Here is a 48090-nt window from a genome sequence, read left to right as displayed (position 1 = left end):
CGCTCCCCCGGGCCCGGGTGGGGCCGCCCCCGCGCCGCAATCCCAACCACCCGCCCCGCGCCCGCCACTACCCCGGCTGTTCGGCCGCGTGCGAAGCTTCACCGATGCTGACCCTGCAACGCGGCAACCACCACGGACTGCTCATCGCCCCGCGCTGGCCCTCCACCCGCATCCAACTGGAAGAAGAGGTACTGCAACGCCTGCTCGACGCGCAGGCAATGCTGCCTGTGGGGCTGCGGCTACTGCTCACCCGTGGCTTCGAACCCAGCCACAGCCGTCTCGGTGGCTTCCGCCGCCTGGTGCGTCGGCTCGGCATCACCCTCTTCCGTGCCTGTTATCCGCAGCGCCGGGATGAAGTCGACGCCATCTTCGGCGCCAACGGCCACGACATCGATGGCCGTCATGTCGATGTCTCACTGGTACTGCACGGCGAGCGGCTGCGGCTGCTGCCCCTGGGCGTGTTCACCCCGCCGCGCTGGCAGCACCGCCGCATCGCCCGGTATGCCGAGCCAGTCGCACGAGCGAAGCGCAGCCTGCAGCACTGCGGATTCGTGCTGCATCACAATCCCACCGAAGCCCTGCAGATCCACTGCGATTATCGTCCCCGCTGACGCCGCGGTGGCTCATGCGGACTGCGCTCGCACCAAAGATGCAAATGATTCTCTTTTGCTGTAAGGTGCAGCCGCTGCCCTTGCCGCCGCGGGCTGTTCCCTTTCCCAGTTGTCGCCCGCCCCGTGTCCACGCCTGTCGAACCGACGGATGTCGCGCAGCTGTGCGCGGCCCATTACCGGCCGCTGCACGCCCATGTCCGCCGCAAACTCCCGCAACGCAGCGACGCCGATGACGTCGTCCAGGAAACCTGGCTGCGTGTCGTCAAGGTCGCCGCCAGTGGCCTGCTGAGCAATGGCCGCGCGTACCTGTACCGTGTTGCCCACAACCTGATTGCCGACCATTACCGGCAACGCCAGCGCCGTCGCGAAGAAGCGCTGGATGACACGCAGTTGCATGCCATCGCCGATCCTGCGCCGCTGCCCGAGCAGCGACTGCTCGACGCCGAACAGCTGCGCCACCTCGACGCGATCATCGCCGCGCTGCCACCGCGCTCGCGCCAGGTGTTCCTGCTGGCGCGGGTTGAACAGCTGGCGCTGGCCGAGATCGGGCGCCAGCTCGGCATCAGCCGGCAGACCGCGCACGGCCATCTGCTGCGCGCACTGGTCGCCCTGCAGCAGGTGCCGGGCGCATGAGCCTGGACGCGATCGCGCGCGAAGCTGCACGCTGGTGGCTGGACGGGCACGACGGTGGCCGCGACGAGAACGCGTTCGAGCAGTGGTACCAGGCCGACCCTCGCCATGCTGCGCAGTACCAGCATCTGCAACACCTGTGGCAGGCCGGTGCGACGCTGCCCAGCCTGCAGCGGCAACAGCAGCGCAGGCAACGCCGTCGCCTGCGCGAAGCCGGCATTGCGGTTCTGTTGCTGTGCGCGCTGGGTCTCTACAGCCGCCATGTGTCGCCGCCCGTAGCGCAGGTCCTGCGAACGGCCGCTGGCGAGATCCGCGAGGAGACCCTTCGGGATGGCTCGCATGTCCTGCTGTCACCCGGCAGCGAAGTGAAGGTGCGCATCGATGGGCAGCGCCGCCAGCTCCAGCTGCAGCGCGGCCAGGCCTGGTTCCAGGTCGCCGCCGATGCCGACCGGCCCTTCCAGGTGCATACCCCACAGGGCACCGTCACTGCACTGGGGACCGCATTCGATCTTGCCGTGCAGGGCAACAGCAGCGTGGTCACCGTTACCGAGCATCGCGTGCGCGTGGACAGCGGCAACGTCAGCATGCTGGCTGACCACGGCGAACAGCTGCGCTTCGATGGGCAGGCAACAGCCCATGCAACAACGACCGCCCCCGGAGCATTGGCCTGGCGCGAGCGGCGCCTGCATTGGGTCTCGGCCCCACTGGCCGACGTCACGCAGGGCCTGGACCGCTGGCATGGCGGGCACACGTGGGTCGTCGGCGAGCAGCTGCGCCAGCAGCCGGTCACCCTGCTTGGCAGTGCCGACGGTGCGGCCGGCAACCGCGACCAGTTGGCCACTCAGTTGCAGGTGCGCGTGCTGCGCCTCGGCGCGGGCATACAGGTGTGGCTGCCGCCACGCAGGGAACAGCGTGATGGACCCTGACATCCGGCCTGCGGCTGCGTCTACCCAGGATGACGACGCTCTGCGTCAGCCCCTGGAGCCCCCGATGCTGTGCCCCCGCCCCCTTGTCCTCGCCCTGTCGCTGGCCTGTACCAGTGCCCTTCCGCTGCTGCCCGGCAGTGCCCACGCACAGACCGCCACCCGTACCTACAATCTGCCCGCACAACCGCTGGCGGCCGCGCTGGACGCCTACAGCCGGCTGACCGGCGTCGATCTGGTGATCGGCGCAGCGCTGCCCGCGGGCCATTCGGCGCCTGCGCTGCGCGGTGACTTCGACGATGCGCAGGCCCTGTCGCGCCTGTTGGCAGGCAGCGGCCTGCGCCCGCGCTTCGTCGATGCGCGTCGTGCCGCCCTGGAGCCGGCGCCGGCTGAACGCGCCGATGGCAGCCGTCGCACTGGCCCGCTGCGGGTGCAGGGTACTACCGCACACGGTCAGGCACCGGGTGCCGGCGCCAGTCAATATGTACCGGCCACCCGCGATGGCTTTGCGCCCCCGGTGGGCAGCGAGCGCGTGGCGATGGCCGAACGCCAGGAAGGCAACAGCCTGCTGCGCTCGATGCCCGGCACCCACAGCTTCCATTCGCGCAGCCAGCCGGGCCTGCAGGTCAACATCCGCGGCATGACCGGTGCCGGCCGGGTCAACACCATGATCGACGGTGTCACCCAGACCTTCCGCAACAATGCCGGGCACGGCTCGGGCGGCCCGTTCGCCTATGTCGATCCCTTCCTGCTGGCCGGTGTGGACGTGCAGCGCGGTGCGGTCGCCGGTGGTGATGGCGCCGGCACGCTGGCCGGCAGTGCCAACTTCCGCACGCTGGACATCGACGATCTGCTCGGCGAGGGGCGCGACTGGGGCCTGCGTGCGGGCTACCGCCACGGCAACAACGGCTACGGCAGTGGCCGTACCTTCGCCGGTGCCTGGCGCCACAGCGAAGAGGGTGGCGACCGCCAGTTCGGCCTGCTGGCCGCCGCCAGCAGCAGCCGCAGCAGCGAATACGCGACCGCACGCGGGCAGAAGAACAACGCCGACCCGGGCAGCCAGCAGCCCAGCAGCTGGCTGTTGAAGGCGCGCCTGCAGCCCAGCGACCAGCATCGGCTGGACCTGAGCCACATGCGTTACGAAAACGACTTCTACCACAACTATCCGTGGCAGATTTCCGCGCGCAACCAGCGCGCCAGTTACCACTACACACCCTATTCGCCGTGGATCGACCTGCGTGCGACCTTCGCCAGCAACAAGACCCGGCTGTTCTACCCGCCGGTGGAGGACTCCAGCTACATCGGCCGCCGCACCCACAGCAGCCTTAGCAGCTGGACCGTGGACAACACCAGCCGCTTCGACATCGGTGCACTGCAGGCGCGCTGGAACACCGGCATCAAGCACCAATCGGACATCTATGTGGCCGATACGCCCATCCTGCGCGGTGCCAACCCGCAGGGTCGCAGCCAGCTGGACAGTGTGTTCAGCACGCTGGAGCTGCAGTACGACATCTATGCCCTGACCGCAGGACTGCGCCAGGACCGCTTCGGCATCCGTGGTCACATCCCGGTGTGCTCGGATGTGCCCGGCCAGTGCGCGGAGATCAATGGCGGCGACATCGACGTGCGTCGCACAGAGCGCGCACTCAGCCCGAGCCTGGCGGTTTCACTGCAGGCCACCGACTGGCTGCAGCTGTTCGCCGAGGTCTCGCGCACGTCGCGGCCGCCGCGCGTGCAGGAAATGTTCTTCGAGAAGATCCCGCTGGAGGACGCCAGCGTCGCCGACGGCATCGGCGCCAATCCGTTCCTGCGCCGCGAGCGCTCGCGCAACCTGCAGTTCGGCGTCAACCTCAGCACCGACTCGCTGCTGGTCGACGGTGACCTGGCACAACTGCGGGTCACCCGCTTCGACAACCGCATCCGCGACTACATCAAGCCGCAGTACCTGCTGATCGTGCATCCGCCGGAAGTGGAACCGTTCGTGGTGCCGATCGACAGCGATCCGCAACTCAATGCCTGGACCGATGTGCTGGACGCCGACGACTTCAGCGCCACCACGCGCTGGATGAACCACCCCGGCGTGGTGCGCATGCGCGGCATCGAACTGGAAGCCCATTACGCCAGCGAGCACTACCACGCCACGCTGAGCTGGACCCGCTCGCGCACCAGCGCGCCGGCCATCGAGTTCGTCAACCTGGAAGACATCACCGCCCTGCCCGACCGCTACTGGACGCTGGACGTGGGCGGCCGCTGGTGGCAGCAGCGCGTGCAGGCCGGCCTGCGCGCCGAGTACTCCGGTCCGACCGAGGAAGGCTACGACTTCTTCCAGACCCGCAAGACCGGCGGCACCGGCGTGCTGCTGGACTTCTACGCCAGCTTCAAGCCGCAGGCCAACACCACGCTGTGGCTGAACATCGAAAACCTGCAGAACAAGGCCTATGACAACAATGCCTCGATCGACAGCATCTTCAGTCCGATCCTGGACCGCGGCAACGGCCGTGGCCGTACCGTCTCGATGGGCGTCAATGTGGCGTTCTAGCCGTCGCTGGCTGCCGCTGTGCCTGCTCGCGCTCGCGTCAATGGCCAGCGCGCAGCCGATGCCCGGCAAGGTGCTGGACCTCGCCAGCGGCCAGACCCTGGACGAAGCTGCGTTCGTGAAGCGCGCAGCGAACGCTCCGCGACTGCTGCTGGGCGAACGCCACGACCTGGCCGGTGACCACGCTGCCCAGCGCTGGCTGCTGCACGCGCTGCAGCAGCAGCGTCCACAAGGCGCGCTGGTGCTGGAGATGATTGCCAGCGAACGCCAGCCGCGCCTGCAGCGGGTGCAGCGCTGGCTGGCCAAGGGCAACCATGCCGACGGTGCACGCCTGCAGGAGCTGCTGGGCTGGGATACACGATGGCCGTGGACCGCCTACGGCGGGCTGGTGCAGGACGCCACCGCTGCCGGCATCCCCTTGTTCGGCGGCAATCTCGCGCGCGTCGAGGTCAACGCCCACCTGGCGTCCGCTGATGCAGTGCGGTTCCCGGTGCCCGCCGCCCGCCAACGCCTGTCGGATGTGGTTCTGGCCCAGCACGCAGACGCGGCACCGATGCTGGAAGGGATGCTGGCCGTGCAACAGGCCCGCGACACGCGCATGGCACAGGTGCTGACCGCAGCCCCCGCACCCGCGCTGCTGGTAGCCGGTCGCTGGCATGTGCTGCGCGGCACCGGGGTGCCGGGCTACCTGTCACCGGATACGCCTGCGCTGGTGATCGCATTGGCCTCGCCGGGTGAAACCGTCGGTGCTGCTGATGCCGATCTGCTGTGGGTGCTGGACGATGAGTGAGCGCGGCCAACACTGGCAGGCGATCGTGATCACCGTCGTCCTGCACCTGCTGCCCCTGCTGCTGTTGGTGCACTGGGTTGCAATGCCGCCGATGCTGCCACCGCCGGAGCAGGACGTGCGCATCAGCCTGCGCCTGCTGGCACCGGCCACGCCGCCACAGCCCGTAGAGGAGCGCCAGGCCGATACCCCCAGCCAGGCGCAGCAGGCGCGTGCATCGCAACCGACCAAGTCGCCGCCACCACCGAAGCCTACCGCCGCGCGCGAGGGCGAGTTGGCCGCCAGCGAAACGGGCGGGACGGGTCGAAAGCCGCTGCCGGTCGCCCCGCCTGCGGCCGCGACCGATGCAAGTCCCGCACCGGCATCGATCACGGCCGCGCCGCCCGCTCCAGACGCGCCACCGGCGGACTTCCAGGCCGGCGCCGCCAGCGACCAGTGGGAAGCCCGCCTGATGGCGCGGCTGGAGCGTTACCGCTATTACCCTGCCGCCGCGCGCTCGCGCCGGCAGCAGGGCACTGCCTGGGTCAGGGCCAGCATCGACCGCGAAGGTCGCCTGCTGGCGCTGCGGCTGGAGCAGTCCAGTGGCCAGCCGATGCTCGATGACGCTGCGCTGCAGACCTTCCGTCGCGCGCAGCCGCTGCCGCCCATTCCCAAGGAACTGAAGGCACCGCAGGAACTGGTGGTGCCGGTGGAGTACTACCTGCGCTAGGCGGCGTAGGCCTCCGCCTCGATCTCGAACAGCATGCCGTCCAACGCCAGTCGCGGCACCGGGATCAGCGTGCAGGTGGGCGCCGCGCGGTTCGGCCAGCGCCGTCGCACCTGGTGGGCAATGATGCCCAGCCGGTCCTCATCGTGGTCGACCACCAGGATGCGCAGCCGCGCCACATCGGCCAGACTTGCCTGCGCCGATCGCAGCGCGGTCTGCAGGTTGTCCAGCGCCTGCCCGACCTGTTCTTCGAAGCTGGGCGAGAGGCGGCCCTGGGCATCTTCGCCGCCCTGCCCTGCGACATGGATCACCCGTGCCGGCAGGCGCACCACCGCCACGTGTGAGTAGCCGTTGGCCGAAGGATCGTAGAGACCCGGTGGATTGAACAGTTCCATCAGGCCATGGCTGAGGTCCGGTGTGGTCAGCAGGTTCATGCCGCGCGCCTCGTGGGGGATGCCGGCAGTCTGTGACCTCAACTCCGGTTGAGGTCAAATGGATCCGGTGCAACAGACCGGTCTGCCACGCGCAACGATCGCGCGTTCCCGTGGACTCGAGCCTGCTCGACTTCCACCAACCAGAAGCAGTCGAGCAAGACTCTACAGAAGCGTGGTCACGTCCACGCTGGGTCTGCGGTGAAATCAATGGTCAACCAGAACGTGCTGCCCCGCGCATCCAGCCGCACCGCAATCTCGTCGCGCATCGCATCGACCTCGCCCACTGAACCCAACGGCATGGCCGGGTCAGCCAGCACGTGGATCTCGATGAAGCGCATCCGCCCCATCTTCGCCACATGGCTGGTGAAACCGGCATAGCCACGCTCGGCGACGAACGCCTGCATCACCCGCTGCACGCGCCGGTCCAGATCATCCGGTGCCACCTGCAGCACTTCGCGCATGGCCTTCCAGGCACCCCGCGCCGGCACCGGCAACACCGCCAGGCTGATCAACGCCAGCACGATCGAATCCAGGTACGGCACCCAGTGGTGCCACTCACCACCGTGCAGGACCAGCGCCAACACAAAGGCCAGTACCACTGCCAGGCTCATCAACCCGCCCAGCAGCCAGCCCCGTACATCCAGCCACAACAGCGCGGAGCGCAGATGCCGCGCCCGCTGCGCGACGAAGGCCGCCATCGCCAGGTTGCTGGCACTCAGCAACGCCGCCCACCACAGCGCGGGCCCGAATTTCACTTCGTGCCCGCCCGTGGTCAAACCGATCACGGCGTTGGCCAGCGCGTACACGCAGGCCAGCGACAGGATAACCCCACCCAACGCCTCGACCATCGGCTCCAGATGCCAGTAGCCGTACTGGAAGCGCGGGCTCTGTTCCCGCGCTACCAGCCGCAGCACCGACAACGACACCAGGGTCAGGGCGACATCGACCAGGCTGTACACGCCGTCGAACAGGATGGCCTGCGATCCCACCAGCAGGCCACCGATGAAGCCGACCGCGCTGACCGCCAGGGTGACCCCGATCGAGAACTTCAGGATGCGTTGCTCGCGCGCGGTATCCATCGTTCGCCGAACGGCCGACCGTTGCCGGTCAGGCCTTCAGCACCTCCACCTTGTACGAAACCGCATCACCCTCCTGCTCGATGATGAGCCCGTGCACGTCCGACTCGAAGCCCGGGAAACGCGCATTCTGCTCGCGGGCGATGCGCAGCGACTGGATGATCGGCTCGTCGCTGTCGCCGAAGCGCTCGCCCGGCATGATGGTCGGGATGCCCGGCGGGTACGGCACCAGCATGGTCGCCGCAATGCGGCCACTGATCTGCTCGATGTCGACCCGTTCGATCTCGCCCTTCACCAGGTGGTTGTAGGCATCGGCCGGGGTCATCACCGGCGTCGGCAGATCCACGTACATCTCGCGCATCACCTTGGCCACGGCGAATTCCTGGTTGAACGCATGCAGCGCGTCGCACAGGTCACGTAGGCCCCAGCCGGCGTAGGCATTCGGATAGTCGGCGACCAGCGTCGGCAGTGCCTGGCTCAGCGGCGCATTGCGATCGTAGAGCTCCTTGAACGCCATCAGCTCGGTGACCAGGGTGCTCCACTTGCCCTTGGTGATGCCCATCGAGAACAGGAACAGCACCGAGTACAGGTTGGTCTTCTCCACGGTGATGCCGCGGCCCCACAGGAACTTGCTCAGCACCGCCGCCGGGATGCCCAGCTTGCCCATGCTGCCGTCCATCGCCAGGCCCGGCGTCAGCAGGGTCACCTTGATCGGATCGATCAGCACATAGTCATCGACCAGGTTCTCGAAACCGTGCCAGTGCGCATCCGGCTGCAGGTACCACTCCTCGCGCTTGGCCACCAGCGGCGCCGGTGTATCGCCCTTGTCCAGGCTGCGCTCGACCTGGGTCGGCTGCCACACGCTGAACCACCAGTCGTCGCGACCGAGGTCGTCGCGCACGTGCAGCATCGCGCGGCGGAAGGCGATGGCCTCGTCGTGCATTTCCTGTACAAGCGAGCGGCCCGCGTCGCCTTCCATCATCTTCGAGGCCACGTCACAGGCCGCGATCACCCCGTAGTGCGGGCTGGTCGAGGTGTGCATCATGAACGACTCGTTGAAACGCTCGGCATCCAGGTTGCGCTGCGCCGAGTTGCGCACGTGGATCATCGACGCCTGCGAGAACGCGGCCAGCAGCTTGTGGGTGGAATGCGTGGTGAAGATGATCGCATCCTGCTCGCGCGGCTTGCCCTTGGCCATGCCGTAGTGGTTCTCGTAGAACGGATGGAACGCAGCATAGGCGTACCACGCTTCGTCGAAATGCAGGAAGTCGACCGCGCTGCCGATCTCGTCGGCGATCTTCTCGGCGTTGTAGCACAGGCCGTCGTAGGTCGAGTTGGTGACCACCGCGATGCGCGGCTTGGAGCCGGCCTTGTAGGCCTGGCTGGCCAGCGGGTTGGCGGCGATGCGCTGCTGCAGCGACTCCGGCGTGAACTGGTCCAGGCTGATCGGGCCGATGATGCCGTGCGCGTTGCGGCTGGGCGTGAAGTACACCGGCACCGCACCGGTCATGATCAGCGCGTGCAGCAGCGACTTGTGGCAGTTGCGATCGACGAACACCACGTCACCGCGCGCCACCGTGCCATGCCAGACGATCTTGTTGGCGGTGGAGGTACCATTGGTAACGAAGAAGGTATGGTCGGCACCGAAGTTGCGTGCGGCCTCGTTCTCGGCGTCCTTGATCGGGCCGGTGTGATCGAGCAGCGAACCCAGTTCCGGCACCGAGATCGACAGATCGCTGCGCAGCGTGTTCTCGCCGTAGAACTGATGGAACGCGCGCCCGACCGGCGACTTGGTGAACGCCACGCCGCCGGCATGGCCGGGCGTGTGCCAGGAGTAGTTCGACTCGGCCGCATGGTGGGTCAATGCCTTGAAGAACGGCGGCAGCAGGTTCTTCATGTAGTCTTCGGCCGCGCGCATCACCTGCCGCGAGATGAAGCTCTTGGTATCTTCAAACAGGAAGATGAAGCCGTGGATGTACTTGAGCAGTTTGCTCGGCACCTTCTCGATGGTGCGGCGCTCGCCGTACAGGAACACCGGCAGATTGGCGCGGCGTGCGCTCTGCTCGCGCAGGAAGGCGGTCAGGCGCTGGAACTCGCCATCCACCTCTTCACTGCCGTCGATCGAGATCAGCACCGCCGAGGCCGCCACGTAGGTGCGGGCACCGGCGCGGGCATCATCCAGGTTCAGGCCGCACAGCACGCGCTGGTCGTTGCTGCGCAGCTCCTCCACCAGGGCGCGGATCAGGATGCCGCCGATGCGCGGCGACTCGTAGTCGTTGTCGATGACAATGACCGGATAGTCCAGGGACTTGAAGTACACGTTGATTCTCCTTGTCTAACTCAGGAACGCTGGGCGCCGGCGCTGATCGCCGAGGCCTCGCGGGCGCGCTGCCGCTGCTGGCGGCGCTCCTCGCTGAAGAAGGGATAGAACACGGTGATGAACAGCACGAACAGGAAGGCGTACTGCACGATGGTTCCCGACGAGCCGTAGATCGCCCACAGGCAGTACACGACGGTCAGGCTGGTCAGTGTCCAGAACGCACCGGTGTGAACCAGGGTGTGCGAACGCTCGACCACGAAGTAGCAGGCCACGCACGAGTAGATGTAGGGCAGCAGGGTCAGCACCACCGCCGCCGACGTGATCACGTCGAACTGGGCCGACGCGGTTTCCGAGGTGGAGGTGACCAGCACCGCCAGGGTCATCAGCACCGCCACGATCAGCACGCCCTTGACCGGCACGTCGTCCTTGTTGGTCTTGCTGAAGATGCTCGGGAACAGGCCATCATCGGAGGCCGCCTTGGCACTCTGTGCGGTCAGCAGGATCCAGCCGCCCAGCGAACCGGCAGCGCCGATGAAGGCACACAGGCTCACCAGCGCGCCGCCCCAGCCACCGACGGCCTTGGCGGCAGCCAGTGCAAACGGTGCATCAGAAGTCTGCAGCTCGCCATTGGGCACCATGCCCATGATCACCGACGAACTGGCGATGTAGGCGATGGCAGCCAGGAACACGCCCGCCAGGGTGGCGCGGGCCACGTTCTTTTCCGGATTCTCCACCACGCCGGCAGTCACCGAAGCGGATTCGACGCCGATGAAGGCCCACAGGGTCAGTGCCGCCGCACTGGAGATCGCGCCGAAGTTGGATTCACCGGACACGTTGTAGGCGCCCTTGAAGATGTCGGCATCGAAGAAGAACCAGCCGAAAATGGCGATGCCCAGAATCGGCACCAGCGCGAAGCTGGTGGTGACCGTCTGCACGCGGCTGACGAAGGCCGGGCCGATCATGTTGGCGAAGCTCAGCGCCCACACCAGCACCAACACCGCGATGCAGCGCACCAGCGGCTCGGACAGCATCGGGAAGAAGTAGCTGAAGTAGCCCACCGCCGCGATCGGGATGGCGACGTTGCCGATCCAGTTGGCGAACCAGTAGATGGTATTGGTCTGGAAGCCCATGTAGGGCCCGAACCAGTCACGCGCATAGGCATAGGGACCGCCGGCCTTCGGTGCCAGCTTGCCCAGCTTGGCGAATACGAAGGCCAGCAGCAGCGCACCGGCGGTGGTGATCAGCCAGCCCCAGATCGAGGCGGTGCCGATCTTGGCCAGACTGGACGGCAACAGGAACACGCCTGAGCCCATCATGTTGCCGGCGACAAGGAAGGTGGCTCCGACCACCCCGATTTTCTTTGCTTCTGCCATGACAATCTCCTGTACTGGCATGAGCCCGGTACAACCGGGCGTGGGGACGGTTACGCTGGCGTACGACCGCTGGCGCCTATTTGATGAAGTTGTATTGCAGACTGCCCTGCACCCGGACCGTGTCGCCGCGCGCGCCGCTCTGCTGTTCCAGGCGGCCGTACAGCAGCTCCATGCCCATCGTCCACGACGGTGCCGGGCTCCAGATCAGGTTGAACACGCCGTAGCGGCTCTGACGGAATGCGTCGGCTGCCAATGCAGCATTCCGCTCCAGGGTCAGCTGGCCGAAGATCAGGTTCGAACGCCACAGCTCGGACCAGTAGTGGGTGTAGCCAACGAACCCACCGTGCAGGTCCAGCGCATCAAGGCGGCCATCGGCACCGACCACCGCGTCCAGCCCGGAGCCGGTCAGGTCGGCGGTGTAACGGCTGAGGCCGCGCCCGCCGAGGGCACCGAACAGCAGCAGGTCGCGCTCGCCTACCGAGGCCGAACCGCTGAGTTGCAGGCCACCGGCCATACGCCGGTCGCGCTCGCCATCGCCGTCATAGGCCAGGCTGCGTGCCACCGCACCCAGCTGCAGGTGGCCCCAGTCGCGCTCCATGCGCGCGGTCACCGTCACGTCGGGCAGGCGGTTCACTGCGGCTCGCTCATCGCTGGCGCCGGCAAGTTCGGTCTTCGGATCTTCGGCGGCGACGGTCAGGGTGTTGCCCTTGCCCATCGCGAAACTGTGGTGGATGCCTGCCACCAGCAGGTAGCCGGCACCGCCGGGACCTTCGAAATCCAATGTGTCGGGCAGGCTGTCCGGATCCATGAAGCTGGAGTAGCCGTAACCAGCATAGGTATTGCCGAGCTGGCCATAGGCATGGCGCAGCCGGAACTCGTAGCCGTCACTACTGCCGAAGAAGTCGTTCTCCAGGTAGAAGCGCAGGTTGCCGTGCGTGGTCGGACGTCGCGCCTCGAAACTGAAGCGGGTCTGCTTGGCATGGATGTTGAAGTTCGAGACATCACGATGACTGCCACCGACCGGCATCGACGAGGGAATGAACTGATCCTCATCCCCCGCTGCACGCGAATCGGCGATGGCATCCAGCTTGGCGTAGCCGCCGATACGGATCACCGTGTCAGTACCCGGAATGGCGAAGAAGCCCTTCAGATCCGGATCGGTCGGGCCGGCCGCACTGTCCGGTCGCGACGCGGCGGTGGACGGATCGGCCACCGATTCGCGCTGCGGCAGCACCGGCTGTGCCACGCCCGGTACCTGAGTGGGGTGCAGCAGGTTGGCAGTGCTGGCAGGCGCGACCACGGCGGCGGGTGCCTGTGCTGTAGCAGGCGCAACGGTTGCGTCGCGCTGCTCAAGGCGGTCCAAACGCTGCTGCATGCCCTCCAGCGCCTGCCGCATGGCCGCAATCTCACGACGCAGCGCCTGCGCGTCCTCCTTGTCATCCACCTGTGCATACGCCGGCGTGATCGCCAGTGCTGTCACACAGGCCAGGCTCAGTACCGCCACGCGCATTGCATCCTCCCTGGACGACCCCTGTTCGCAGCACGCAGACAGGACGCACGCATGCGCCACTCCGGCCTCGTGCTGCCGTTGCTGGAAATGCGGATACTGCGTCGACGACACCGGCCAGCCTGCGCATGGCAGGCAACAGGACGATGACACTGTCCTGCCCGCACCGATGTCGACGCCATCAAGGCCGCGCTGCCAGAGAGGTGGCGACCGCAGCGGTCTGGGTAACAAGCACGGAGTGAGAGTGTCGTGAATGGCTGTGCCAGCCGACCCTGATCAGGGCGTGGCGAGCGCGGCATCCATCGCGCATTGACGCTGTATTCCATGCGTCACAGGCTAATCCGCCTGTCGTTTTTGGCCTTGATTGGAATCAAGGCGGGATGCTTGATGTCAGTCACGATTCAGACGTGACGATGAACCACTGTTGCGCGGGCCCGCAACCGCAATGCCCGCCATGGAATGCGACAGGCCCGCATGCTGCCATGCGGGCCTGCGCAATGTTTCATGGGGCTGGCGCCACTCAGCGCGGGCCAAGCACCGTCTGCAGATCGGCACCCTGCGGCAGACCCGCACGACGCTGCACCTGGCCCTGTGCGTCCTGGAACAGGATGCCCGGTGTGCCCTGGAAGCCCATCTCGATCATCAGCACCTGATTGGCGTCGAGCTTGCCAGCGATCTCGCGGCTGATGTTCGGCAGCGCCTTGATGCCACCGCGATCAAAATCGTGCTCGTTCTGCAGCAGCGCTGCGCTCGGGTCACGCGCGGCAAGGATCGCCGCGGCCTTGGCCGGGCTGTCCTCGCGGATCACGCCGACCATGATGTGACGCAGCTGCACCTTGCCAGCATCGACCCACGGCCGTGCCGCTTCCCAGAACTTGTGGCAGTACGGGCAGTTGGCATCGCTGAAGGTGTAGACCACGCGCGGCGCATCGGCCTTGCCATCACGCACCCAGGCGCTGGCTTCCAGCTTGGTCCACATCTTGGCCGACATCGGCGAAGCCACCAGCTTCTCAACGGCCTCAGCGGCTACATCGTTGCCCTCCGCATCGAACAGGCTGCCGACCAGTACGTTCTTGCCGTCAGCAGTGACATAGGCCGCTGCCGGCTGCTGGCCGCCGACCACGCCGGCGAAGCCCCGCAGGCCACCGGGAGCATCGAATTCTGCGACGACCTCGAAACCATGCTTCTCGATGCCCTTCAGCACCGCAGGACGATCGCCCTTGTTGGCCGTGGCTGTGGCGCTCGCTGCCGGTGCCGCGGCGGTCTTGCCCGGTGGCGTCTGTGCCTGGCTGCAGGCGGCCAATGCCAGCAGGACCGGCAGCAACAGCACCGCAGGGGCGGTGCGCAGGGAAGTCGACAACATGGGAACTCCGTAGTGAGATGCCCGCGCAGGCTACCGCAGCCGGCGCAGTTTGTGTTCAAGACCGGCTGCAGTCAGTTCGCCGAGGTGCAGTTCACGCAGGCGCCCTTCGGCATCGAAGAACAGGGTCGAGGGATAGGCCTGCACGCCCAGCACCGTGGATGCCGCAGCGTCATCATCGAGCAAAACGTTGTGCAGCAGGAGCCGTTCGCGCGCAACGAAACCCTGGACCTCCTCAAGGGTTTCACCCTGATTGAGGAACACGAACTGCACATCCGCATGTGCCTGCTGCGCCGCAGCCAGGACCGGCATCTCGCGCCGGCAGGGCCCGCACCAGGTCGCCCAGAGATTCAGCACAAGCGGTTTTCCCCGGAACTGCTGCAGATCAACCCTGCCCCCCTGCAGATCAGCAACCTGCAGTACCGGCAAGGGCATCTGACGCTCCTGCCATGCGGACAGCAGCTGACTGCCGCCCGCCCATAGCAGCACACCCGCCAACGCCGCGCCCAGCACCGGGGCGCGCAACGCCCGCCATGGGCGCACCCGCCACAGCCCCCATGCCGAACCCGCAACCAGGACAACCACCAGGTGGTAGCCACCATCGGCAATCTGCAGAATGCTCCACGGCGCCTCGCGATACAGGGCGAAGTTCAAGGCCACGAAGCTGATGCGACCACACAGCAGGCCCACCAGCAGCATGTCCAGAACCATGCTGGGTGCAGAAGGCAGCGGCATGCCGTCCTTCCTGCGTGGCCACAGACGCGCCACGGCCATGGCAATCACTACGCACACGAGAATCAACACCACCGGCATCGGCACCGGCCCAACGCTCGACATCAGACCACCTGTTCAATCGTCCACTGACTGCATGGTCGAAGTGTCGCGCTCCGGTTGCAAGCGCGACGATGCCGCCGACATCAGGCCGCGCTGCGCCCCAGTTGCATCACCGACGGCGATTGCAGCCCGCGCAGGCTGCCTGCCACCGACGGCATCAAGGGCCGCTCGCGACGCTTGCTGCTGACGTGACGCCGATAGTTGGCCGGCGTCATGCCAACGATGCGCAGGAACAACCGGCGGAAAGCACTCTGATCAGCGTAGCCGACACCCCACGCCACCTCATCGATACCCGCCCCCTGCTGCAGCAGGGTCTGCGCCTTGGCGATGCGCAGCCGTTGGCAGTATTCGATCGGCCGCAGGCCGGTGGCCTTGAGGAACCGCCGCTGCAGTGTGCGCGGCTCCAGCCCGGAGACCTCGCAGATCGCGGCAAGGGTGGCGCCGCGTGCCGCCGTGGTGTGCAGCCAGCGCTGTGCCTTCAGCACATCACGATCGCCATGTGCGAAGTTGGCGCTGAAGCGCTCCAGGTCCTGCTGGATCGTGGCGGGCACGGTGATGCCCAGTTGCTGTGCGACCGCACTGGCCACACCCTGCCCGTGCAGCCGGTACAACAGTCGCAGGCCAAGGAAGCGCCAGGCCTGGGCCCCGCCGACCGTCAGCAGGTCACCGTCATCCACCAGCGCCCGCTCGCTCGGCACCCAGCTCGCGGCCTGCGCCTGCAGGCCTGGATGGCGCCCGAGATCGGGGCCACTGACCGTACGCCCGGCCAGCAACCCGGCGCGTGCCAGCACGCTGACGCCATCACTGGCGGCGGCCAGCAGACTGCCGCCGTCATAGTGCGCGCGCAGCCAGTCCAGCAGGACCTCGTCCGCGCGCAGGCACGCGCCTGCACTGATCTGGCCGGGAACCGCGATCACAGCCGGGATGGCCGCATCGAGCATTTCCGCACCCGCAATACGATGCACCCCGGTCTGGCTGGCCGGCACGATCCAGCGGGTGACCAGCACCCGCTTGAACGGCCGACGCTGCTGCTGGGCAAGGCGATTGGCAACGTGCGCCATTTCGGCCAGTACGGAGGCGGCAGACGGATCACCTCCCGGGTATTCAACCACCGCGATCTCGACGAATCCTTCGTTCCTGAATCCTTCCACAGACCACCTCCTCGGTTCGTTGCAGGCCATCGAACGGCCGGTTCAGGCGAAGGGTAGGAACTGGTCCATCGGCGGGGCTATGAAGAAAGTTGCAAAGTGCGCTGAATGCGCGCACCCGGGCCAAGCCTTGACTCTCGACCAGACTCCAGGCTTCACAATGGTCGGCAGCCCCTGCAGGAATCCGCCATGAACATTGGACAACTGGCCCGCCAGGCGGGCGTACCGATCGATACGGTGCGCTACTACGAACGACAGCAGCTGCTGCCGACTGCGGCCCGCTCGGCGGGTGGCTACCGCATCTTCGGCGAGCAGGACCTGCGCCGGCTGCGATTCATCCGCCGCGCCAAGGCGCTGGGCTTCAGCCTTGAAGAGATCGGCGAGCTGCTCGCATTGAGCGATCGCCATTCGCAGGACATGGGCAGCGTGCGCGACACCGCGCAGGCGCGCCTGCAGGACATCGCACAGCGGATGGCGGAGCTGCAACGCATGCACACTGCACTTTCGCTGCTGGTCGACGCCTGCCCAGGTCACGGCGCGCTGGACCAGTGCCCGATCCTGGCGGCACTGACCGACGACGCTGCACAGGCGAAAGGCGACTGACATCGGCTTCGCAACGCAGGTGAAGAAAAGTGCAACAAATGCTTGCCAACCCCCTGGGGCAAGGCTATTATTTCGCTCCTCAGCGACGTGGGGCCATAGCTCAGCTGGGAGAGCGCCTGCATGGCATGCAGGAGGTCAGCGGTTCGATCCCGCTTGGCTCCACCAATCTTTCGGCATTAGGCCGTCGAAAGGTCGCTAAAGAACATTGATGAGAATTGCGTCCCCATCGTCTAGAGGCCTAGGACATCACCCTTTCACGGTGGCGACCGGGGTTCGAATCCCCGTGGGGACGCCACTCATCACGAACAACGAGGACCCGGCCGATAACCGGGTCTTTTTTGTTCACCGCCTACCGGCATTCAGGTTGTGGCGTTGCGGTTCCCCTGCCCTCGTGGTCGCGGTTGAACCGGAACGAAAAAAGCTCAAAAAAAGCTTCCACAAACGTGAACACGCAGGTATGATAGGCGGCTCGGTAACACGGGGCCATAGCTCAGCTGGGAGAGCGCCTGCATGGCATGCAGGAGGTCAGCGGTTCGATCCCGCTTGGCTCCACCACTTTCGACATTAGGCCGTCGAAAGTTCTACAACTTGAAGTTTTTCGTGCGTCCCCATCGTCTAGAGGCCTAGGACATCACCCTTTCACGGTGGCGACCGGGGTTCGAATCCCCGTGGGGACGCCAGTTTCAAAACGGACTCTGCTCCCGGCAGATCATCCGGAGTTTCATTGGGGCCATAGCTCAGCTGGGAGAGCGCCTGCATGGCATGCAGGAGGTCAGCGGTTCGATCCCGCTTGGCTCCACCACTTCGACATTAGGCCGTCGAAGGATCTACAACTTGAAGTTTTCGTGCGTCCCCATCGTCTAGAGGCCTAGGACATCACCCTTTCACGGTGGCGACCGGGGTTCGAATCCCCGTGGGGACGCCAATTCTTTAAAACCCCGGCTTCGGCCGGGGTTTTTCTTTGCCTGTGATTCCTGGGAAGGCCCTATCCACGCATGGCGCGGATCTACTGCAGGGCCGGGATGGATCCGGCGGCCGGTTGGCCCAGTAGATCCACGCCATGCGTGGATGGCTTCAACTCGGCCACACCTCAGAACCGGCGATACATCCCGATCGATGCAGGTGCGGTGGGTGCGAAACCAAACTGCGCGTACAACCGGTGCGCTTCACCATCTGCCAGAAGGCTGACGTATGCCGACGGCGGCAGGTTCGCCTGCATCCAGCCCTCCAGGCGACGCATCACTTCCTTGCCCAGGCCCTGACCCTGCAGGCGCGGCAACACAGCGATATCGCAGACCTGCAGGTGGCAGCCCCCATCGCCGACGATGCGCCCCATCGCCACCAGCTCGTTACCCTGGTAGGCACACACGCCATACAGGGTATTGGGCAGCGCGCGTGCCGCCGCCTCCTGGCTCTTGGCACTGAGGCCCGCCAGCACACGCAGCTGGCAATAGTCTTCGACCGTGGGCACGGCGTCGCGGAACTGGCAGGCGACGGAATCATTCATGCGCTATCTCCCTGTAGGTCGGGCTATCCTGCCTCATCCATGTCGCAGCTGCTGCGACCCACGCCCGCAGAGTTCCCATGTGCTATTCCGCCCTGATCCGCGCCGACTACGCCAAGCTGGTGCGCGAGTTCGGCGCCATCCTGTCGCTGGAAGAATTCGCGGAGCTGTACGCGCACGATCCTGGCAAGAAGCGCCCCAGAACTCCCAAGGCGATGGATGACGGCTTCGCCGGCGCGCGCACCGAGCAGGGCCGCGACATCGTCGCGAAAATCCAGCAGTGGCATGCGCAGGAACGCCAGGATCTGGAAGCGGAGCTGGCCCGCCAGCGCGAGCGACGCGATATTGCCAATGCCACGCTGGCGACCCGCCCCACCCAGAAGGCACGCAACGACCTGCGCGTGGCCGGCAACCGCATCGATCGTGCGCAGGCTCGGCTGGAAGATCTGCACCGGGTGCAGCTGCTGCCGCGCGACAACCGTATTTTCCCCGGTACCTACGCACCGGTGATGGTCAGCGAGGGCGGCAAACGCGTGATCAAGCCGATGCGCTACCAGTGCCGGCTGCCGGACAAGCCTGCGCGCAACGACGTGCTATATCCGGGCACCTACAACGCGCGGCGCGACAGCCTGGAAGGCTATTGGCGCGGTGCGTTCGGGCTGCGCCACGGTGTGGTGGTGGTGCAGGCGTTCTATGAGCACGTGCCACGCCATGCCATCGCCGGCCGTACGCTGGGTGCCGATGAGAAGGATCAGGACGTGGTGCTGGAGTTCCGGCCCGATCCCCCGCGCGACCTGCTGCTGGCCTGCCTGTGGGCGGAATGGGAAGGACCGGAAGGTCGCCTCCTGTCATTTGCCACGATCACCGACACGCCTCCACACGACGTCGCCGCTGCGGGCCATGACCGCGGCGTCGTTCCCATCCGCAAGGAACACCTCGATGCCTGGCTCAATCCCGATCCGGATGACCTGGCGCGGCAGTACCGCATCCTCGACGACCGCGAGGAGATCCGCTACGTATACGAAGAAGCGGGCTGAACACCGCGCACAGATGAAAAACCCCGCCTGGGCGGGGTTCATGGATCAGGGATTGCCGCCGCACATCGCCTCTTCGCAGAAGGCCTGTTCCTGCAGGCACTGTTCAACCTCTCCACCCCGCGCGATGCAGCTCTTGTAGAGCTGGAAACAGGGCTGGCCACACCACGCGGCAGAGGCCGTACCACCGAAGACCGCCATCGAAAGGACACCCGCAGCAACCATGCGCTTGATCCACTTCTTCATGCCACTCTCCTTGTAGGCCTGAGCATTCAGGCCCGGGCAGGATACGCCCACCGCTTCAGCACGCGCCAATCAGGCGCTGGCGCTGGCGCGGCCCACTGCGCGTACCAGCGCTTGGCTCAGATCTGCCGAGAGATAGGGCTTGACCAGCAGCACGCCGGCCAGCATCGGCTCGGGCAGCTGCTCGGCCTGCATCCCGGTGGCCAGCACGAACGGCACCCCGCGCGCCGACAGTGCCGCAGCCACCGGCTCGCTGGTCTCATTGCGGGCCAGGCGGTAATCGAGCAGGGCCACGTCCGGGGTCGACGCCTGCAGCAGGCGCAGCGCTTCAGCCACGCTCGCGGCCAGCCCCACCACCGTCGCACCGGCATGCACCAGCTGCATCTGCAGCAGTGCGGCACTCATCTCGTCGTTCTCGACCACCAGCACCCTCAGGTCCTGCAACACTGTCATCGGCTACCGCTCCTGGAGGCATTCAAGCCGCCGCAGTATAGCCATGACAGGGCCGAAGCCGACAGGAGGCGCCCCGATCGGCCTCCCCACTATGAAAGCCGTGCCGACCTCGGTTACACTCGCACGCTGCCTGCCGGTGTGGCGGAATGGTATACGCAGCTGACTCAAAATCAGCCGGGGGTGACCCCATGAAGGTTCGAGTCCTTTCACCGGCACCACTGCATCAAAGGCCAGGTCCCCGACCTGGCCTTTTGCATTTTCAGGACCGGAGCGCCGACACTGGCGACGATGCCAACGCCCGCCCTGCCCACGCTCCCTGCCACCCTGCCCGCACGGCTGCGTCCACTGCACGTGGATGATGCTGCCGCCTGGGCCGGCTATCTCTCGCTGCCGGGCGTGACCGAGCACACCAGCTGGGGCGACGTTTCCGAAAGAGCACTGCGCTGCCAGATCGCCGGTTACCTGCCCACGGCAACGGACCAGCGCTGGGCGCTGGTGGGCGCCGACAGCCAGCTGATCGGCACCGTTGGCCTGAACGGAATCGACCTGTCGCATGGCCGCGGCGAACTTGCCTATGATCTCGATCCGCGCTGGCAGGGTCAGGGACTGGCCACGCACGCAGCACGCGCGGTGCTCGAATGGGGCCATGCCGCACTCGCCCTGGTCCGAATCCAGGCGACTGTCCTGGACAGCAACGCCCGCTCGATCGCCGTGCTGGAACGCCTCGGCATGCAGCGCGAAGGCCTGCTGCGCGCTTACCGGCGGGTTCGAGGACAGCCCCGTGACTTCTGGATGTACGCCCGCGTCGAAGGCTCCGCGTCACCATGCTGAAACACAACTGCGACTTCCGGCAAGCTTCGAAATAGACGCAGCGCACACTTTTCTTGCAAGCCACACGTGCTTCTGCCTATCGTGATCCCAGCCGGAGCTGGGGGCGGGGGAATGCATGACGTTGCGTGCGGCACTGTTTTTTCTGGTCACGCACGCGCTCGTCATTGCCTTTGTTGGCCCGCAGGACCCGGTCGGCTCCTACCTGATGCTGATCACTGCGCCGTTGCTGGCTGCACTGGCCTGCGTGCGGCGTGCGCGTGACAGCCGCCAGGCGGCCTGCAAATGGCGGACGCTGGGCGCTGCCGTGGGCCTGTTCTCGCTGGCCCTGCTCGCCCTGCTGTACCGCAATGTGGCCGGCCTCGATCCTGCGCAGATGACCGTGTCTTCGCTGATCCTGTACGTGTTCTACCGCATCCCCCTGACCTACGTGGCCGCCAGCCCGGGCGGCGGCAACCGCTGCATCCGCGCGGTGGACCTGCTGATCATCGCGCTGCTGTGGCTGCTGTACTTCGGGCACACGCGGGCGATGGCGCATTTCAACGCCGCATTGTGGACGCAGTGCCTGAACGCCATGAGCAACCTACAGAACAGCCTGGTGTTCTGCTTCGCGCTGATCCGCTTCCTGGCCGAGGACAATCCCGACCGCCGCGATTTTTTCCGGACACTTGCGATCTACGCGCTGGGCTATTTCCTGCTGGCGTTCTACATCAACACCTACCAGCCGCAGCTGCCTGACGGCAACTGGGGGGACCTGCTGATCAGCGGACTGTTCGTGGTGCTGGCCGTCATGGCCGCCAGCAAGCGCCGCTATCCGGCGGTGGAGGTATCGCGCAGCCTGCGCCGCATCGTCGACGCCGGCGTGCCGTTGATGCTGCCCTTGCTGCTGATGATGGTGGCGCTGCTGGTCGCGCGCCTGCAGCCCACCCTGGCCACGGTGGGCTTCATTGGTGCCATGCTCGGCTATGCCCTGCGCAGCGTGCTGAGCCAGGTGGAGATCCAGCGCCAGCGCGATGAGCTGGAAACGCTGGCGCGGCGCGATCCGCTGACTGGGCTGGGCAACCGCCGCAGCTTCGACGAATCTCTTGGCAATGCCCGTGGCCGCGCACGCCGCCAGGGACTCGGGCTGGCGGTACTGATGATCGACATCGACCACTTCAAACGGCTCAATGACACCTATGGCCATCCGGAGGGCGATCGTCGCCTGCAGTCGGTCGCCGCCATTCTTGATGGCTGCCTGCAACGGGGTGACGATCTGCTGGCGCGCTATGGCGGCGAAGAGTTCATCGCCGCCCTGCCCTCGCCCGATGCCGCCCACGCACTGGGCCTGGGCGAACGGCTGCGCGCTTCGGTCGAAGCCGCAGCCCTGCCCGCCCCCGAGGCCACCGTCACCATCAGCATCGGCGTGGCCTGGCAGGCACCCGGCGAAGACCGCGATCCGCGCGACCTGGTCGAACGCGCCGACCAGGCCCTGTATCGCGCCAAACATGCCGGTCGCAACTGCGTACGCGGCGACGCCGATAGCAAGGAAGACCCGTCCGGTCGCCGTGCCTAGACCGCGTGCAGCCCCGCTGTTCCGTGCCGGTGCCCGGCCCCGCCCTGCACGCGGAAGCTGGCCACGGTCTGCAGCAGCTGCGCCGACTGCTCTTCCATGCTGCGCGCCGCCGCCGACGCCTCCTCGACCAGGGCCGCGTTCTGCTGGGTGCCCTGATCGATCAGGTCGACCGCATGATTCATCTGCTGGATATCGTCGCTCTGCTGCTGCGAGGCCGTGCTGATTTCAGTCATCAGGTCACTGACCCGGCGCACGTTGGTCACGATTTCATCCATGGTACGGCCCGCGCTCTCAACCTGCGCCGTGCCGGCGCCCACATTGGCAACCGACTCATCGATCAGGTGCTTGATCTCCTTGGCTGCGCTGGCCGAACGCTGCGACAGCTCGCGGATCTCAGTGGCAACCACGGCAAAGCCGCGGCCATGTTCACCGGCACGCGCAGCCTCCACCGCTGCGTTCAGCGCGAGAATGTTGGTCTGGAAGGCGATGCCGTCGATCACTCCGATGATGTCGACGATGCGCCGCGACGAGGCATTGATCACCGCCATCGTCTCGACCACCTCATGCACCACAGTGCCGCCTCGTGCGGCGACGTCGGCCGCTCCGCCGGCCAGCTGGCTGGCCTGGCGCGCGTTGGTGGCCGTGCGCTGCACGGTCTCGGCCAGGCCTTTCATCGACACAGCGGTTTCCTCCAGCGAGGCCGCCTGCTGCTCGGTACGCTGCGAGAGGTCGCTGTTGCCCTGTGCGATCTCGGTCGCGCCGACTGCGATGGTGTCCGCGGCGAACTTGATCTGGCCGATGATCGCGGCCATCGCCTCGACCAGCGAATTCACGCCTTCGCACAGTTCGGCGATCGACCCGTTCTTGTCGGCGGTGGCCACGCGCTGGGTCAGATCGCCCTGCTTGGCGGCAGCCACCACCTCGCGGGTCTGCGCCACGGCGCGCTGCATGGCCTGGTTCTCGTGCACCTGCGCGGTGATGTCGGTGGCGTACTTGACGACCTTGAACGGCTTGCCATTGAGGTCCAGGATCGGGTTGTAGGATGCCTGGATCCAGACCTCGCGCCCGCCCTTGCCCAGGCGCCGATACTGGCCGGCGTCATATTCGCCCCGCCCGAGCTTCTCCCAGAACTGGCGATACTCGACGCTGCTGCGATGCTCAGGCTCGACAAACAACGAATGGTGCTGCCCGCGCACTTCGTCCAGGTTGTAGCCGGTAGCGGCCAGGAAATTGTCATTGGCCGACAGGATGCGGCCATCCATGCTGAACTCGATCACCGCCTGCGATTTGGCGATCGCGGCCAGTTGTCCCGCCGAGTCGGCCGCCTGCAGCTTCTGCGCGGTGATGTCGGTCGCGAACTTGACCACCTTGTACGGCCGCCCCTGGCGGTCCAGCACCGGGTTGTACGAAGCCTGGATCCAGATCTCGCGCAGACCTTTGCCGAAGCGGCGGTACTGTCCGGCGTCATATTCGCCACGCCCCAGGCGTACCCAGAAGTCGCGGTATTCCGCGCTGCGCGCCTGCTCGGGGTCGACGAACAGGGAGTGATGCTTGCCCTGGATCTCCTCCAGCCGGTAACCCATCGCCTGCAGGAAATTGTCATTGGCCCGCAGGATGGTGCCGTCGAGCGCGAACTCGATGACGGCCTGCACGCGATGCAGCGCGGCCACCTGCGCTTCCAGCTCGGTGCGGTCGGTCATCGCCGCCTCTGTGCTGGTGCGTTGCTGCGGCGCCAGCACGCCAAGCAGCGCACGCCACGGCGACCAACGGGTATGCAGCTCGGCCGGCGCCTGCGCGCCTGCCGTGAAGCCTGGAATGAGCATTGTCTGATCCTCGGTGTCCGGTAAGCGGTTGTGACCCGACGGGCGGGATGCCCGGCGGCAACATCAGTTGCCAGGGACTACAGGTGCCAACGGGCACCTCTCGAGCGACTGCCAAGAACGTCTGCTGCGGGTGCGATCGGCATCTGGAAGCGGCGGAACACACTGCGCGGACCGCCCGTCGGGGGCAGCCTGGGGTCCTGCGGCGGGTGACTGGAGCGGGATCCAGAGGGAGTATCGGCGACGCCGTCGGCCGCTTTAGCGGGATTCCGCGACGTCCGTCGCAACTCTGTGCATTGCAGCGGGAATGCGGTAGACGATTGCCGTGTACTTCACGCCCTGCTCACGTGCCACTGCCTGCCCACCAAGGGACTCAGCCAATGCACGGCTGGACCGGTTCCGTTCCGCCACCGGGTAGCGGAACGCAGCACAGCGAAGGCGCCCAGAGGCCGCCGACCACACCGCCGCCACTGCCTCGCGGCCATAGCCGTGCCCATGCATCACTTCTGCGATCCAGATGCCCAGTTCGGGTTCTGCTTCACGGGCTCGATGCAGGCCTGCCAGGCCAAGGAATACCCCATCCCCGCGCCTGCGGATCACCAACGTGATGTCGGTCCCGTCGGCGATGGTAAGCAGCCACGTCCGCCAGACGGCAGCAAACGCCTCCTTCGAGGGTGGCGGCTCAAACGCCATATAGCGGGTCAGCCCGGGTGTGATTGCCACAAATGCCTCGTCGGCGTCACCGGGCGTGAAAGGCCGGAGGTGCAGCCGCGGACTGTCGATGGTCCAGTCGTCCAATGTCATCTTCTGCATCGCCTGGGCATTGCGTGCAGCATCGCTCAGCAGAAGGATGCAGCTCAAGGCAGAAAGGTTTACATGACCAATGCGGGATTCCCCAGCAGGAGAAAATGACCAGCATGAAGGCCCCGCAGGATGCTTATCGACATGGAGATCGCATGTTCCCTCGCTTTGCCAGCCTTCTCTTCCTGGCCCTGTGCAGCAGCAGCGCGCTGGCCAACGACGCCGCCTATCGACCCGCCTTCCACCCCGACCAGCTGAAGGGACCACCCGCAGGACGCCCGAACGAAGTGCTGGTGCTGGGCAGCCCGCACCTGTCCAGCCTGCCGGAGACCTTCACGCCGGCGATGCTGGAACCTCTGCTGCAGCGCCTGGAAGCCTGGCGGCCCACCGCGATCGCGGTGGAGAACCTGTCCGGCCTGCAGTGTGACTTCATGCGCCGCAATCCGGCCCGATACGCGGAGAGCGTAGCGGACTACTGCGTCGATCCGGCACCGGCGCAGGCCGCCACCGGCCTGGACGTGCCCAGCGCCAACGTGGAGATGGAACGCCTGCTTGCGGATTGGCCGAAGGCGCCAACCGCTGCCCAGCGGCGCCGATTGGCCGCCGTGTTCCTGGCCGCGGGCGAAAGCAGCTCGGCAGTCGTCCAATGGCTGCGGCTGTCCAGGGAAGAGCGACGTGCTTCGGACAGCCTGACACCGGAACTGGTGCAGTTCCTCGACACGCGCATGGCCCGCCGCAACGAGGCCGGACTGGTGGCCGGCGTACTTGCGGCACGCCTGGGGCTGGAGCGCCTGTGGTCGGTCGACGACCACACTGCAGATTCGCCAACACCGGAATCGCAGCAGAAGGCCTACGCTGCCGCCATACGCGGTGCCTGGGACAATTCCTTCGTCAAAGCGCGCAGGGCGGCCGATGAACGACTGGAGGCCAATCTTGCTCAACCGGATGGATTGCTCGCAATGTATCGCGCCTACAACACGCCCGAGGCCGCGATGGTGGCCTTCAACAGCGATTTCGGCGCGACCCTCGTCGAGCCCTCGCCGGAAGGCTTCGGCCGCAACTACGTGGGCTACTGGGAAACCCGCAACCTGCGCATGGTCGCCAACATGCGCGACATCCTGGGCCAGCATCCAGGCACCCGCATGCTGACGATCGTCGGTGCCTCGCACAAGGGCTACTACGAGGCTTACCTCGATCTGATGCACGACGTGCAGCTGGTCAGTTCGGATGAAGTACTGCGCTGACGCAACATGACGTGGAGGATGCGGTGACCATCCACCGCATCACTCCACCGCGTTCCTGCCCGTCCGCCACAGCACGATGCTGGCGGCACCGATACAGGACAGCGTGAACACCAGCAGGGCGACCGCGCCGCCCTGCAGTACCGGCAGCAGGGCCTGCGCGTGAAGGTCGCCGCGCAGCTGTTCCGCACGCAGGCAGGCGGCCAGCGCGAGGCACCAGCCAACCATCGCCGGGGCGTAGGCCCGCATCGCAACCGGGTTCCAGACCTTCATGGGATCACCTGCATGAGTGGATGTGCGCGCAGTATTCGCGCACGCCCTCTCACAGGCTGAGATCAGCCTTCGGCGGCTTCGGAATCATCGCCGGGCAGCTCACTGGCCTCGCCTTGCACCTGTACGTTGTTGCGACCCATTGCCTTGGCCCGGTAACACTGGGCATCAGCCGCTGCCACGGCCTGGTCCACGCTCATCCCACCCGCCAATGGCGCGATACCGATGCTGGCACCCACATGCAGGCGGTCCCGGTCCCACGGAATCGACAGCGACGCCAGGGTGTGCAGCAGTTCACCGCCGATGCGCGCGGCACGACGCGGCGTGCAGCCGGACAGGATCACTGCGAATTCGTCGCCGCCCAGACGCGCCACTACGTCCGAATCGCGCACACCGTGGCGCAGCACGCTGGCCACCGCCCACAGCACGGCATCGCCGGCCAGATGGCCCCAGGTGTCGTTGACCGGCTTGAAGCGGTCCAGGTCGATGTACATCAACGACGCGGCCTGGCCAGTTCGCTCGACGCGGGTGATCGCCTGCTGCAGATGCACCTCGAAACCGCGACGGTTGCTCAGCTCGGTGAGCGGATCGATCTCGGCCAGATGGCGCGCTTCGCGCTGGCGCGCGCGCTGCTGGGTGTCATCACGCAGTACCCACACTGCACCGCGTACATGACCTTCATCATCGCGCAGCCAGGCACGGGTCAGGTCGACCGGGATCGTGGCCGTGCCCAGGCGCAGCAGAAGATCGGCGTGCAGGTCCACCGCATTGCTTTCCGGGTCCAGCAGGACCGACACATCCAGTACCGAGCCGGGCGCATATTCGGTGGTCAGTGCCAGCACGTCCTGCACCTTGTGCCCGGCCAGCGACAGCGCGCCATCACCCGCCAGGGTGCGTACTGCGGCGGCATTGGCGTAGTCGATACGGCCATCCAGGCTGACACTGAGCACCAGGTCGGCAACCGCATCAAGCGTGATACGGCTGCGCTGCTCGCTCTCGAACAGGCGCTGCTCGCTGCTGCGCTGGGCGCTGATGTCCTGGATCTGCGACACGAAATGCAGCGGTTCACCGTGCTCGGTGCGCACCAGCGACACCGACAGCCGCGCCCAGATCACCTTGCCGTCGCGATCGAGATAGCGCTTTTCCAGGTGGTAGTGGCTGCGCCGCCCGGCCAGCAGATCCTGCACCAGGGCCAGGTCGGTCTGCAGGTCATCGGGGTGGGTCAGGCGCTGGAAATCAACCTGCAGCAGTTCTTCGCGGGGGTAGCCCAGGATCCGGCACAGTGCGTCATTGACGTCCAGCCAGCGTCCTTCCAGCGACACCAGCGCCATGCCCAGCGCCGCCGACGTGAACGCACCGGCGAATTTCTCTGCCGACAGGCGTGCTTCGGCGCGCGCCTGCAGGATCTCGGTGATGTCGATGGACATGCCGACATAGCCGATCCGCGCGCCGCCAGCACCATCCATGCGGCTGATCGACAAGCGCACCTGGCGTGGCTGGCCATCCTTGCGCCGCAGTGTCCACTGCCGTGAATAGGTCTGCTCATCGGCGCGGGCGCTGAGTGCTTCAAACGCGCCCGGCAGGCTTCCGTCCGCAGCCGCCAGCGGACGCAGCCAGGCCGCCAGCTCGTCCGGATCGTGGAAATCACCCAGTCGCCGCTGGCCGACCACTTCTTCCGCGCTGTAACCCAGCAGGCGTTCCGCGCCGGTATTGAACAGGGTGATGGTGCCTTCGGTATCGGTCGCGATCACCGCCACCTCATCGGACGCGTCGACCACGGCCTGCAATCGCTGCCGGCTCTCGGCCGCATCCTGCCGCGCCTGCTGCAGCTCGGTCACGTCGGCGTGCGCACCGGCCATCCACAGCGGTCGTCCCTGCCCGTCCCATTCGAACACGCGGCCACGATCGTGGATCCATATCCACTGGCCATTCTTGTGGCGCATGCGCAGCAGGCAGACATAGTTGTCGCTGCGGCCTTCGAAGTGATCCTCGAGTGCCGCGTCGGACAGGACGATGTCGTCGGGGTGGACCAGCTTCAGGAACGTCTTCTGGCACACCGGCTCCAGCTCTTCCAGGCGATAGCCGACAATCTCCGCCCAGCGCGCATTGACCCGCATTTCGCCGGTCTGCACGTTCCATTCCCAGGTACCGGCAGCGGTGCCGTCGATGATCATGGCCAGGCGCCGGCGCTCCTCTGCCAGTTCCTGCAGGCGCCGCTCGAGCAGACCGTTGCCGTTGTTTCCCTGGCCCGCCATCAATCCGGTCCCCGGCCCGCACAGGCGGGCAGCAGCCGCAGCACAACACTGCAGCCCTCAACGAAGACAACGGGTCCTGCTGGCGTCATGGCCCTCCCCAGCGACAGCGGGGAGGCCAAACGCCCCCCTCAGGCGCAAGTGTGCGCAATCACGGGGAAAATCGACAAGTCCCCCGCCACGAATCAAGCGTGACGGGGGACACGGTCCTCAACTGCGCTTGGCGCGGGCGAAGGCCTCGGCCAGGGCGTTGTTGGCCGGGGGCGCGGACTGAGCGGGACGGCCGCCATTGCCCTGGCCCCGGTTTGGCCCGCGGTTCTGGCCGCCTGCGTCGCGGCGCGGCCCCTGCCCCTGGCCGCGATCATCACGCTGGCCCGGGCGGCTGGTGGCCTGCCCAGGGGTGTCGTCCAGGCGCCGGGTCAGGGCGATGCGCTTGCGCGCCACGTCCACCTCCAGCACCTTGACCTTGACGATATCGCCGGCCTTGACCACGTCGCGCGGGTCCTTCACGAAGGTATCGGAGAGCGCCGAGATGTGGATCAGGCCATCCTGGTGCACGCCGATATCGACGAAGGCGCCGAAGGCGGCCACGTTGCTGACCACACCTTCCAGCACCATGCCCTCGCGCAGGTCCTTGATGTCCTCGACGCCCTCGGCGAAGCGCGCGGCCTTGAACTCCGGACGCGGGTCACGGCCCGGCTTTTCCAGTTCCTTCAGGATGTCGCGCACGGTCGGCACGCCGAAGGTGTCGTCGGTGAACTGTTCTGCCTTCAGGCCGCGCAGGAAGCTGCCATCACCGATCAGCGCCTTGATCGGGCGCGCGGTGCTGGCCACGATGCGCTCGACCACCGGGTAGGCTTCGGGGTGCACCGCCGAGGCGTCCAGCGGCTGGTCACCATCGGCGATACGCAGGAAGCCGGCGCACTGCTCGAAGGTCTTCTCGCCCAGGCGCGCGACCTTCAGCAGGTCCTTGCGACGCTTGAACGGGCCATTGTCGTCACGATGGCGCACGATGTTCTCGGCCACCGTGGACGACAGGCCGGACACGCGCGACAGCAGCGCGGCCGAAGCGGTGTTCACGTACACGCCCACGGCATTCACGCAGTCCTCGACCCGCGCATCCAGCGCCCGTGCCAGGCGGTACTGGTCCACGTCGTGCTGGTACTGGCCGACACCGATCGCCTTGGGTTCGATCTTGACCAGTTCGGCCAGCGGATCCTGCAGGCGGCGCGCGATGGACACCGCGCCACGCAGCGACACGTCCAGCCCCGGGAATTCCTTGGCCGCGAACTCGGACGCCGAGTACACCGACGCGCCCGCCTCGCTGACCACCACCTTCTGCAGCTTCGGGTTGGCGGCAGCCTTGATCGCTTCGCCGGCCAGCTTGTCGGTTTCGCGGCTGGCGGTGCCGTTGCCGATCGCGATCAGTTCCACGTTGTGCTTGGCGCACAGCTGCTTGATCGTCTGCAGCGACTGCTCCCACTGGCGGCGCGGCTCGTGCGGGTAGATGGTGTCGGTCGCGACCAGCTTGCCGGTGGCATCGACCACGGCAATCTTGCAGCCGGTGCGGATGCCCGGATCCAGCCCGAGTACGGTCTTCGGGCCCGCCGGCGCGGCCAGCAGCAGGTCCTTCAGGTTGTCGCCGAACACTGCGATGGCTTCGGCCTCGGCCTTTTCGCGAGCCTGGTTGAACAGGTCCAGCAGCAGATGGGTGTGCAGCTTGGCACGCCAGGTCAGGCGGCAGGCATCCAGCAGCCAGCGGTCGGCGGCGCGGCCCTGATCGGCGATGCCGGCCTTGCGCGCCACGCGTCCTTCGGCGTACTGGTGGCCGGCCTCGGCCTCGTTGCCCGGGTCCAGCTCCAGGAACAGGATCTCCTCGCGGCGCGCACGGAACAGCGCCAGCAAGCGGTGCGAGGGAATCTTCGCCAGCGCCTCGGCGTATTCGAAATAGTCACGGTACTTGGCGCCTTCGGTTTCCTTGCCCTCGGCCACGCGGGCACGGATCACGCCGGTCTCGCCCAGCCAGGTGCGCAGCTCACCGACCAGCGCGGCGTCTTCGCCCCAGCGCTCCATCAGGATCGCGCGGGCGCCTTCCAGCGCGGCCTTGGTGTCGGCCACGCCCTTGTCGGTGTCGACAAAGGCTGCCGCGAAGACCTGAGGGTCCTGCGTCGGGTCGGCCAGCAGGCCATCAGCCAGCGGTTCCAGACCGGCCTCGCGGGCGATCTGGGCGCGGGTACGGCGCTTGGGCTTGTACGGCAGGTACAGGTCTTCCAGCCGGCTCTTGGTGTCGGCGGCCAGGATGTCGTTGCGCAGTTCGTCGCTGAGCTTGCCCTGCTCACCGATGCTGGCCAGCACCGCCGCGCGACGGTCTTCCAGTTCGCGCAGGTAGGTCAGGCGCACTTCCAGGTTGCGCAGCTGGGTGTCGTCCAGGCCCCCGGTCACTTCCTTGCGGTAGCGCGCGATGAACGGAACGCTGGCGCCCTCGTCGAGCAGGCCGACGGCGGCACGTACCTGGGCGGACTGGGCACCGATCTCGTCGGCGATGGTCTGGGCGATCTGCTGGGCGAGCGCGCTCTGGGCGTTCTTGGCGTCGTGCATTGCTTCAGGTCTGTGCCGCGTTACGGGAAGACCCCATTCTGGCAATCCACGACGGAGCCGGACAAGGCATTGACAGGGGGCGAGGTTCAGCGGTGAGGCCGGAGTGGACGCCGGCATCCTGGCGAAAAGAGGGCTCGGACTGGCCCTGGGCTGGGATGCCGGCGCGGGCGCGCGATGGTGGGCGCGCCCTGCCGCGTGTTGCGGAGGTCAGCGGTAGTGGCGGGCGGCGCGCTGCATGACGATCTCGTCACGCATGCCTTCCAGGGCCATCAGGCGGACCTTGCCGACACCCTGCAGTTCCATGAACCGCTCCGTGTAGAACTCCGGCCCCAGCGCGGTGTCGGCGCGGGATTTGCTGAAGCCGTAGGGCACCACGCCCTTCTCGCCATCCTTGCTACCACCGACATAAAGAACGATTGCCATGTGATGTATTCCTCCAAATTGCTACTGCGTACTGCACTCGATGAGCGATGCTGCGAGCTCATCGAGGGAGAGCTTACCGCGTCGAACCTGACTGGAACGTCACGAAGGCTAATGACGATCGGTTGCATGCAGATGACTGCGGGATCGCAGCAGAATGCTTACGGATCTTTAACTTTCAGCTAACGAATCAGCACCTCCAGGCAATCCCAAAGGCGCTCTCGCATGGTCACTGAAGCAGGCGAAGGGCGCCGGGACGAGCACTGCGGCGCGAAAGGGAATGAGTCGCGCGCCATCACTGACCGGTAACGAGCCCGGCCCGATGCCAGAACTGCTGCTCAGAAGTGGTTCCGCAGAAAAAGTATGAACGGTCGCAGCGTTCGGCAGGCCTCCGGACCTGTAGACCTAAAGCCGCACGCCTGCCGTGCGCTCGAAGTGAATCCGGATGTTCATCCTCCTTTCCACCTCTCTCTGCCGTGCGCGATACGCTTCCAGCACGTCAGGATCCACAACGCCGATATCAATGCGCCCTTCGGCGGCATTCACTCCGATGCCCTCTGCTCGAGGAAAAAAAGCCCGCAGTCGATTTGACGCTACGATCTTCTGGAGGTCCGCAATCGAATGCTCCGCCCCGGGCTCAAAGGTCACCCTCACGGATCCCACTGCCGTCGACACCACCCGACTGGGCACTGGTTCGGCCCCTTTCAGGCGCACCTTCATTTTCAGTGGATGCTGCTCGATCACGCGCCCTGCGTAGCGATCGCCGAACTCCTGGACCATGGCAGAGTTCAACGGTGCCAGCGCTGTTCTTTCAGCGCTCAGCCGCTCAACTTCGCTCTCGCCAACGTTGTCTGAAGCCATCACGCGCCCTGCTGCGGAGTTCAGGGGCGGCGAGGCTGGCTCGGCTGCGCACGAAGTCATGGAAACAACCAGCAATATGCGCGCGACTGCCCTGGCATTCATCTCCCTCTACCCTCCAGATGTCTAGCGAGTATCAGTTTACCTTGACCCCGATGGCATCCTGCACGCGTCCGAGCGGCATGGCAATCACGTGGTTGCATTGACCCGGGAGCGGCCCCTCGCTGTCAGCTCCGCTGACAATTGCAACAGGCATTAGCCCGTTGGTGACGACCGGTCCGCCGCTGTCTCCTCCGTCACACAGGAGCTCTTCCGGCGGCGAAGAGCTGAATTTCATCCAGTTGTCGGTGCATGCCTGGTTGTTGCACACACTGCTACCTGGCTGATAATGCAGGTCATCCAGAACGCCACAACTCCAGCCTGTGCGGGTTCCCCTGTGGCAGAGAATCAGAAACCCCTGCCAGCCATCCACCAGGTCAGTAAGCGGCTCAGCGAGTGACGCAACTGTTTCTGATCCGAAGTAGTTCATGAATATGGACCACGTCGCATTCGCACCGTTGGGCATCGGGTGCCATTGAACATCATTCGCGGCATCCCACCGTATTCTTGATGGATCAACCTGAAGATCGAGAACGACATTGTCTGAATTCCCGGGAATTGACTCGTACCGCAGTACGTCTGGGCAATGAGCGGCGGTGATGATGCCTGCGTCGCCGGAAGGGCTGTACGCGCGAAATCCAAACGTGCAAAAAGCACTATTGTTCACTGCACGGCCACCGGAACGAATGGGCAACGCCGCCAGTGGGCGGTCTCTTGAGGAGGCCGCGCGCAGCTCAATGGGAACGCCCAGGAACCGCTCTATTTCCAGGCGCTCTGCACTCGCAGCCCTCAAGGCTCCATCGTTGGGAACCGTGACATACAGCACCCCTCTCCTTACATCGACACCGATGCCATCCGCATCTGGCACCAACTGCCTCGGCTTGCCCGACCGTAGAACCGCTCGCAACTGCTCGATAGAGTGTAGATGACCTACCTCGAAAAGCACTTCAACTGCCCCGTAAGGTGTTTGAAATCGCCGCCTCGGCTCGGGGGATATCCCCGTAAGCCTCACAGTGACGCGCATAGGCTCTTCCGAGAAATCATGCCCCGCGTAGCGCCCTTTCATCTCCGACACAATCTGGCCTGTCAGCCGGGCCGCCTCCATGCGAAGACTCAGGCGCCGAGACGATTCATCGGTCGTAATACCATTTATCGCTGCGAAGTGACGTTCTGCGGGACCTTCACCGAGCGCACGTGCCGCGGCCGATGCATTTGTTGCGCACTGCGGACTTAGCCCGACCAGGGCGAGAGCCCAAAATACCGATTTTCTCATTCCGCACTCCTTGCAGTTCTATCCGGATTATCAGGGTAATGGACTGACTGGGCAACTCACTGCTTGATCGGCGCCATCCTGCTCCATCATCCGCAGGCGTTGACTATCCGTGATACTTGCATCCAGTAGAACAGGGATAATCTGAAAGGAGACTCATCCGGCCTTTCAACCGTTAATTAACAAGTCAACGAGCCGCCCACAAGCGATGTGAAACTATGGCCACCACCCACGCCCGAACCGGGCGAAATGATCGGCCGCACGCTCGAACGGGTTGCGCGCACTCACCCCGCCGCACAGCAGGTACACCGGCAGGTACAGCGGCCCCAGCACCATGTACTGGTAGACGTGCGCGCGCTCGTGGTCGTCCAGCCGGATCAGCGGCTCCACGCCCCACCCGGCCTGATGCGCATAGGTGCGGCAGGACATGCCCAGGTCGTGCCCGGTATGCAGGATCACATTGCCCAGCGTGATCGCCCCGCCCGGCCCCCACGGCCAGTGATCAAAGATGAGCGCACAGTCGCGGGCGCTCCAGCGCAGCGTCGCGCCGCCGAGCATGCCGGCCAGGCCACCGATCAGGCCGAGCAGGGAATTGGGCAGCGTCCACACCGCGCCCAGCACCTGCAGCGCGCGCAGCCAGAGTGGCCAGGGCCGGGAGGCGGCGTTCAATCGGCCTCGTTCGGGATCAGCAGCCACAGGATCAGGTAGACCAGGATGCCGGGGAAGGCCGCCGAGCCGATCGAGACCAGCACGAACACGATCCGTACCAGGGTGGCATTCCAGCCGAAGCGATGGGCAATGCCGCCCATCACGCCGGCAATCATGCGGTCGTTCAATGAACGCGACAGCGTGCGCGGCGTGGTGTTCATGGCGGTTCTCCTGGGCTACGGGAAAAAGCAGTCGAGCATGGCTCGACTCTACACCGCCCCTATGTCTACGGAGCGCGGTGGCGCAGGGCCTGCAGGCGTGCGCCGAACCAGGCGGCTGCAGTCTGTTCAGGCTGCCCCGGGCATTGGATGCGATAGGGCTTGCCGCTCATGCTGCTCTGGCTGGCGGCGCGCTCGATGAACTGCTCTGCGCTGTCCACCATGTCCTTCTTCAGCAGGTAGTCGTACTTGCGCTGCAGGTGCGCGCGCGCATCGCTGCCGTCGTACCAGCTGCCATTGCGCTGGAACCGGCACTGGGAGCCGTCCAGGCTGGAGATCAGCTGGGCGATCTCCCGGCGTGCATCCGTACTGGGTGCGGCGTGGGCAACAGGTGCTGCCAGCAGCAGCGTGGCAAGCAGCATCGAAATCCTTTGCGACATCATCACCCTCCATGCAGTCGAGCATGGCTCGACTCTACAAAAAAAAAGAAACCGGCTTTACGCGTCGCGCGCTTTCAGCCAGCCATCGATCGTGGCCGGCACTTCGCGCTGCGCGCGACCGGACACGTAGATGCCGATATGGCCGCCACGGAAACTGGACTCAGTGTAATCCTCGGTGCCCAGGCGTCCACGCATTGCGCGCGAGGCATCCGGCGGCACCAGGTGGTCCTGCTCGGCGTAGATGTTCAGTACCGGCAGGGTCACCTTCGACAGATCCACCGCCTCTTCGCCGATCCGCACCGTGCCGTTCATCAGCCCGTTGCCCTGGTAGAACTGCTTGATGAAGTCGCGGAACGCCTCGCCGGCCAGGTCCGGTGAATCGAAGATCCACTTCTCCATCCGCAGGAAATCCTCCAGCGCAGCCTTGTCATCGAGGATGTCGAGCAGGCCGACGTACTTCTGCACGTTCAGGCGGAACGGCTTGAGCATCAGGTAACTGGCATTCATCAGGTCGGCCGGGATGTTGCCCAGCGTGTCGACCAGCAGGTCCACATCCACCTGCCGCGCCCAGTGCGAGAGCATGTTGTCGGCGGTGTGGAAATCGACCGGGGTGACCATGGTGATCAGCTTGCCCAGCTTCTGCCGGCGCAGCGCGGCGTAGCACAGCGCGAACACGCCGCCCTGGCAGATGCCGAGCAGGTCGACCGGTCCACCACCGCGCGCGCGCAGCGCATCGACCGCGCCATCGATGTAGCGCAGCAGGTAGTCCTCCAGAGTCTGGAAGCGCTCCGAGCGATCCGGGTAGCCCCAGTCCAGCACGTAGACGTCCTGCCCCAGCGCCAGCAGCTTCTGCACCAGCGAACGGTCGGCCTGCAGGTCGACCATGTACGGCCTGTTGACCAGCGCATAGACAATCAGCAGCGGCGTGCGGCGGGTGGGTGCCTGCTCGCCGACGAAGCGGTACAGCACCACCTTGCCGTCGCGCCAGACTTCTTCGCGGGCGGTCACGCCATAGTCCACGTCTTCCACCTGCGGCAGCAGCTTCAGCCCTTCCATCAGCTTGCGCTGCATGGCGAGGGTTTCCTGCATCAGGTCATCGGCGTTGAAGCCCAGCGGTCCTTTCATCGGTCACGCGTCCGTGAGGTGGTGCGTGCGGCAGCCTTCTTCGCCGGTGCTTTCTTCGCGGCCGGCTTCTTCGCCGGCGCGGCCTTCTTCACGGCTTTGCGTGCGACCGGCTTCACCTTCGCAGGTGCCGGCTGCGACACCGGATCCACCGCGGCGGTCCCCGCCAGCACCGCCACCTGTGCCTGCAGGCGGCGCAGGCTGCGCTCCAGCTCGGCGATGCGGCGGTGCGCGGCGTCCATCTCGCTGCGGGTCGGCAGGCCGATCCGTTCACTCATCTGTTCCACCTCGCGCTGCAGGCCGGCGCGCAGGCGCATCTGAGCGTTGCCCAGCGCGGCATACACCTGCTGGAACGGTTCGGACATGGCGACCTTGGCGTAGGCCTCCTCGGCCACTTCAATCCACAGGTCGAACATCGCGCGGGCGCTGGTCAGCTGGCTGCCCGGCTGCTCGTGCTCGGCCAGGCGCTGCTCGAACAGCGCGAAGGCCTCGTCCAGTGCCTGCTTGATCTGATCGACGTAGGCGCGTGAATGCTGCTGGTATTCCTCCTGCGCCCGCAGCAGCGCCTGCCAGCGCGCCTGGTGCTCGCGGCCGGGCCCGAACGCCGGGCTCTGCAGCCACGGACCGGCCTGCAGCTGGAACTGCTGCAGCCAGGCGGCAAACTCCGGTACAGCGGCGCCAGCGTGGGTGCTGCCACGGGCGCCCTGCAGCATCCACTGCAGCATGCCGTCGCCCTGCCCCTGCACCGCCTCGCGCCAGGCTTGTGCCACGTCGGCACTGCTGGCGTCGCGGCCGGCGAAACGCGCGGCCACTTCCTGCATGGTGCCGTACCAGCTGCCCGCCTGTTCGCGGAAGCGGCGCACGGCATCTTCCGGCGCGCCCTGCCCCTGCTCGGGCAACAGCTGGCCCCACCAGTCGAACAGCCGTTGCCAGCTGCCGGGATCGTCACCGGCCGGCGCACCGGGCGTGCTGGCGTGGCGCAGGGCATCGCCCCAGGCGCCGAAGTACTGCCGGGCCAGGGTCTCGAAATCGCTGCTGCCGGCGTCGTGGGCCGAGCTGGTCATCGCAGGCCTCCGCAGGGCTGGCTCATGGCTTGGGGATACGCAGGGTCTTGCTGATCATCAGCGACCCGGACAGGGCGAACAACAGCACCATCGGGTGCAGCTGCCACGGGCCGATCTGCCACTGGCCGAACCAGATGTTCTGGCCGATGGCATCGGTACCGGCGGCGATCGCCAGCACGATCACCAGCACCAGGCTGGTCGGGATCGGGGTGCCCTCGAAATACGCGACTTTGCCCTCGTCGCCGGCCAGCGCCTCTGCGGTGACGTTGTAGCGCGCCAGGCGGCTGACGCCGCAGCAGACGAAATAGCTCAGCACCAGCCAGTCCCAGCCGCCCTGCATGCCGCAGGCGTAGGCCAGCGCCGCCGGGGCCACACCGAAGGAGATCACGTCGGACAGCGAGTCCAGCTCGCGGCCCAGGGTGGAGCTGGACTTGCGCCAGCGCGCGATGCGCCCATCGAGGGCGTCGAAAATGAAAGCCAGCGGGATCAACGCCATGCCGAACAGCAGGTAGCCGCGCTCGCCGTCCTGCAGGAAGCGCATTGCGGCAAAGACCGCACCGGTGCCGCAGAAAGCATTGGCCAGGGTGAACCAGTCGGCCAGCTGGAATTCGCGCAGCATCGAGAAGTGACGTTTCATGGTGTCTCACGGAGCATCAAGGCCCACAGGTTACCGCGAGGGCCGCCGCTGGCGACAGCGCTGGCAGGCCCCAGCCTTCACCGCTCCCTCACCTGTCCTCACCGGCGGTGAATTTTTCGCCACCCATCTTGACAGCCTAGGGGGGTGGCGCCTGTCGCGGCTTATCCACAAAGTTGCCCACGCGTAATCCACACCCCCTGTGGACAACCAGATCTCACCGACTGCGACGCTGGACATTTCCTCATCACCCCGAAGCGGGGTTTCCCTACTTCCCAAGCCACAAGGTCGGCGCTATGGTCACCGGCGGACCCGCCGCCGCCACGTCCGAAACTCTGCAACGGACGATGATGATGCTGGATGCTCCCACTCTGGCCGCACAGCTGCGGCAGCCCCATGGCGAGGCCGCGCTGGCGGTGGCCGACTCGATGAACCGCAGCAACGGCGCACTCAACCTGGCCGCGATCGGGCTGCTGGCCGTCGGTACTGGCGAACGGGTCCTGGAGATCGGCCCCGGCAATGCGGCCTTCGCGCCGCTGATGCTGCAGGCCACCGACAGCCACTATCTGGGTATTGAGCTGTCCACCGCCATGGTCGAGGCCGGCAACCAGCGCCTGGCCAGCGCCGGGTTGGCCGAGCGTGCCGCGATGCGACACGGCGACGCTCATGCGCTGCCGGTCGCCGATGCCGCGATGGATGCCGCGCTGGCGGTCAACACCCTGTACTTCTGGCCGAACCTGGCGCCGGTGCTGGACGAGCTGGCGCGGGTGCTGCGCCGGGGCGGCCGCCTGTGCCTGGCCTTTGGCGACGCCAGCTTCATGCGAAGCCTGCCATTTGCTGCCGACTTCCAACTGCATGAGCTGGACGCGGTGGAGCTGGCGCTGCGTGTGTCGGGCTTCCGCGTCTCGGCCTGGCGCAGCCACCGGGAATCCGCAGCCGGCAATGACGGCCAGATCCGCGAAAAGCACTTCCATCTGCTGCTGGCACAGCGGCGCTGAAGTGGTAGAGCCGGCCGCTGGCCGGCTGCCGCGGCAGTTCCGGATTGCCGGCCAGCGGCCGGCACTACCCAGCCTGCACCCGGCGCCGCCAACGCGCGAAGCAGAACACCTGCATCACCAGCATCGCCAGCAGCCCCAGTGGCCACGCCCACCACAGGCCGGCCAGCCCATGCCGCGCCTGCAACCACATCGCCAACGGCAGCTCCAGCAGCAGTACCGCTGCCATGCCCAACAACGCTGGCAACATCACCGTGCCACTGCCTCGCATCACTCCGACCAGCACCGCGCTGCCTCCCATCGCCAGCACGCCCCATACCACCGTGCGCAGCTGCGATGCGGCCAATTCGCGCACCTCTGCGGCCGCAAGAATCAGCCCGGTCAGCCAGGGCGCCAGCGCCATCACCAGCAGCACCACCACGCTCAGCATCGCCAGCCCAAGCAGCACACCGGTGCGAGCGATGGCGGGCAGCCGTGCCGTACGCCCCGCACCCATCGCATGCGCCGCGAGGATGGTGGCGGTGATCCCCAGCGACATCGCCGGCAGTTGCACCCAGCTCATCAACTGGTTGACCGCACCGTAGGCGGCCGTGGCCGTGTAGCCGTAGCGGTTGATCCAGCCCAGCAACACGATTTCGGCAATGGCCAGGCTGAGCATCTGCAGCGATGACGGTACGCCGATGCGCAGCATCGCGCGGATGAGCACGCCATCGAAACGGATGGCACGCAGCAGCTCACGTCCCGGCGCCAACGGGTGCTCCATCCTCTGCCACCGCCACATAAGCCAGGCCAGGGCCAGCAGCGAGGCAAATGCCGCCGAGACTGCCGCACTGGCCGAACCCAGCTGCGGCAGGCCGGCCCAGCCGAGGATCAGCAGCGGCGTGCACAGCAGGCCGACCACCGTGGCCAGCAGCAGCGCATGCAGCGGTGTCTTCGCATCGCCCACCGCGCGGCTCACCGCAGTGGCCAGCCACAGCAGGAAGAACACCGGTGCCGTCAGCAGCAGCACGCGTGCGTAGACAATGGACTCACTGAGGACCGCTGCCGGCGTGCCCAACGCCGCCAGCAGTTGTGGCGCGAAACCGCCGCCCAGGGCCATCACCAGCACCGACAACAGCAGGATCAGCGCCACCGCGCTGCCAGCCACGGCGCGTGCCTGCTGGGGGCGGCCCGCGCCCCAGGCCTGGCCGATCAGCACCATCGCACCGGTCGCCAGGCCCATTACCAAGGCCAACAGCAGGAAGAAGACCGGGAAGAACGCAGCCGCTGCAGCCACTGCCTGTGTGCCAAGCAGATGGCCGAGGTAGATGTTGTCCAGCGTGCCTGCGGCCAGCTGTAGCGCGTTGGTCAGCAGCATCGGCAACAGCAGGGTCAGGTAGGTGCGCCACAGTGGTGGTGCAACCGGGGGCGTCGGATGTACAGGGGTGCTCATGGGGTTCTCTGGGCAAAGCGCCGCCCTGCCCGGCGTTTCCGCCAGCAAAGCACGCACAGGGGAAGCGGGCCTGGACCCGCGGTCAGGTGGCGCCGTCGCTCAGCAACGGCGCGATGGCTCAGCCGTCGGCGTGGTCCGCAGGATCGTCGAAGGCCAGGCGCAGAGCGTGGGCGCGCACATCCGCGGGCCAACTCCGCAACGCCGCCTCCAGGCCCGCGCGGTCATGCGCGAACAGGACACGGATCGCCTCCTCGAAACCCGGCAGGTCACCAGCGATGGCCTGCAGGAAGTGATAGGCACGCTCGCTGTCACGACGCTGGCGGTCCTTGTCAGCACCGGCACAGCTGGCCGCCTCCACCAGCCTGCGCAGCACCACTGAGGCACCGCCAGGCTGCTCGGCCAGCCACGCCCAATGGCGCGGCAGCAAGGTCACTTCTCGGGCGACCACACCCAGCTTGGGGCGGCCACGGCCACGTGGGGTTGCGGGCGCCTCTTCGGCAGTGACGTCGGCATCCGTCCCCACGGCGGCGGGAAACGCTTCGTTTACCCGCGCCAGGAGTTCTGCGTCGCTGCCACGCGTATCGAAATCACGGGTGCGGCCGGTGGCGTTGTCGAACACCAGCAGCGGACCGGCAGCGTTGTCGACACGCAGCTGCTTCAACGCCAGCGCGGCCACTTCCGGCGTACCGGAAGCGACCAGGCGATGGCCGTCGAAACAACTGAAGGGAGGAAGTCGGGACGCAGGCATGGCAACGGCATCAGAGGCGATGCGCGAATATTGCCCGGGTAATTCTCCGCCGTCAATATTGCCCGGGTATTAATTTGCCAGAAGAGCGTGCCGACCAAAGGTTGGCAGCTACCCGATTTCCCGGCTCACAGGCGGCTGAAGGACCAGCTCACCATACGCCCGTCCTTGTACGGCATCACGCCGTGGAACGGGCGCGGGTCGGCGTCGAACACCAGCGGCAGGAAGTTGCGGTCGCCCTCCCACATCGGCAGGGTGTCCAGCTTGTCCAGGTCCACCCACTCCAGCGTGCCTTCGTGGTTGCCGCCATGCGGGGTGCCCTCGAATCCATCGATGACGAACACGAAGCCCAGCCAATCCTCGCCGTGCTTGCCGAAGCCCGGCCAGCTGATGGTGCCGCGCAGGCGCATGCCGGTGCAGTCGATGCCGGCTTCCTCGGCGATCTCGCGGCGCATGCTGGCCGCCACATCCTCGTCCGCTTCGATCTTGCCGCCCAGGCCGTTGTACTTGCCCAGGTGGTGGTCACCGGGACGGGTATTGCGGTGGATCATCAGCACCTGGCGACGATCAGGCGACAGCACATAGCCCAGGGTGGCGACGATCGGGGTGTACGGCATGGGGCAGCATCCAGCGGCAGGTCAGCCGTGGATTATGGCCGATCAGCGCACCAGCGACAGGCGACGCTCGGCAGGCGCACTGGCGCCGTCGGGATCGCGGCGCAGGGTGGCGACACCGTGGCCACGCTCGGCCAGGTATTCCAGCCACTTGCCGAGGAAGGTGTTCATTCGCATGCGGTGGCTGATCAGCTCCGCCGGCGGCGGGTACAGGCCCATGGTGTCCTGCCAGCGACGGCCGACGTAGCAGTGGGTGGTCTCGGCCTGGCGCGCGTCACGGTACAGACGCACATAGGCCGACGGATCCGGCTCACCGGTGACCGGGTCGGCCAGGTCGTAGGTCAGGCGCAGTTCCACCGTGTAGCGGTGGCACTCGATCACGTCCAGGCGGACATCCAGGCCGTCGCCGATCGAGGAAATGTAGCTGCCCGCCACCAGTCCGGCCGGTTCGAACAGACGCACCAGATGGCGGTAGTTTTCCGCGTACAGGCCCATGAGCCAGCTCAGCCGGCTCAGGCGGGGAATGCGTTCGGTGCGGGGCAAGGCTCGGGCCATGGGTCGATCCTACACGTTGGTGCTTCAACGTGGGGGCGCGCACGTGCAAGCCAACCCCTGGATAGTGCCGGCCGCTGGCCGGCAGCCCGGCATCGCGGCCGAGGGTTCATCCACCAGCCGGCCAGCGGCCGGCTCTACCAGATGAGGATCAATACAGCTCGCGCTGCAGCCCCAGCGTGGCCAGCACCTTGCTGGAAATCTCCTCGATCGAGGTATGGGTGGTGCTCAGGGTCGGGATCCGCTCCATCTGGAACATCACCTCGGCCGCAGCCACCTCGCGCTTGCAGGTGTCCAGGTTGGCGTAGCGCGAGTTCGGGCGGCGCTCCTGGCGGATCTGCTGCAGCCGGTCCGGGTCGATGGTCAGGCCGAACAGCTTGCGCCGGTAGTTGCGCAGGCGTGGCGGCAGGCGGTCGCTTTCCAGGTCTTCGTCGGTCAGCGGGTAATTGGCCGCGCGCACCCCATAATGCAGGGCCAGGTAGATGCAGGTGGGCGTCTTGCCGGCGCGCGACACCGCCACCAGGATCACGTCGGCATCGTCGTAGTTCACCGCGATGCCATCGTCATGGGTCAGGGCGAAGTTCATCGCGTTGATGCGGCGGTGGTAGGTGTCGAAATCCACCATGCCGTGCGCCTGGCCGACCCGGGCCAGGCGCGGACTGGCCAGTTCACGCTCCAGCGGCTCGATGAACGGTGCGAACACATCCAGCATCAGCGCGCCGCTGTCGGCCAGGATCAGGCTCAGGCTCTGGTCCACGCAGGAGTTCACCACGATCGGCCGGACCTGGTACCGCTCCCCTGCCGCCTGGATCCGGGCGCAGGCTTCACGCGCTTTTTCGGGGTCGTCGACAAACGACATGCGATCGGTAATGAAGCTGAACCCGGAGAACTGGGTAAGCAGGCTATGCCCAATGGTTTCAGCGGTGATACCGGTTCCATCGGAAACGTAGAACACCGGACGGATGGTCGACATGCGCGCTTTTACCCCCTACGAAGCCTAAAAAGGCCGCCAGCACAAGCTTGTGCCGACGGTACTCTGCCCGGCATCATATCGGCTTCTTCCTACGGACGCGGCCATTCCAGCCCGCCTCGGGCGATGGCCAAACGGAGCATCGCGCTTGAACGAGAACATCCTGTGGTTGCACGAACTGCGTCTGGCCGATCTGGCCCGCGTAGGCGGCAAGAATTCGTCGCTGGGCGAGATGATCGGCAACCTGGCCGGTCTGGGCGTTTCGGTGCCGGGCGGTTATGCCACCACCGCTGAAGCCTTCAAGGACTTCATCGCGCACAACGATCTGTCCAAGCGCATCTTCGACAAGCTGGCCACGCTGGACGTCGAGGACGTCAACGCGCTGACCGCAGCGGGCAAGGAAATCCGCACCTGGGTGATCGATGCCCCGCTGCAGCCGCAGCTGGACCAGGACATCCGCACCGCCTACGCCCAGCTGAGCGCCGACAACGGCGGCGGCGACGTGGCCGTGGCCGTGCGTTCGTCGGCCACCGCCGAGGATCTGCCGGATGCCTCCTTCGCCGGCCAGCAGGAAACCTTCCTCAACGTCACCGGTGCCGACGACGTCGTGCACAAGGTCAAGGAAGTGTTCGCCTCGCTGTACAACGACCGTGCCATCGCCTACCGCGTGCACCACGGCTTCAAGCATGAGGACGTGTTCCTGTCCGCCGGCGTGCAGCTGATGGTGCGTTCGGGCGTCGGTTCCTCCGGCGTGCTGTTCACCCTGGACACCGAGTCCGGCTTCCGCGATGTGGTGTTCGTCACCTCGTCCTTCGGCCTGGGCGAAATGGTCGTGCAGGGCGCGGTCAACCCGGACGAGTACTACGTCTACAAGCCCACCCTGCAGGCCGGCAAGCCGGCGATCCTGCGCCGCTCGCTCGGCAGCAAGGCCATCCGCATGGTGTATTCGGATGTTCCGGGTGAGCGCGTCAGGATCGAGGACACCCCGGCTGAACTGCGCACCACCTTCTCGATCAGCGACGAGGACGTGCAGGAACTGTCCAGGCAGGCGCTGGTCATCGAAAAGCACTACGGCCGCCCGATGGACATTGAGTGGGCCAAGGACGGTGTCAGCGGCAAGCTGTTCATCGTGCAGGCGCGCCCGGAAACGGTGAAGTCGCGCAGCCATGCCACCCAGATCGAGCGCTTCGCGCTGACCGAAAAGGGCGGCAACGTGCTGGCCGAGGGCCGCGCCGTCGGTGCCAAGATCGGTTCGGGCGTGGCCCGCGTGGTCAAGACGCTGGACGACATGAACCGCGTGCAGCCGGGCGACGTGCTGATCGCCGACATGACCGATCCCGATTGGGAACCGGTGATGAAGCGCGCTTCGGCCATCGTCACCAACCGTGGTGGCCGTACCTGCCACGCCGCGATCATCGCGCGCGAGCTGGGCGTGCCGGCCGTGGTCGGTTCGGGCAACGCCACCAAGGTCATCGAAGATGGCCAGCTGGTCACCGTCAGCTGCGCTGAAGGCGATACCGGCTTCATCTACGAAGGCAAGCTGGGCTTCGAGCGCACCACCACCGATCTGGGCAACATGCCGCCGGCACCGCTGAAGATCATGATGAACGTGGCCAACCCGGAACGTGCCTTCGACTTCGGCCAGCTGCCGAACGCCGGCATCGGCCTGGCCCGTCTGGAAATGATCATCGCCAGCCACATCGGCATCCACCCGAACGCGCTGCTGGAATACGACCGCCAGGATGCGGCAACCAGGAAGAAGATCGACGAGAAGATCGCCGGTTACGGTGATCCGGTCAGCTTCTACGTGGATCGCCTGGCCGAAGGCATCGCCACCCTCACCGCCTCGGTCGCACCGAACGCCGTGATCGTGCGCCTGTCGGACTTCAAGTCCAACGAGTACGCCAACCTGATCGGCGGCAGCAACTACGAGCCGCACGAAGAGAACCCGATGATCGGCTTCCGCGGCGCCAGCCGTTACGTCGATCCGAGCTTCTCGGCCGCCTTCGCGCTGGAGTGCAAGGCCGTGCTGCGCGTGCGTAACGAAATGGGCCTGGACAACCTGTGGGTCATGATTCCGTTCGTGCGCACCCTGGAAGAAGGCCGCAAGGTCATCGAGGTGCTGGAACAGAACGGCCTGAAGCAGGGCGAGAACGGCCTGAAGATCATCATGATGTGCGAAGTGCCGTCCAACGCACTGCTCGCCGATGAGTTCCTGGAGATCTTCGACGGCTTCTCGATCGGCTCCAACGACCTGACCCAGCTCAGCCTGGGCCTGGACCGCGATTCGTCGATCGTCGCGCACCTGTTCGACGAACGTAACCCGGCAGTGAAGAAGCTGCTGTCGATGGCGATCAAGTCGGCACGTGCCAAGGGCAAGTACGTCGGCATCTGCGGCCAGGGCCCGTCCGATCATCCGGATCTGGCCGAATGGCTGATGCAGGAAGGCATCGAGTCGGTGTCGCTGAACCCGGACACCGTGGTCGATACCTGGCTGCGCCTGGCCAAGCTGAAGGCCAAGGGCTGATCCGGCTGTAAGGCTGAATAAAGAAACCCCGCCTCGGCGGGGTTTCTGCTTTTGGGGACCAACTGGACCGATATGTCATTTGCAACTATTCCAGTAGGCGCCCTGAAACGGCCGACGCACACTGGGAGGACTGGAATCACTTGCCGGCAAGGTTCGCCCCATGACCATCCCGTTCGCACTTGGACTGTTCAACTACTCCGGCCCACTGGCAGGAGCGCAGGATTTCCAGAGGTTTCACGAGTTGGCTATATCCATGCTCGAAAAGCGTGGAGTAGGGGCCACCTACTTTGCGTCTGATGGAAAGGGCCACAGCAGCAACTTGGCGAAACTGGGCAATGCAGCACATCGAAGACTTCTGGCCAGTGGCTTCAACGAGCTGACTCTCCTCAGTGTTGTCGCTGTACCCAAAGGAAGTGGCGCGCCCGCCTATGATCTGACGGCATCAGTGGATTTCTGCTCCCATCACGAGCTTGGAACGGAATTTGCTCTGTTCTCCAAGGACGCTCGCTTCCCCCTGGAACCGCAGTCCATCCGCGAGCTCCTGGTGGGGCTGATCGCCCTGTATGACTGGGACTTCGGCTACGTCACTCACCCACCCTTCGAGCGCAGCCCGCAGGCCTACATCAGTGGCTACTGTGATGGCACACAGCCGCAGGACGAAGAAGACCGCAACCAGATCTGGTATGACGCCCCGCCAGAGGTTCGCATGCACAAGGCCCGCAACATCTTCCCGCTTAGCCTGCTGAATCCAGTGCAGTTGGGTGTGTCCGTCGCGCCCGGCAAGACACTGGCGGCGATACTGCAAGGTACTCCCGGCTGCACGTTGGACGAACTGGTGCCCGGCCGCCTCTGGCTCAGTACGGTAGAACCGCACCTGGTACAAGGACTCCGCTCGCTGCTCAAGGGTACGGGCGCGTTGATCGAAGGCGGCTGACATCACGTTCATCCTGCGATGCCGATAATCTGCCCGCATGCAACCCCGCCTCTGCGGGGTTTTCAGTTCTTGGCGTTCTTGAGCGCCGCGCCCGTTCGACAAGGAGCCCGCATGATTGCTACTGCCCCACCCGCCCCCGCCGCAACACCCTGGTTCCACTCGCTCGATTGGGAACGCCTGCTGGAGACCTACGGCGTGCCATTGCTGGCCGCGATCGTGGTGCTGCTGGTCGGCATGTGGGTGGCACGTCGCTTGTCCAATGCAATGCCGCGCGCCACCGCGCGCATGGGCGTGGACCCGATGCTGGGCAATTTCCTGCGCAACGTGGTGTACGCCGCGTCGCTGGTGATCGTGGTGGTACTGGCAATCGGCACGCTGGGCGTGCAGATCACCCCGCTGCTGGCCGTGCTTGGCACCGCCGGCCTGGCGGTAGGCCTGGCACTGAAGGATTCGCTGTCCAACATCGCCTCGGGCGTCATGCTGGTGACGCTGCGCCCGTTCCGCGTGGGCGATGTGGTGACAGTGGCCGGACAGACCGGCACGGTGCGCGAAGTGCGCATCTTCCAGACCGTCATCACCGGTGCCGACAATCAGCACACCACCATTCCGAACACGCTGATCACCGCTGCGCCGATCATCAACCTGACCGCCGAGCCGACCCGCCGCGTCGAACTGGTGGTGGGCATCGGCTATGAAGACAACATCCAGCTGGCGCGCGACACCGCGCTGGCGCTGATGAAGGCCGACCCGCGCGTGTTGCAGACGCCGGCACCGGACGTAGTGGTGTACGAACTGGGCGCGCACGCGATCAATCTTGGCATCCGCTGCTACGTGAAGTCAGCCGACTGGTTCGGTACCAAGGTCACGCTGCTGGAACAGCTCAAGCTGGGCTTCGACAAGGCCGGCATCAACATCCCGTATCCGCAGCAGGACATGCACCTGTACCTGCATGGCAAGGATGGCGGCGTGGTCGAGGCCGACGCACTGGTGCGCGACAAGCCCTGATCCCAAACAGAAATGCCGGCCCGCGGCCGGCACTACCCTGCCCCGCGCACCCAGGTAGTGGCCGGCCCCGGGGGGGCCACCACCCGAAGCCGGGGG

Annotated in this window: 45 protein-coding genes and 7 tRNA genes; 22 read left to right on the top strand and 30 right to left on the bottom strand. The window is 66.0% G+C overall.

Annotation, left to right across the window (positions count from 1 at the left end; genetic code table 11):
- Positions 1-104: 104 nt before the first annotated feature.
- The 6 genes from V3B64_RS04805 to V3B64_RS04780 all read left to right on the top strand — a co-directional run bounded on the left by V3B64_RS04805 (position 105) and on the right by V3B64_RS04780 (position 6196).
- Positions 105-611: a hypothetical protein gene (locus V3B64_RS04805; protein WP_329913733.1), complete on the top strand. Its 507-nt coding sequence runs from the start codon at positions 105-107 to the stop codon at positions 609-611.
- Between the two features lie 123 nt (positions 612-734).
- Positions 735-1244 (top strand): RNA polymerase sigma factor, encoded by a 510-nt coding sequence (locus V3B64_RS04800; protein WP_032129371.1) that lies wholly within the window; start codon positions 735-737, stop codon positions 1242-1244.
- Positions 1241-2167, top strand: coding sequence for a FecR domain-containing protein (locus V3B64_RS04795; RefSeq protein ID WP_032129372.1), 927 nt, complete (start codon positions 1241-1243; stop codon positions 2165-2167). The genes V3B64_RS04800 and V3B64_RS04795 overlap by 4 nt, the downstream gene beginning before the upstream one ends.
- 64 nt (positions 2168-2231) lie before the next feature.
- Positions 2232-4703, top strand: a complete 2472-nt coding sequence (locus tag V3B64_RS04790; protein ID WP_329913726.1) for a TonB-dependent receptor — start codon at positions 2232-2234, stop codon at positions 4701-4703.
- A complete protein-coding gene (locus tag V3B64_RS04785; RefSeq protein WP_329913725.1) occupies positions 4690-5490 on the top strand; it encodes a ChaN family lipoprotein in 801 nt (266 codons plus the stop codon). The genes V3B64_RS04790 and V3B64_RS04785 overlap by 14 nt, the downstream gene beginning before the upstream one ends.
- Positions 5483-6196: an energy transducer TonB gene (locus V3B64_RS04780; protein ID WP_329913724.1), complete on the top strand. Its 714-nt coding sequence runs from the start codon at positions 5483-5485 to the stop codon at positions 6194-6196. Before V3B64_RS04785 ends, V3B64_RS04780 begins: the two co-directional genes overlap by 8 nt.
- On the opposite strand, the gene V3B64_RS04775 is transcribed toward V3B64_RS04780, so the two are convergent.
- The 8 genes from V3B64_RS04775 to V3B64_RS04740 all read right to left on the bottom strand — a co-directional run bounded on the left by V3B64_RS04775 (position 6193) and on the right by V3B64_RS04740 (position 16248).
- Positions 6193-6627: a RidA family protein gene (locus V3B64_RS04775; protein ID WP_100434884.1), complete on the bottom strand. Its 435-nt coding sequence runs from the start codon at positions 6625-6627 to the stop codon at positions 6193-6195. The genes V3B64_RS04780 and V3B64_RS04775 overlap by 4 nt on opposite strands.
- A 176-nt stretch (positions 6628-6803) precedes the next feature.
- Positions 6804-7706, bottom strand: a complete 903-nt coding sequence (locus V3B64_RS04770; protein WP_329913723.1) for a cation diffusion facilitator family transporter — start codon at positions 7704-7706, stop codon at positions 6804-6806.
- A gap of 28 nt (positions 7707-7734) precedes the next feature.
- Positions 7735-10023, bottom strand: a complete 2289-nt coding sequence (locus V3B64_RS04765; protein ID WP_329913722.1) for an Orn/Lys/Arg decarboxylase N-terminal domain-containing protein — start codon at positions 10021-10023, stop codon at positions 7735-7737.
- 20 nt (positions 10024-10043) lie between these two features.
- The gene (adiC, locus tag V3B64_RS04760; protein WP_329913721.1) at positions 10044-11396 is read right to left on the bottom strand and encodes an arginine/agmatine antiporter; all 1353 of its coding nucleotides are present in this window, start codon (positions 11394-11396) and stop codon (positions 10044-10046) included.
- A 76-nt stretch (positions 11397-11472) separates the two neighbouring features.
- Positions 11473-12906 carry a DcaP family trimeric outer membrane transporter gene (locus V3B64_RS04755; protein WP_032129378.1) on the bottom strand — a complete coding sequence of 478 codons (1434 nt, stop codon included), beginning with the start codon at positions 12904-12906 and terminating at the stop codon, positions 11473-11475.
- A 517-nt stretch (positions 12907-13423) separates the two neighbouring features.
- Positions 13424-14266 carry a thiol:disulfide interchange protein DsbG gene (dsbG, locus tag V3B64_RS04750; RefSeq protein ID WP_032129379.1) on the bottom strand — a complete coding sequence of 281 codons (843 nt, stop codon included), beginning with the start codon at positions 14264-14266 and terminating at the stop codon, positions 13424-13426.
- Between the two features lie 30 nt (positions 14267-14296).
- Positions 14297-15100: a TlpA disulfide reductase family protein gene (locus V3B64_RS04745; RefSeq protein WP_032129380.1), complete on the bottom strand. Its 804-nt coding sequence runs from the start codon at positions 15098-15100 to the stop codon at positions 14297-14299.
- A gap of 80 nt (positions 15101-15180) precedes the next feature.
- Positions 15181-16248 carry a helix-turn-helix domain-containing protein gene (locus V3B64_RS04740; RefSeq protein WP_032129381.1) on the bottom strand — a complete coding sequence of 356 codons (1068 nt, stop codon included), beginning with the start codon at positions 16246-16248 and terminating at the stop codon, positions 15181-15183.
- A gap of 186 nt (positions 16249-16434) precedes the next feature.
- Here V3B64_RS04740 and V3B64_RS04735 point away from each other — a divergent pair, with 186 nt between their 5' ends.
- From V3B64_RS04735 to V3B64_RS04705, 7 genes are all read left to right on the top strand, one after another.
- Positions 16435-16848 (top strand): heavy metal-responsive transcriptional regulator, encoded by a 414-nt coding sequence (locus V3B64_RS04735; RefSeq protein WP_032129382.1) that lies wholly within the window; start codon positions 16435-16437, stop codon positions 16846-16848.
- 89 nt (positions 16849-16937) lie between these two features.
- Positions 16938-17013, top strand: a tRNA-Ala gene (locus tag V3B64_RS04730).
- A gap of 54 nt (positions 17014-17067) precedes the next feature.
- Positions 17068-17143, top strand: a tRNA-Glu gene (locus tag V3B64_RS04725).
- Between the two features lie 184 nt (positions 17144-17327).
- A tRNA-Ala gene (locus tag V3B64_RS04720) sits at positions 17328-17403 on the top strand.
- Between the two features lie 49 nt (positions 17404-17452).
- Positions 17453-17528, top strand: a tRNA-Glu gene (locus V3B64_RS04715).
- Between the two features lie 46 nt (positions 17529-17574).
- Positions 17575-17650, top strand: a tRNA-Ala gene (locus V3B64_RS04710).
- A gap of 47 nt (positions 17651-17697) precedes the next feature.
- Positions 17698-17773: transfer RNA gene (locus tag V3B64_RS04705), tRNA-Glu, on the top strand.
- 165 nt (positions 17774-17938) lie between these two features.
- On the opposite strand, the gene V3B64_RS04700 is transcribed toward V3B64_RS04705, so the two are convergent.
- Entirely contained in the window at positions 17939-18355 is a 417-nt protein-coding gene (locus V3B64_RS04700) for a GNAT family N-acetyltransferase (protein ID WP_010484960.1), read from the bottom strand.
- 77 nt (positions 18356-18432) lie between these two features.
- Between V3B64_RS04700 and V3B64_RS04695 the strand changes: the two genes are divergently transcribed.
- A complete protein-coding gene (locus V3B64_RS04695) occupies positions 18433-19389 on the top strand; it encodes an SOS response-associated peptidase family protein (RefSeq protein WP_049399994.1) in 957 nt (318 codons plus the stop codon).
- 45 nt (positions 19390-19434) lie between these two features.
- Here the strand turns inward: V3B64_RS04695 and V3B64_RS04690 are convergent, their stop codons facing one another.
- On the bottom strand, positions 19435-19632 hold the full coding sequence (locus V3B64_RS04690; protein WP_010484956.1) for a hypothetical protein: 198 nt from the start codon (positions 19630-19632) through the stop codon (positions 19435-19437).
- A gap of 69 nt (positions 19633-19701) precedes the next feature.
- The gene (locus V3B64_RS04685; RefSeq protein WP_032129385.1) at positions 19702-20082 is read right to left on the bottom strand and encodes a response regulator; all 381 of its coding nucleotides are present in this window, start codon (positions 20080-20082) and stop codon (positions 19702-19704) included.
- Between the two features lie 132 nt (positions 20083-20214).
- Between V3B64_RS04685 and V3B64_RS04680 the strand changes: the two genes are divergently transcribed.
- From V3B64_RS04680 to V3B64_RS04670, 3 genes are all read left to right on the top strand, one after another.
- Positions 20215-20300 (top strand) — tRNA-Leu (locus V3B64_RS04680).
- Between the two features lie 70 nt (positions 20301-20370).
- Positions 20371-20913 carry a GNAT family protein gene (locus V3B64_RS04675; protein ID WP_032129386.1) on the top strand — a complete coding sequence of 181 codons (543 nt, stop codon included), beginning with the start codon at positions 20371-20373 and terminating at the stop codon, positions 20911-20913.
- Positions 20914-21028: 115 nt separating this feature from the next.
- Positions 21029-22465: a GGDEF domain-containing protein gene (locus V3B64_RS04670; RefSeq protein ID WP_197616933.1), complete on the top strand. Its 1437-nt coding sequence runs from the start codon at positions 21029-21031 to the stop codon at positions 22463-22465.
- Here V3B64_RS04670 and V3B64_RS04665 read toward each other — a convergent pair.
- Together V3B64_RS04665 and V3B64_RS04660 are read right to left on the bottom strand one after the other, a co-directional pair.
- Positions 22462-24288 carry a methyl-accepting chemotaxis protein gene (locus V3B64_RS04665; RefSeq protein ID WP_329913720.1) on the bottom strand — a complete coding sequence of 609 codons (1827 nt, stop codon included), beginning with the start codon at positions 24286-24288 and terminating at the stop codon, positions 22462-22464. The genes V3B64_RS04670 and V3B64_RS04665 overlap by 4 nt on opposite strands.
- A 255-nt stretch (positions 24289-24543) precedes the next feature.
- On the bottom strand, positions 24544-25146 hold the full coding sequence (locus V3B64_RS04660; RefSeq protein WP_239669684.1) for a GNAT family N-acetyltransferase: 603 nt from the start codon (positions 25144-25146) through the stop codon (positions 24544-24546).
- 95 nt (positions 25147-25241) lie between these two features.
- On the opposite strand from V3B64_RS04660, the gene V3B64_RS04655 reads away from it, so the two are divergent.
- Entirely contained in the window at positions 25242-26330 is a 1089-nt protein-coding gene (locus V3B64_RS04655) for a DUF5694 domain-containing protein (protein ID WP_121503560.1), read from the top strand.
- A 39-nt stretch (positions 26331-26369) separates the two neighbouring features.
- Here V3B64_RS04655 and V3B64_RS04650 read toward each other — a convergent pair whose 3' ends face one another.
- The 12 genes from V3B64_RS04650 to V3B64_RS04595 form a co-directional block, all read right to left on the bottom strand.
- Positions 26370-26600, bottom strand: a complete 231-nt coding sequence (locus tag V3B64_RS04650; protein ID WP_049400551.1) for a hypothetical protein — start codon at positions 26598-26600, stop codon at positions 26370-26372.
- Between the two features lie 62 nt (positions 26601-26662).
- Positions 26663-28852 (bottom strand): PAS domain S-box protein, encoded by a 2190-nt coding sequence (locus V3B64_RS04645; protein WP_049461919.1) that lies wholly within the window; start codon positions 28850-28852, stop codon positions 26663-26665.
- 207 nt (positions 28853-29059) lie between these two features.
- A complete protein-coding gene (locus tag V3B64_RS04640) occupies positions 29060-31447 on the bottom strand; it encodes a Tex family protein (protein ID WP_121503561.1) in 2388 nt (795 codons plus the stop codon).
- 207 nt (positions 31448-31654) lie between these two features.
- A complete protein-coding gene (locus tag V3B64_RS04635) occupies positions 31655-31870 on the bottom strand; it encodes a hypothetical protein (RefSeq protein WP_005410085.1) in 216 nt (71 codons plus the stop codon).
- Positions 31871-32272: 402 nt separating this feature from the next.
- The gene (locus V3B64_RS04630) at positions 32273-32728 is read right to left on the bottom strand and encodes a hypothetical protein (RefSeq protein WP_147427810.1); all 456 of its coding nucleotides are present in this window, start codon (positions 32726-32728) and stop codon (positions 32273-32275) included.
- A 133-nt stretch (positions 32729-32861) separates the two neighbouring features.
- Positions 32862-34097 carry a hypothetical protein gene (locus V3B64_RS04625; protein WP_147427812.1) on the bottom strand — a complete coding sequence of 412 codons (1236 nt, stop codon included), beginning with the start codon at positions 34095-34097 and terminating at the stop codon, positions 32862-32864.
- A 213-nt stretch (positions 34098-34310) separates the two neighbouring features.
- Positions 34311-34763: a hypothetical protein gene (locus tag V3B64_RS04620; RefSeq protein WP_121503563.1), complete on the bottom strand. Its 453-nt coding sequence runs from the start codon at positions 34761-34763 to the stop codon at positions 34311-34313.
- Positions 34760-34963 (bottom strand): PspC domain-containing protein, encoded by a 204-nt coding sequence (locus tag V3B64_RS04615; protein ID WP_006452007.1) that lies wholly within the window; start codon positions 34961-34963, stop codon positions 34760-34762. Before V3B64_RS04615 ends, V3B64_RS04620 begins: the two co-directional genes overlap by 4 nt.
- A gap of 65 nt (positions 34964-35028) precedes the next feature.
- Positions 35029-35400 carry a YfeK family protein gene (locus tag V3B64_RS04610; RefSeq protein ID WP_121503564.1) on the bottom strand — a complete coding sequence of 124 codons (372 nt, stop codon included), beginning with the start codon at positions 35398-35400 and terminating at the stop codon, positions 35029-35031.
- Positions 35401-35457: 57 nt separating this feature from the next.
- A complete protein-coding gene (phaC, locus tag V3B64_RS04605) occupies positions 35458-36525 on the bottom strand; it encodes a class III poly(R)-hydroxyalkanoic acid synthase subunit PhaC (protein WP_329913719.1) in 1068 nt (355 codons plus the stop codon).
- Positions 36522-37586, bottom strand: coding sequence for a class III poly(R)-hydroxyalkanoic acid synthase subunit PhaE (gene phaE, locus V3B64_RS04600; RefSeq protein ID WP_329913718.1), 1065 nt, complete (start codon positions 37584-37586; stop codon positions 36522-36524). Before phaE ends, phaC begins: the two co-directional genes overlap by 4 nt.
- A gap of 22 nt (positions 37587-37608) precedes the next feature.
- Complete coding sequence (locus tag V3B64_RS04595; protein ID WP_032130352.1) at positions 37609-38223, bottom strand: CDP-alcohol phosphatidyltransferase family protein; 615 nt, start codon at positions 38221-38223, stop codon at positions 37609-37611.
- Between the two features lie 344 nt (positions 38224-38567).
- On the opposite strand from V3B64_RS04595, the gene V3B64_RS04590 reads away from it, so the two are divergent.
- Positions 38568-39218, top strand: a complete 651-nt coding sequence (locus V3B64_RS04590; protein WP_049398211.1) for a class I SAM-dependent methyltransferase — start codon at positions 38568-38570, stop codon at positions 39216-39218.
- 64 nt (positions 39219-39282) lie between these two features.
- Here the strand turns inward: V3B64_RS04590 and V3B64_RS04585 are convergent, their stop codons facing one another.
- The 5 genes from V3B64_RS04585 to V3B64_RS04565 all read right to left on the bottom strand — a co-directional run bounded on the left by V3B64_RS04585 (position 39283) and on the right by V3B64_RS04565 (position 43531).
- Complete coding sequence (locus V3B64_RS04585; RefSeq protein WP_329913717.1) at positions 39283-40647, bottom strand: MATE family efflux transporter; 1365 nt, start codon at positions 40645-40647, stop codon at positions 39283-39285.
- Positions 40648-40765: 118 nt separating this feature from the next.
- Positions 40766-41395: a DUF2239 family protein gene (locus V3B64_RS04580; RefSeq protein WP_329913716.1), complete on the bottom strand. Its 630-nt coding sequence runs from the start codon at positions 41393-41395 to the stop codon at positions 40766-40768.
- Positions 41396-41520: 125 nt separating this feature from the next.
- A complete protein-coding gene (locus V3B64_RS04575) occupies positions 41521-42009 on the bottom strand; it encodes an 8-oxo-dGTP diphosphatase (RefSeq protein ID WP_049462146.1) in 489 nt (162 codons plus the stop codon).
- A gap of 42 nt (positions 42010-42051) precedes the next feature.
- Positions 42052-42561 (bottom strand): DUF1249 domain-containing protein, encoded by a 510-nt coding sequence (locus V3B64_RS04570; RefSeq protein ID WP_032130357.1) that lies wholly within the window; start codon positions 42559-42561, stop codon positions 42052-42054.
- Positions 42562-42709: 148 nt separating this feature from the next.
- The gene (locus V3B64_RS04565; protein WP_006452040.1) at positions 42710-43531 is read right to left on the bottom strand and encodes a pyruvate, water dikinase regulatory protein; all 822 of its coding nucleotides are present in this window, start codon (positions 43529-43531) and stop codon (positions 42710-42712) included.
- Positions 43532-43676: 145 nt separating this feature from the next.
- On the opposite strand from V3B64_RS04565, the gene ppsA reads away from it, so the two are divergent.
- The 3 genes from ppsA (at position 43677) to V3B64_RS04550 (ending at position 47994) form a co-directional block, all read left to right on the top strand.
- Entirely contained in the window at positions 43677-46055 is a 2379-nt protein-coding gene (ppsA, locus tag V3B64_RS04560; RefSeq protein WP_329913715.1) for a phosphoenolpyruvate synthase, read from the top strand.
- Positions 46056-46215: 160 nt separating this feature from the next.
- Positions 46216-46989: a hypothetical protein gene (locus V3B64_RS04555; protein WP_329913714.1), complete on the top strand. Its 774-nt coding sequence runs from the start codon at positions 46216-46218 to the stop codon at positions 46987-46989.
- Positions 46990-47100: 111 nt separating this feature from the next.
- Positions 47101-47994, top strand: coding sequence for a mechanosensitive ion channel domain-containing protein (locus V3B64_RS04550; RefSeq protein WP_049462143.1), 894 nt, complete (start codon positions 47101-47103; stop codon positions 47992-47994).
- Positions 47995-48090 lie beyond the last annotated feature (96 nt).

It is taken from the genome of Stenotrophomonas sp. SMYL86, assembly GCF_036320025.1.
Classification (GTDB): Bacteria; Pseudomonadota; Gammaproteobacteria; order Xanthomonadales; family Xanthomonadaceae; genus Stenotrophomonas; species Stenotrophomonas maltophilia_A.
Note: the sequence above shows the minus strand (reverse complement) of the source record. Positions and strands in the feature narration are given on the sequence as shown.

Excerpts from the sequence above, each read along its gene's own strand:
- V3B64_RS04630 (WP_147427810.1), bottom strand. The coding sequence starts at position 32,728 with ATGGCTTCAGACAACGTTGGCGAGAGCGAAGTTGAGCGGCTGAGCGCT.
- V3B64_RS04655 (WP_121503560.1), top strand. The coding sequence starts at position 25,242 with ATGTTCCCTCGCTTTGCCAGCCTTCTCTTCCTGGCCCTGTGCAGCAGC.
- V3B64_RS04610 (WP_121503564.1), bottom strand. The coding sequence starts at position 35,400 with ATGTCGCAAAGGATTTCGATGCTGCTTGCCACGCTGCTGCTGGCAGCA.
- V3B64_RS04695 (WP_049399994.1), top strand. The coding sequence starts at position 18,433 with ATGTGCTATTCCGCCCTGATCCGCGCCGACTACGCCAAGCTGGTGCGC.
- V3B64_RS04595 (WP_032130352.1), bottom strand. The coding sequence starts at position 38,223 with ATGAAACGTCACTTCTCGATGCTGCGCGAATTCCAGCTGGCCGACTGG.
- V3B64_RS04635 (WP_005410085.1), bottom strand. The coding sequence starts at position 31,870 with ATGGCAATCGTTCTTTATGTCGGTGGTAGCAAGGATGGCGAGAAGGGC.
- V3B64_RS04640 (WP_121503561.1), bottom strand. The coding sequence starts at position 31,447 with ATGCACGACGCCAAGAACGCCCAGAGCGCGCTCGCCCAGCAGATCGCC.
- V3B64_RS04785 (WP_329913725.1), top strand. The coding sequence starts at position 4,690 with ATGTGGCGTTCTAGCCGTCGCTGGCTGCCGCTGTGCCTGCTCGCGCTC.
- adiC (WP_329913721.1), bottom strand. The coding sequence starts at position 11,396 with ATGGCAGAAGCAAAGAAAATCGGGGTGGTCGGAGCCACCTTCCTTGTC.
- phaC (WP_329913719.1), bottom strand. The coding sequence starts at position 36,525 with ATGAAAGGACCGCTGGGCTTCAACGCCGATGACCTGATGCAGGAAACC.
- V3B64_RS04745 (WP_032129380.1), bottom strand. The coding sequence starts at position 15,100 with ATGTCGAGCGTTGGGCCGGTGCCGATGCCGGTGGTGTTGATTCTCGTG.
- V3B64_RS04735 (WP_032129382.1), top strand. The coding sequence starts at position 16,435 with ATGAACATTGGACAACTGGCCCGCCAGGCGGGCGTACCGATCGATACG.
- V3B64_RS04645 (WP_049461919.1), bottom strand. The coding sequence starts at position 28,852 with ATGGCGGGCCAGGGAAACAACGGCAACGGTCTGCTCGAGCGGCGCCTG.
- V3B64_RS04780 (WP_329913724.1), top strand. The coding sequence starts at position 5,483 with ATGAGTGAGCGCGGCCAACACTGGCAGGCGATCGTGATCACCGTCGTC.
- V3B64_RS04775 (WP_100434884.1), bottom strand. The coding sequence starts at position 6,627 with ATGAACCTGCTGACCACACCGGACCTCAGCCATGGCCTGATGGAACTG.
- V3B64_RS04625 (WP_147427812.1), bottom strand. The coding sequence starts at position 34,097 with ATGAGAAAATCGGTATTTTGGGCTCTCGCCCTGGTCGGGCTAAGTCCG.
- V3B64_RS04585 (WP_329913717.1), bottom strand. The coding sequence starts at position 40,647 with ATGAGCACCCCTGTACATCCGACGCCCCCGGTTGCACCACCACTGTGG.
- V3B64_RS04590 (WP_049398211.1), top strand. The coding sequence starts at position 38,568 with ATGATGATGCTGGATGCTCCCACTCTGGCCGCACAGCTGCGGCAGCCC.
- V3B64_RS04770 (WP_329913723.1), bottom strand. The coding sequence starts at position 7,706 with ATGGATACCGCGCGCGAGCAACGCATCCTGAAGTTCTCGATCGGGGTC.
- V3B64_RS04700 (WP_010484960.1), bottom strand. The coding sequence starts at position 18,355 with ATGAATGATTCCGTCGCCTGCCAGTTCCGCGACGCCGTGCCCACGGTC.
- V3B64_RS04805 (WP_329913733.1), top strand. The coding sequence starts at position 105 with ATGCTGACCCTGCAACGCGGCAACCACCACGGACTGCTCATCGCCCCG.
- V3B64_RS04575 (WP_049462146.1), bottom strand. The coding sequence starts at position 42,009 with ATGCCGTACACCCCGATCGTCGCCACCCTGGGCTATGTGCTGTCGCCT.
- V3B64_RS04690 (WP_010484956.1), bottom strand. The coding sequence starts at position 19,632 with ATGAAGAAGTGGATCAAGCGCATGGTTGCTGCGGGTGTCCTTTCGATG.
- V3B64_RS04580 (WP_329913716.1), bottom strand. The coding sequence starts at position 41,395 with ATGCCTGCGTCCCGACTTCCTCCCTTCAGTTGTTTCGACGGCCATCGC.
- V3B64_RS04665 (WP_329913720.1), bottom strand. The coding sequence starts at position 24,288 with ATGCTCATTCCAGGCTTCACGGCAGGCGCGCAGGCGCCGGCCGAGCTG.
- V3B64_RS04615 (WP_006452007.1), bottom strand. The coding sequence starts at position 34,963 with ATGAACACCACGCCGCGCACGCTGTCGCGTTCATTGAACGACCGCATG.
- V3B64_RS04570 (WP_032130357.1), bottom strand. The coding sequence starts at position 42,561 with ATGGCCCGAGCCTTGCCCCGCACCGAACGCATTCCCCGCCTGAGCCGG.
- V3B64_RS04650 (WP_049400551.1), bottom strand. The coding sequence starts at position 26,600 with ATGAAGGTCTGGAACCCGGTTGCGATGCGGGCCTACGCCCCGGCGATG.
- dsbG (WP_032129379.1), bottom strand. The coding sequence starts at position 14,266 with ATGTTGTCGACTTCCCTGCGCACCGCCCCTGCGGTGCTGTTGCTGCCG.
- V3B64_RS04670 (WP_197616933.1), top strand. The coding sequence starts at position 21,029 with ATGACGTTGCGTGCGGCACTGTTTTTTCTGGTCACGCACGCGCTCGTC.
- V3B64_RS04555 (WP_329913714.1), top strand. The coding sequence starts at position 46,216 with ATGACCATCCCGTTCGCACTTGGACTGTTCAACTACTCCGGCCCACTG.
- V3B64_RS04565 (WP_006452040.1), bottom strand. The coding sequence starts at position 43,531 with ATGTCGACCATCCGTCCGGTGTTCTACGTTTCCGATGGAACCGGTATC.
- V3B64_RS04550 (WP_049462143.1), top strand. The coding sequence starts at position 47,101 with ATGATTGCTACTGCCCCACCCGCCCCCGCCGCAACACCCTGGTTCCAC.
- V3B64_RS04795 (WP_032129372.1), top strand. The coding sequence starts at position 1,241 with ATGAGCCTGGACGCGATCGCGCGCGAAGCTGCACGCTGGTGGCTGGAC.
- phaE (WP_329913718.1), bottom strand. The coding sequence starts at position 37,586 with ATGACCAGCTCGGCCCACGACGCCGGCAGCAGCGATTTCGAGACCCTG.
- V3B64_RS04675 (WP_032129386.1), top strand. The coding sequence starts at position 20,371 with ATGCCAACGCCCGCCCTGCCCACGCTCCCTGCCACCCTGCCCGCACGG.
- V3B64_RS04755 (WP_032129378.1), bottom strand. The coding sequence starts at position 12,906 with ATGCGCGTGGCGGTACTGAGCCTGGCCTGTGTGACAGCACTGGCGATC.
- V3B64_RS04685 (WP_032129385.1), bottom strand. The coding sequence starts at position 20,082 with ATGACAGTGTTGCAGGACCTGAGGGTGCTGGTGGTCGAGAACGACGAG.
- V3B64_RS04790 (WP_329913726.1), top strand. The coding sequence starts at position 2,232 with ATGCTGTGCCCCCGCCCCCTTGTCCTCGCCCTGTCGCTGGCCTGTACC.